Here is a 56771-nt window from a genome sequence, read left to right as displayed (position 1 = left end):
ATCTGTTCTCCTGCTTGATGGGGTCATGCTTAAGGTGGTCATGCTTGATGGGGGTCGTGCGGCGGTGGGCCGTAGCCTCCGCCGCCCGGGGTTTCGATCACGAGTACGTCGCCGGGGCCGACGTCCGCCGAGTCGCTTCCGCGCAGGTCGACGACGGTGCCGTCCGCGCGTTCCACACGGTTGGCGCCCAGCGCCCCGGGCTCACCCCCGGCCATGCCGTACGGGGGGACCCGGCGGTGCTGGGACAGCGTGGAGACGGTCATGGGCTCGTGGAAGCGGATGCGTCGCACGGCCCCGTCCCCACCGCGCCACCGTCCGGCGCCGCCGCTGCCGCGCCGGACCGCGAACTCGTCGAGCTGGACGGGCAGTCGCCACTCCAGGACCTCCGGGTCGGTCAGCCGGGAGTTGGTCATGTGCGTCTGGACGACACTGGCGCCGGGGAAGCCGTCGCCCGCGCCGGAGCCCGAGGCGACGGTCTCGTAGTACTGGTGGCGCTCGTTGCCGAAGGTGACGTTGTTCATGGTGCCGGATCCCTCGGCCTGGACGCCGAGCGCCGCATAGAGGGCGCCGGTGATCGCCTGCGAGGTCTCGACGTTCCCGGCCACCACGGCGGCCGGCGGGTCGGGGGCCAGCAGGGACCCCTGCGGCACGATGATCCTCAGGGGGCGCAGGCAGCCGTCGTTGAGCGGGATGTCGTCGTCGACCAGGGTGCGGAAGACGTAGAGGACGGCCGCGTTGACGACCGCGAAGGGCGCGTTGAAGTTGGTGTTCAGCTGCGGCGAGGTGCCGGTGAAGTCGACGGTGGCCGACCGGTTCTCACGGTCCACGCGCACGCGTACGCGGATGACGGCGCCCGAGTCGGTCTCGTACGCGTACTCACCGTCGTCCAGGGCGTCGATGACGCGGCGCACGGCTTCCTCGGCGTTCTCCTGGACGTGCCTCATGTAGGCCTGGACGACATCGAGACCGTAGTCGCGGATCATGCGGCCGACTTCGTCGACGCCCTTCTGGTTCGCGGCGATCTGGGCACGCAGGTCGGCGAGATTGGTCTTCGGGTTGCGGGAGGGGTGGGGCGCCTCGGTGAGCAGGGCGAGCGTCTCCTCCTCGCGGAAGCGGCCGTCCTCGGCGAGCAGCCAGTTGTCGAAGAGGACGCCCTCCTCCTCGATGGTGCCGCTGTTCGCGGGCATGGAGCCGGGGGCGATGCCGCCGATCTCGGCGTGGTGACCGCGGGAGGCGACGTAGAAGAGGATCCGGTCACTCCCTGTGTTCTTGGCGGCTTCGGAGTTCTCGGTGTCGAACACGGGGGTGATGACGGTGACGTCGGGCAGGTGTGTGCCGCCGTGGTACGGGTCGTTGACCGCGTACGTGTCCCCCGGCCGCATTCCGGTACCGCGGCGGCGGATGACCTCCTTGACGCTTGTGCCCATCGAGCCCAGGTGGACGGGGATGTGCGGGGCGTTGGCCACCAGGTTTCCGTCGGGGTCGAAGAGGGCGCAGGAGAAGTCGAGGCGCTCCTTGATGTTGACGGACTGGGCGGTGGACTCGAGTCGGGCGCCCATCTGTTCGGCGATCGCCATGAAGAGGTTGTTGAAGACCTCAAGCAGAACTGGGTCGACTTTCGTGTCGAGATCGGAACTCTGCGTAATCGCCGCCCGTTCCATGACCAGATGCCCGTCTTCGGTCGCCGCGGCCTGCCAGCCGTCGTCGACGACGGTCGTCGCACTGGCCTCGGTGATGATCGCGGGGCCGGTGACGATCTCGCCCGGGGGCAGGTCCTCGCGGCGGTGAAGGGGTACGTCGCGCCAGGCGCCGCCCGTGTGGAGGCGGGCGGTTCCGGGGGCGGCGGGGTGGCCTTCGTACGGGGCGAGGGCTGAGAGATCGGGGGGTTGGGTGATGCCGGTGGCTTCCACGGAGAGCGCTTCGACGACGATCGGGCGGTCGAGCGTGAAGGAGTACGTGGCGCGATGACGTTCTTCGAAGGCGTGCCTCATCGCGTCGGGCTCCCTCAGCTCGACGGTGAGGGTGGTGTCGGTGCCGTCGTAGCGCAGTTGGGCCCGGCGGGTGACCTGGACGGAGTCTTCCGGGACGTCCTCGGCGTGGAGCTCGGCTCGGGCCGCGGCCTCCAGATCGTCGGCGGTCTTGCGGACGCCGGGCATCGCGGAGGGCTCGAGGGGTGCCTCCACGGACTGTTCGCGCATGGCCGTGGTGTCGGCGAGGCCGATGCCGAGGGCAGACAAGACCCCGGCCATGGGCGGGACGAGGACGGTGCGGATACCGAGCGAGTCGGCGACCATGCAGGCGTGCTGGCCGCCCGCACCACCGAAGGTGGTGAGGGCGTAACGCGTGACGTCGTGGCCCTTCTGCACGGAGATGCGCTTCACGGCGTTGGCGATGTTGGCCACCGCGATCTGCAGGTAGCCCTCGGCGACCTGCTCGGGAGTGCGGCTGTCGCCGGTCCGGTCGCGGATCTCGCGCGCGAGGGAGGTGAAGCGGTCACGGACGAGGGTGTCGTCCAGGGGCTGGTCGCCGTCGGGGCCGAAGACCCTGGGGAAGTGGCTGGGCTGGATCCGGCCGAGCACGACGTTGGCGTCGGTGACGGTGAGCGGGCCCCCGCCGCGGTAGCAGGCGGGGCCCGGGTCGGCGCCCGCAGAGTCCGGTCCCACGCGGTAGCGGGAGCCGTCGAAGTGGAGGACGGAGCCGCCGCCCGCGGCCACGGTGTGGATGTCCAGCATGGGGGCGCGCAGTCGGACGCCGGCGATCCGCGTGGTGAAAACGCGCTCGTACTCGCCCGCGAAGTGGGAGACGTCGGTGGAGGTGCCGCCCATGTCGAAGCCGATGACGCGGTCGAAGCCCGCGAGCTGCGACATACGGGCCATGCCCACGATGCCGCCCGCGGGTCCGGACAGGATGGCGTCCTTGCCGCGGAACTGCCCGGCTGCGGCGAGTCCGCCGTTGGACTGCATGAACATCAGCCGTACGCCCTCGAGTTCGTCGGCGACGTGCTGGACGTAGCGGCGCAGCACGGGCGACAGGTAGGCGTCGACGACGGCGGTGTCGCCGCGCGGGACGAGCTTCATGAGCGGGCTGACCTCGCTGGACAGCGAGATCTGCGGGAAGCCGATCCGGGCGGCCAGCGCACCGACGGCCTCTTCGTGGGCGGGGTGGAGGTGGCTGTGCAGACACACGACGGCGACGGCACGGATTCCCGTGTCGTACGCCTCCTGGAGTGGGGCGAGGAGGGCGTCGAGATCGGGCGTGCGCAGGACAGTGCCGTCGGCGGCGATGCGCTCGTCGACCTCCACGACCCGTTCGTGGAGCAGCTCGGGGAGTTCGACGCGGCGGGCGAAGATGTGGGGCCGGTTCTGGTAGGCGATGCGCAGGGCGTCGCGGAAGCCCCGCGTGATGAGCAACAGGGTCCGCTCGCCCTTGCGCTCCAGAAGGGCGTTGGTGGCGACGGTGGTGCCCATGCGCACTGCTTCGACGGGCTCCTGGGAGCCGTCCAGGAGCTCTCGTACGCCCGCGACCGCCGCGTCGGCGTACCGGCCCGGGTTGTCCGACAGCAGCTTGTGCGTCAGGAGCCGGCCGTCGGGGCGCCGCGCGACGATGTCGGTGAAGGTGCCGCCCCGGTCGACCCAGAACTGCCAGCCCGTCACGTCCTCACCCCGCTTCCGCGCTGCTCACAGCGCCCGCAGGCCGTTGATCACGTCGCGCAGAATACTCTCGTCCGGCAGTTCGGCGGGGGGTACGGGCCGGTTCACATGGACGAGTTCCGCGTCCACGAGGTCCCCGACGAGGACCCGTACCACTCCGATCGGCAGGTCGAGGTCGGCCGCCAGTTCGGCGACCGACTGTGGGGTGTCACGGCACAGGTCGACGATGTCCACGTGTTCCGGGGACAGGCTGGGGTCGGCCTCCGGATCGTCCGCCTGGGGTTCCGTGACGACCACCGCGATCAGGTCGAGGCGGTGCTGGCCCGCACTGGTGGTGCGGCCGCGCGTCATGGCGTACGGGCGGACGACCGGTCCGGCTTCATCGTCGAACCAGTGGCTTCTTCCCTGACCGTCTGCGCTCATGCCATCCCACTACCCGCCCGAGGGCAGATCGGTGCGCGGGGCGCTGCCCAGATGTACGCCGACCCGCTTGACCAGGAGCGTCATCTCGTAGGCCACCTGGCCGACATCGGAGTCGGCGTCGGCGAGCACGGCGAGGCAGCTGCCGTCGCCCGCGGCGGTCACGAAGAGGAAGGCGTCGTCGAGTTCGACCACGGTCTGTCGGACGTTGCCGGCCTCGAAGTGGCGGCCGACGCCCTTGGCGAGGCTGTGGAATCCGGAGGCCACGGCGGCCAGGTGTTCGCTGTCCTCCCTGGTCAGATCCCTGGACACCCCGGTCGGCAGGCCGTCGCCGGAAAGCACGAGGGCCTTGCGGATACTGGCGACGCGGTCGACGAGGTCGTCGAGGAGCCAGTTCAACCCGCCCTGGTTGGTCGCGGTGTGGCCGGTCGGCTTTGGTGCGGTCATCGACCGTCCCCCTTCGTCGTTCGTTGTGGTGCTGTGCCACTGTCGGCGTCGTCGCCCGCGGCGTTCTCTGCGCGGCCGCGTTGCCAGCCGCGCTGGAGCGAGGCCATTCGGCTGCGCACCTCGTCGGCGTCGCGCTCGACAAGATCCGTCGTGTCCTCGGTGCGCCGTCCGGAGCCCTGCTTCAGTTGCGGAGCCAGGTTGGCCTGGCGTACCCGCCTGGGCAGCGCCCCGGTGCCGGAGCCGGTCTCGTGAGGGGAGACGCCCTGGCCGGCCTCGTGCGGCGCGCGGTCGGAGCGCTGGTCCCCTTCGTCCGAGGCGCCGCCCGCGGTCGCGGGACGCGCGCGCCTGGGAAGGGCGGGAGGTTCCGCAGGCTCCTCGAAGCCGCGGCCAGGGTACGCGGAGGACTCCGCGGGGCGATCGGGGCCGCCGGGCCCGCGGCGGAGGGGCGCCTCCGTGCCACGGCGGCGGGTCGGCAGCGGGGCGGGCAGCCCGGTCTCCGGACGGCGCGGACCCGGGTGCGTCGAGGGATCCTCGTCCGCCTCTTCCCGTCGGGATCGCTGCTCGGTGACCGGGCGCCCGTGCGAGCTGACGAGCTTGGGCGTCCGGCGGCGCGGCAGCGGTACGGGGTCACCGGAGTCCGAGCCCGTGTCGGTCGCCTCGGCGCCGCCACCCGCGCCGTGGAGGCGTCGGCCGGACTCCTCGAGGCGGCCGGTCGGTGTCGCGTCGGGGTGGGCGGCGGCGTGGCGCGGACGGAAGAGCGCGCCCCGCTCCCCGTCCTCCTGGTCGAGCGGGTCGGGGAAGCCGGCGAGAGCGTCCAGATCGACCGGTGCCTCCAGCTCGACCGGGCCGTCGAGGAGCGAGGAAGGCAGGCCAGGGGGCAGGACGGGCACCTGGGAGAGCGCGGGCCTGCGGCTGTCCGCGGCCTCGGCCTCCTTGGCGGCCCGGGGCCGGTCGAGGCGGAAGCCGACACCGTTGGTGTCCGGGACGTCGTCGGTGAGCAGAGCATCGGGGATGAAGACCACAGCGGTCGTTCCGCCGTACGGGGACGGCTGCAGCGAGACCCGGACGTTCTGCCGCTGGGCGAGCCGGCTGACGACGAACAGTCCGAGCCGGTCGGTGTCGGACAGTTCGAACTCGGGTGTCTCGGCGAGCCGGAGGTTGGCGTCCAGGAGTGCCTCGGCCGCCATGCCGAGACCACGGTCGTGGATTTCCAGGGTGAAACCGTTGGCCACCCGCTCGCCCAGGACCTGGACGGCGGTGTGCGGCGGGGAGAACACGGTGGCGTTCTCGAGGAGCTCGGCCACGAGATGGGTGAGGTCGGCGACGGCCGGGCCGGTGACGGCGACCCTCGGCAGACGGCGGACCTCGATGCGTTCGTAGTCCTCGACCTCGGCGACCGCGGCCCTGACGACGTCCATGAGCTGGACCGGCTTGCGCCACTGTCGGGACGGGGCGGCGCCGGAGAGGATCACGAGGCCCTCGGCGTGGCGGCGCATGCGGGTGGTCAGGTGGTCGAGGCGGAACAGGTCGGCGAGTTCCTCGGTGTCCTCGGTCCTGCGTTCCATGGTGTCGAGCAGAGTGAGCTGCTTGTGCAGGAGGACCTGGCTGCGGCGGGCGAGGTTGACGAAGACCTCGGAGACTCCGGATCGAAGCTCGGCCTGCTTGACGGCGGCTTCGACGGCGGCGCGCTGGAGGGTGTTGAGGGCCTGTCCGACGTCCCCGATCTCGTTCTTGTCGTACTCAAGGCGCGGGACCTCGGTCTCGACGTCGACCTGTTCTCCGGCGGACAGGCGGCGCATCACGCTGGGCAGCCGGACGCCGGACGCCTCGTGGGCCTCCAGGCGCAGCTGGCGCAGGTCGCGTATGAGGGTGCGGCCGATGCGTATGGACAGGAAGAGCGAGACGAGCAGGGCGATCAGACCGAGGACGCCCACGATGATCGCCTGGACGATTCCGCTGATCGCGACGGGGCGGACGCGGTCCTGGTAGCGGTCGTTGGCCTGGTCGTCGAGGGTGGCGAGTTCGTCGAGGACGTTTCCGGCCGCGGTGTCCCAGGTCTCGGCGGTGACGCCACGGGGCATGCTGCCGGACTTGGCGGCGATGGTGGACCGCTCGGCCGCCCGCAGCGGGGCGGTGGTGGCGTTCTTCCAGAAGCTGTCATAGCGTTCGCGCTCCGCTGTGGGCAGCTGCGCGAGGCTGATGTCGTAGACGGCTTGCCGCTGGGCCTCGAGGTCCGAGACGCGACGGACCTCGTCACGGGTGACCTGGCCCACGACGAGGGCGGAACCGAGGAGGGCGTCCTCCTGGGAGAGCAGTTCGCGGGCGCGGGCGACGTTGACAAGTGCCCGGTACTGCTTGTCCATCTCCACGGTGTCGACGACGTCCAGGGTGGACAGCAGGGTGTAGCAGGGGTCGATCAAGCGGTTGTAGAGGTCCAGGGCCTGCGCCCGGGTGACGGTGCCCTCCTCGACACTGCGGCGCAGGGAGTCCAGGCCCTCGAAGGCGTCCAGAACCGCGGTGAGCCTGTCGCCGTCGTCCTGGTCGAGGGCGTCGCGCACATCCGAGTCCTTGGAGTTGCGGCGGATCTCGGCGACGGCCTCGTCGGTGCCGGTCCGTGTGTGACGGAGCGCGGCAAAGGCGTTGGCGGCGCGGGGATCGGCCAGGTAGACCAGGGTCTGGCGGCGTTCCTGCTGGATGACGCGGACGGTGTCCTCGACCGGGTAGCCGATCTTCTCCACCACGTCCGACACGTTGAACAGCCGACTGGCTTCTCGCCCTGTGAGGACCGTGGCGAAGCCCCAGACTGCCGTCAGGGACACCAGCGGCACGAGCAGCAGCGCCACGATCTTCCGGCGGATGGACTTCCCGCGAAAGCGCATGGCCTCCCCCAGCTCAACCCCCGTCGTCCCGGGGGTACACATGTGCGTCAACAAACGGCGCGAGCCTACTACCGACGCACAGGTAACTCGAAAGCCGGTCCGGAACCTGAACTTCCACACCGGCGGCTAGACATCAGGAGTTGTCCGTCCATTGCGGGAGATTGCGACACCACATCCTGCGACGGTCTCCTGACCGGAACCGGGCGGCTCTGCCGAGCAGTTGGCCAGAATTTTTCCTTTCTTGGGAATCTTCGGGGTGCCTCGTTCGTCCTTCTCTACGGGAGTTGGGGGCGGAATCGGCCACAGGAGCCGTGTCCCGCACCTGGGCGGCGTAAAACAGCGCAAGCCGGGCAGCCACTGGGGAGCCGGTCCTTTCGGGCCGGGGCGAGCGGTCTGCTGGCGGTGGGGAGTGACACCTTGATGGGCACGGCGGAGCGACACGAGGCGCCTGCGCGCGACGTGGCGGCGCACACGACGGCAGAGCGGAGTACCGAGGCACCGGATCGCGACATTCCATCAGATGGCCGCGGGCAGGAGAAGGCACGTCAGGAGAGGTTGTCCTACCGGCCCTTGTGGATCGAGGAGCCCGCGCGGCGACGTCGGCTGCCCGACCCGGTGCGTACGGCGGCCGTGCGCGCCGTTCTGATCATCGCTGTGACGCTGCTTCAGGCGATGGTGGCCTTTCTGTGCACGATGGCCGGCTCCTGGCTGGCGGCCCCGATGGTGATCAGCAGCGTGGTGAGCACGATCGTCGCCACGTGGTGCGCCTTGGACGTGTGGGTGACGCGCCAGGTCTGGAACCAGCGCAACGGCGTGGTCTCGGCGCCCAGCAGCACCGCACGGGCCCTGCGCCGCGAGCGACGCCGCGCCCGTCGGCAGGCGCGCGCCGCCGAGCGGGCGCAGGAGCGGATACGTCGGTCCGGTGGGACGGGTCGGTTGTCGCACCCCTGACGGCCGGTCGGGTGCTGTGCTGCTCCTGAGCAGCAGTGGCTGGTGAGCTCCGGGGCATCGAGCGGTCGGCCGACCGGCCCCGGACTCACCGGACGGTCACACGACGGGGGACGTCACGCCGTCCTCCGCCGGGGCGCCGTCTGGCGCGGGGCGCGCGCTGCAAGTGGCGCCTGGACGAGAGGGTTTGCCACGGCGCCCGGCGTTTCGTCCAGCGCCACCGGACCGGTGTCCTCGCCGAGCACCGGGGCGAGAACCCGGCCGCGCCGGGCGCTCCCCTCACCGCCCAGACGGCCGACTGAAGGAGGGCGTGGGCCGAGCCGAGGGAGCGCGCCGGATCAACCGGTGGTCGGCGCGGGGCGTTTGTACATCCTCGTCGCCGTGATCTCGCTGTGCACCGCCTCCCCCGCCTGGGGCTGCTGGGGCAATCCCGGGCGGAGGTGTTCCTCCACGCTGATGTACTTCAGGCCCGCCCTGAGGTCGGCGTCGTTGCGCAGTCGGATGACCAGCGGGAACTCCGCCAGAGCGGTCGTGTCGAACAGACCGGTGGTGTAGAGGAGCTGCACGCCGAGGGCGTCGGAGACCGCCCGCTGGAGCTCCAGCAGGTAGGTGGCGTTGGCGCGGCCGATGGGGTTGTCGAGGAACAGGGTTCCGGCGTGCCGGTGCTTGTCGCGGCCCCGGTCGTTCGACCTCAGTGCGGCCATCGTGCAGTACAGCGCGATCGCGGCCGTGAGGAGCTGACCACCGGAGAACACGTCGCCCATCTGCCCGACGGGCACGCGCTCGGCGCGCAGCACGGCGTCCGGCTTGAGGATCTCGACGGCGACGCCCTTGGGTTGCAGGGCGGCGGCGACTCCTCGCAGCAGCAGCGACATGCCGTCGCGCCGCAGGTCGGAGTTCTTCTTCACGGCCGCGCGGGTCGCCTCGTCGATGACCTCGCCGAGCCGTTCGGTGAGCGTGGCCTGATCGGGCTCCTCAAAGCGGATGCGCAGGAACTCCTGCCCGGACCACTCCCCGAGCCCCTCGGGGAGGCGGGAGAGGCGCTGGGCGGACCTGAGCGTGGCGAGGGCCGACTCGACGAGCCCTCTGAGCCGGTCCACGATCGAGTCCCTGTTCCGCTCCAGCTGCGCCAACTCGTCGGTGAGGACGCGCAGTCGGGGCGCGAAGGCGTCCGCCCACTTCTGGGCATGCTCGGGCAGCGCTGCGGCGGGCAGCTCGCGGATCTGTTGGCGCGCGGGGGTGCGTACCTGCTCGTAGCGGGTGGAGTTGGCGTGCCGGACGAGGATGTCGCTCGCCTCGCGCACGGCCGACTCGGCCGCGGACAGGTCGGCGGCGCACCCGCGCAGCGAACGCCGGGCCTCGGCGGCCGACTGGCGGGCCTCGTCCAGGCTGCCGGGGTACGGCTCGGGCTCCTCCTGCTCCTCCTCCGGGGCGTGCTCACGCAGCAGGTCGCGCAGCATCGCGGCGGTCTCCTCGAAGCCGCCGACGGCGTCCTCGGCGGCGCGGTGGGCGTCGAGCAGTTCGGCGTGCGCCTCCCGGGCCTGGGCCAACGCCTCCGTGCGGGACGCCAGTTCGGTGGCCGCGGTCCGCAGGAGTGCCTGGGCGTGCTCGGCGTCGCGCGGTTGCTGGTCCTCCGGCAGCTCGGTGTGAGCCTGGCCGTCCTCGGGGGCGTGCCGTTCGGCCTCGCCGCGCAGCCGACCGAGCTGCTCGCTCGCGCTGGACATGCGGGTCTCCAGGAGCTGCACCAGCTCTTCCGCGCGCGCGGCGGCGGCCTGCCGGGACGGTCCGTCGGAGCCGTCGGGCGACTGGAGCAGCTGCTCCGCGCGCGTACGGACCTTGTTGCTGAGCCGGTCCAGATCGGCCCGGGCCGCGCTCTCGTCGCTCTCCGCGCGGGCCTGCTCGGCCCGCAGGTCGGCGCCGACGCCGACCTTCTCGTAGACCTGCGAGGCGGCCCGGTAGGCCTCGCGGAGGGCGGGCAGCGACGCCTTGGGCCCGTCCGTGTCGTCCTCCGGTACGTCGTCGGGGGCGCCGGCGATCTCGGAGCGCTCGGCGCGCAGCGCACGCGCGGTACGGCGGGCGTCGTCGGCGGCACGCTGCGCGGCGCGCCGGTCCTCGTCGGCGGCGCGAGCCCGCTCCAGGCAGGACTGGGCCCGGGCCTCCGACTCGGTGGCTTCGTCGGCGAGTTCGCGCAGCTTGACCTGCCAGCCGGCACGCTCGCGCAGCCGGAAGGCGAGTCCGGCGAGGGCGTCGGCGGCGCGCCGGGCCTTCTGCGCGGCCTCCTGCCGCTCGTCCCGCAGTTGCGCGGCCTCGGCGGCGGCCTCGTCGGCCTCCGCCCGCACGGTCCGCGCCTCGGCGAGCTCGGCTTCCGCCTCCTCGGCGAACGCGCGTGCCTCCCGGGCACCCTCGGCCAGCTCCAGGAGCCGCCCGGCCGGACAGCCGGTACGCCATGAGGCGAGCCGCGCCGCCAGCTCACGGTCCTTGCCGAGCCGGGCGGCGAGCGTGCGGATCTCCTCGTCCCGCTCGGTCGCCCGCGCGCGCAGCGCCTGCCGCTCCTCGTCGGCTGCGTGCTCGTCGTGCATGGCCGGGTTCGGCGGTACGAGGAAGACGTCGCCGGTGTCCGAGTCCGGTGCCGGGGTCGGTGCGAGCAGGGCGGCGGCCGTGCCGACCGCCACGGCGGACCTCGGCAGCAGCGCGGCGTCGCTGAGCGCCTCGCGGGCCCGCGCGTGCGAGTCCGGGTCGGTGATGATCACGCCGTCGACCAGTTCCGGGCGGGCGGCCAGCACGCGCGCGTGGTCGGTGGGGTCGACGGCCTGGGCGAGGTAGCGCCAGCCGGGCAGCGCGGGAATGCCGTGCTCGCCGAGGAACTCGACGGTGGCGAGCACGTCCGGGCCGGGCGGCAACAGTCCGCCGTCACCGAGGGCACCGAGGATCCGGGAGTCGTCGGCGGCCGCGGTGCGCATCTCGAACAGCTGACGCTCGGCGGAGGAGACCGCGTCGTCGAGGAGTTCGCGCAGTTCGTCGGCGAAGCGGTCGAGGTCCTCGGGGGTGAGGAGGCCGTCCGCCAGGTCGCCGCGACTGAGGGGGGTGGGCGTGGGCCGCGTGCCTTCGGTGAGGGCACCGGAGTGCGGCGCTGGGGGCGTTGCGTCGGGCTCGGTGGCGGAACGCCGCGCGGAGGTCCCGTCGCCGGTGCCGTCGGCCTCCGCCCGGGGGGCCGGCACCGTGCCGCGGCCCTCGCCTGAGCCGGCGGGCAGGCTCAGCAGCTCCGCCAGCCGGTCCTCCGCCGCCAGCCCCTCGGCGATGCGGCGCTCGGCCTCGTACGAGCGTTCCGCCGCGGTGGCCGCGTCGGCCGCGCGGGCCGCCGTGAGTTCCGCGCGGGACTCGGCCGAGGCCGTCTCACGCGCGTGCTCGGTGGCCTTGCGGGAGGCTTCCCGCGCGGTGTCCCAGGCGGCGACGGCGGCCTTCTCGGCGTCGCTGGCCGCGAGGGCCGCGCGCGCGGGGTCGGCGTCGGGCGCGCTGTCGTCGAGCCAGCCCGCGCGCACCGCCTCGGCGGTCTCCTCCTCGACCTCGGTCAGGCGCTGGCGCAGATGGCCGACCTCGCTGCGGGCACGCTGGGCGTCGGTCGCCGCGGACGTGGAGTCCCGGTGGGCCGCCTCGCCGACCTCCTGGAGGGCGGCGGACCGCTCCTCCTCCTCATTGGCGTGGCTCTCGGCTCTCTCGGCGGCCGCGTGCAGGGCCCGCACGAGGTCGACGGCGGCCTTGGCGCGGGCGGCGAGCGCGGGCGCCGCGTCCCGCTCGGCCTCCTGGATCGCGGCGGACACGCGCGCGACACGGTCGGCGGCGGCACGGTGGCGCAGGACGGCCTCGGCCGCCTGCCAGGCGGAGTGCAGGGTGCGCGCGTCGGCGAGTTCACGCTTCTGCGCGGCGGCGGACTTCTCGGCGGCGGCCAGCGCCAACGAGGCGTGCCGGTAGGCGAGTTCGGCCGCGATCAGCGCGCTGCGCTCTCGGGCGCCCTCGGAGTGCGTCACGGCGTGTGCGGCGGCCGTGACCCGCTGGGCGAGGTCGGTGGCCCGTGCGCGCTCCCGCACCGCGCGCGCGGACAGCCGCCTGGCCAGGGTGCGGGTACGGCGCTCGGCCCCGGTGTGGACGTCACGCGCGCGTGAGCGGGCCTCGGCGGCCTCGACGATCCGTCCGAGCAGGTCGACGGACCCGGCGGTGAAGTCCCGTTCGGCGATCAGCTCGGCGCGTCGGCCGAGCTTGTTGCCGAAGCCGCTGACGAGGTCGGCGAGGCCGTCCGTGTCACGCGTGTCCGTCACGGCCCGCAGGAGGAGATCGGTGAAGTCGGAGTCCTTCTTGACCGCGAAGAGGCCGGCGGCCTCACCCTCGTCGGCGTTCATCTCGCGCTGGTAGCGGAAGAGTTCCGGGTCGAGCCCGAGGTCACCGAGGTGCTCGATCCACCGGTCGTGGATCTCCTCCCAGTGCACCTCCAGGTACGGGTACGCCTTGCCGGCCTCGGTGAGGGCGTCCCGGAACCCCTTCATGGTGCGCCGACGGCCCTGAGCGCCCGACTGACCCTCGACGGACGGCCGTACCGCTGTGGACTCGGCGACGGGCAGGTTGTCCAGGGTCAGTCCTGGGCCGGGCCGGAACGAGTACCAGGCCTCGGCGAACTTGCGCGGGTCGTTGGAGACCTGGCGCCCGCGCCACTCGCTCACCTTGCCGACGACCACGCACTCGCCGGTCAGCACGTGCTGCCACTCCAGCGCCACATGCCCGCAGTCGTCGGCGAGCAGGAATTTGCGCAGCACACCGGAACTGGCGCCGCCGAGGGTGTTGCGGTGACCCGGCAGCATCACGGAGAAGATCAGCTTGAGCAGTACGGACTTGCCGCCGCCGTTCTCCAGGAAGAGCACACCGGCGGGCGCGGGCCGGCGCGGCGGGCCGACGGGCTCCTCCTCGAAGAACTCCGCCTGCATGGGGGCGGGGTCGGGCACGATGTCGCCCACACCCCGCAGGTCAAGCACGGTGTCGGCGTAACGCGCACCGGCGGGCCCGATGGAGTAGAGGCGGACCCGGGACAGCTCGTACATGGCGGACTCTCGTAAATCTTCGGCAGATCAGGGGGTTCAGAAGCCTCGGGAGCTTTGGTGCTCCGGTGCTCCGGTGCTTCAGGAGTGGAACGGCAGTCCGGCGTCGGCCACCAGGTCCAGGGCCTCGGTTTCCTCGGCGGGCAGCAGCGTCGGCGTGCCGTCGGTCATCGGGACCACGCCCAGTTCGAGGAGCTCGGCCATGGCGGCGCTTCCCGCCATGTCGCGCACCTGGAGCTGGTACCGCGCCGTCGTCCGATACGTGCCGCCGTTGTCGTCGCCGGTGCGCTGCAGGAACCCGGAGTCGGTGAGGAACGCGACCGCCTTGCCGACGATGCCCGTGGTGGAACCCGCCAGCCTGCGCGCGTCCTTGGTGGCACCGGTGGAGCTGCGTCTGGCCCAGATCCGCCAGGCGGCCTCCAGGCCGGGCGCCTCGGTGGCCGGGTCGGTGTTCTCGCCCTGGAGTTCGGCGCGCTCCTCCAGCCGACGGCACGCCTGCCGCACGAACGCGTCCACCCCGTTGACGCTGACCCGCCCGATGTACCCGTCGTCAGCGAGGTCCTCCGGACGCGGGAACGCCATGGCGGCGACCGCGAGGTGAGCCAGCCCGTGCAGGAACCGGTCGCCGGAGTCGGCGGAGGTACGCCGGGCGTAGTCACCCATGCGAACGGCGAACACCGAGTCCTCGGCGGCGGTCACGGCCATCCCCGCGCGCGGGGACACCTCCAGCACGATGAGCCCCAGCCCCGCCGCCACGGCATCCGCGAGCCGCGCGAACGGCGGGTCCTCCCGGTATCGCCGCAACAACTCCGTGTACTCCTGGTCGCGCGCGGGCTGCAGCTTGGGCTGCAGCCCGAAGGCGACGAGCCGCGCCGCGTCAGCGGCGTCGGCGGGCGTGACGGCGGGGGACGCCGACGGCACCGCGGCCTCCGCGTCACTCCACTCGACGTGCTCACTCACGACTGCAACTCCTCGAACTTGTCATCAGGGCTCAGGGCAACACACCCAGGGACGCCGGGCACGCGGCACACCACCGAAAACCCGCACACGAACGACGACATCACGCCGCCTCCGTCCGACCCGCCGCCATCCCCACCGCGTCCAGCAGAGCCGTCCCCACGATCAGATCCGCTCCACCGAACTCGGGATCCTCCAGCTCCACCCCGTCGTCCACGGCGAACAACAGCTTCTCCTCGCCCTGCCGATACGCCGTCCCCACCGGCGGGCTGGCGGCATGAACAGCCAACAGCGCCACCAGATACGGCAGATCGGGATCGGACCGACGCGCCTCCGCCAGCAATCCCGACAGGCGTCGCGGCGCATCGGCGGGCAGGTCCAGCAACTCCATCGCCGCCGCCAGCTGCTCCTCGCTGAACCGGCTGTCGTCCGGCGTGGCGATGAGGTCCGGTTCGGGCATCTCCGCCCCGAGATGCTCCCGCTCCATCGGCGGTGTCAGCAGTATGTCGACCAGGTCACCGACTCGCACGGACACCGGCGTTCGCAACCCCGTCCCGCGCGCGAAGAACGCGTCGGTGACCCGGATCGCCTGTTCCATCGGCAGCGGGAGGACCGGCGCGACGAGGTGCCCGTACAGGTCTATCCCCGATGCCGTCATCGGTGTGGCGAAGGCCTGCCGGTCCTGCTCGGCGCGGAACAGGGGCCCGGCCTCCAGCAGCCTGGACTGGAGCTGGGTGTGGCGGCGGATGCAGTCCTTGACGATGTCGACGAGTTCGGCCGCGCGCCGCTTGTTCTCCGGGTCCTCGGACTCGTCGCGCGCCTTGCGGATGTTGGTGAGGATCGCGTTCTCGTGGCGGTAACGGTCGGCTACGTGGTCGAGTGCCTCGGCGATCATGTCGGGCACCGTGTTGAGCCAGTCCACCGCGCGGACGTTGCGCCGGGTCGCCTCCAGGGCCCTGCGCAGGGTCTCGGAGTACTGCACGGTGCGGTAGCGGGCCTGCTCGGCCGCCAGCTGCGCGTCAGCGAGCCGACCGCGGCTGATCAGCACCTCCAGCTTGACCTCGGCGGCGATCTGCGCGCTGGTGACGTCGGTGTCGAGGGCGCCGACGAGGACGTTGACGGCTTCGTCCGTCGTACGGAGGTAGACGCTGCCGCCGTAGCCGGGCACCTCCTCGATCAGCTTGAAGTCGTAGTCGCGGCGCACATAGCTGCCGTCGGGCGCGAACGTGCCGTACACGGCGCGGAAGCCACGGTCGACGCTGCCGACGTTGATCAGGTTCTCCAGGACCCAGCGGGCCACCCGCTCGTGCTCGGCGACGGGCCGGTTCGGGGCCTGGGCGGCGATGCGCGGGATGAGCCGGGCGACGATCTGGTCGTGGTCGGCGCCCGTGTCGAAGTCCATGTTCAGGGTGACCAGGTCGATGGCGGCCAGGGCGATCTCCGCCATGCCGTAGACCGAGTACTCGCCGGCGAGGTTGGCCTTGCGAGCGTCGAGGTCGTGGATCGGTGCCGTGCACGCGAGCGCGCGCAGCCGCCGCGCCAGCCCCTCGTCGGCGGCCGGGCCCGGTGCGGGGCGCGGCCCCGCGCTGAGCTGGGGCGGAACGCTGTCCGTCGATGCAGGCGAAGTCACGGTGCACAGACTAGGTCCTCGGTCTGACAACGGCCCAAACGACGAGGGCGGGCCCGCCCGGCCCAGGCCGTGTCCGCGAAGTCCCGCCTGGCCTGCGGGCAGACGGCGCTACCTTGCAGACACGACCTAGCCCTCCTCCCCCACCCTCCGCCGGTACACCTCCACCACCCGCGCCAGCGAGTCGTCGAGGTAGGTCGCGAGCAGCCTCTCGGCACCGGCCCTGTCCCCGGCCTGCAGGGCCTGGAGGATCTGCTGGTTGCGGGTGAGGTAGGGCTCGTGCAGCCGGCGGGGGTCGTCCACGACGTGGAAGGCGAGGCGCAGCTCCGCGAAGACGCTGCGCATCAGTTCGTCGGTGCGTTCGCTGCCGGCGAGCGCGACGAGTTCGCGGTGGAAGTGGATGTTGGCCGTGCCCAGCTCCTTCCAGTCCTTCTGGACGGACGCCAGCTGTCCTTCCGTGACCGCCGCCGCGAGGCTCTCCAGCGCGTACGGCGGCTCGCCGAGTCCTCGGACGACGGCGCACTCGACGAGGGCGCGGGTGCGGTAGATGTCCTCGACGTCCTCGACGGTCAGGACGCGCACGAACACGCCCCGGTTCAGTTCGTGGACGAGCAGGCGTTCGTGGGTGAGCAGCCGGAACGCCTCGCGCAAGGTGTTGCGGGAAACGCCGAGCGCCCCGCCGATGCTGTCCTCCGACAGCCGTGTCCCGGGCGGGAAGTAGCCGTCCGCGATCCGGCTTCTGAGGATGTCCGACACCCGTTCGGCCGTGCTGGTGCGGCCCAGAAGGGCGCGGTCGTCGGCCAGTCCCGCCAGCTGCTCTGCCATGCCCGGAATTCAAGCGCAGACAGAAGAACGAGACAACATGGGTATTGAAGGATCGTTGAACGATCCCCTACGGTGCTACTCACGGCCCCCGCCCCGCCCCCACCGCGGCACCCCGGACCCCGCACGGCACGGCTCACTCCCAGCACCCTCCTCCTCTTCTGCGAGGTGCACATGAGCACGACCCCTCCACCGCAGGACCTCACCACAGCAACCCAGCCCGGAACCGATGAATGCGCCGCCGACGACGGCGCGTTCGGCTGGCTCCGCGCCCTCGGCCCGCGCGGCCGCCGCGCCTTCGCCGGCGCGTTCGGCGGCTATGCGCTGGACTCGTACGACTACTTCACGCTGCCGCTGAGCATGGTCGCCCTGGCCGCCTACTTCGGCCTGGACAGCGGCCAGACCGGCCTCTTCACCACCGTCACGCTCGTGGTCTCCGCGATCGGCGGCGCCCTCGCGGGCGTGCTGGCCGACCGGGTCGGCCGGGTCAGGGCGCTGATGGTCACGGTGATCACGTACGCGGTGTTCACCGTCGCCTGCGGCTTCGCGCCCAACTACGAGACGCTGCTGGTCTTCAGGGCCCTGCAGGGCCTGGGATTCGGCGGCGAGTGGGCGGTCGGCGCGATCCTCGTCGCTGAGTACGCGAGCGCGAAGCACCGCGGCCGCACGCTCGGCGCGATCCAGAGTTCCTGGGCCGTGGGCTGGGCGCTCGCCGCGATCGTGTACACGCTGGTCTTCTCGTTCCTCGGCGCCGACCTGGCCTGGCGGGTGATGTTCTGGACCGGCGCCCTGCCCGCGCTGCTCATCGTGTGGATGCGGCGCCGGGTGCAGGACGCCCCCGAGGCGGTCGCGGTGCGCGAGGCGAGTACCGGGAAGGGATCGTTCAGGGCGATCTTCGGGCCCGGTCTGCTGCGCACCACGGTCTTCGCGGCGCTGCTCTCCACCGGCGTCCAGGGCGGCTACTACACCCTCGCCACCTGGGTGCCCACGTATCTGAAGACCGAGCGCGGCCTCTCGGTCGTCGGGACCGGCGGCTACCTGACGTTCCTGATCTCGGGCGCGTTCGCCGGCTACCTCACCGGCGGCTACCTCACCGACCGGCTGGGCCGCCGACGCAACATCTGGCTGTTCGCCCTGCTGTCGGCCCTGTGCATCCTCGCGTACGCGAACATCCCCGGTGGTGCCGACACCCTGCTCCTGGTGCTCGGTTTCCCGCTCGGGTTCTGCATGTCGGCGATCTTCAGCGGCTTCGGCTCCTACCTGAGTGAGCTGTACCCGACGGCGGTGCGCGGCACGGGCCAGGGCTTCACGTACAACACCGGCCGCGCTGTCGGCGCCGTCTTCCCCACCAGTGTCGGCTTCCTGGCCGACAGTTGGGGCGTGGGCGGTGCGCTGGTCTTCGGGGCGATCGGCTACGGCATCGCGGCCCTGGCGCTGCTGGGGCTGCCGGAGACGCGCGGAAAGGAACTGGTGTGAACCGTACGGAACACGGCACGAGCCACCGCGCCCCGACCCTCACGGACGACCGCTCGCTGGATCTCCCGGACAAGCGCCCCCTCACTCTCACGCACGACCGCCCCTTGACCCTCGTCGACGAGCACGCGCACGCGTGGAGCCCGAGAAGCGCGCGGGAGCGCTTTCGGGAGGGTCTGGCGGGCCCCACGGCCGGGGTCGCGGCGGGACACACCCAGGTCAACCTGATCTCGGTGCCCGCGGACTGGGCGTACGAGATGCTGCTGTTCTGCCAGCGCAATCCGAAGCCGTGCCCCGTGCTGGACGTGACGGACGCCGGATCGTTCAACACGGTCCTCGCGGACGGCGCCGACCTGCGCACCGATCTGCCGCGCTATCGGGTCTGGCGCGACGGCGAGTTGGTGGACGAGCCGACGGACGTGCTCGATCACTGGCGCGGCGACCTGGTGTCGTTCCTGATCGGGTGCAGCTTCACCTTCGAGTGGGCGCTGTCCGAGGCGGGCGTCCCGATCCGTCACGTCGAGCAGGGGCGCAACGTACCGATGTACGTGACGAACCGTCAGTGCCGTTCCGCGGGGCGGCTGCACGGTCCGATGGTGGTGTCCATGCGGCCGGTTCCGCCGCGGCATCTGGCGGCGGCCATCCGGGAGAGCAGTCTGCTCCCTGCGGTGCACGGCGGCCCCGTGCACTGCGGCGACCCGTCGGGCCTCGGCATCGACGACCTCGGCCGCCCCGACTTCGGGGACCCGGTGGACGCCGATCCGGACGACATCCCGGTGTTCTGGGCCTGTGGTGTGACCCCGCAGGCCGCGGTGATGGCCTCACGGCCTCCGTTCGCCCTCACGCACGCACCGGGGCAGATGTTCCTCACCGACGCCCGCGACGAGCAGTACCGCGTGGCCTGACAGGAGACACGAGGGTCCATGACACCGATCGATCTGAACGCCGACCTCGGCGAGGGTTTCGGCCGCTGGCGGCTGACCGACGACGAGCGGCTGCTGTCCGTCGTCACCAGCGCCAACGTGGCCTGCGGCTTCCACGCCGGGGACGCGGCCACCATGCGGCGGGTGTGCGAGCTGGCGGCCGAGCGCGGGGTACGGATCGGCGCCCAGGTCTCCTACCGGGACCTCGCGGGGTTCGGGCGGCGTGCGATGGACGTACCGCCCGCCGAGCTCGCGGCCGAGGTGGCCTACCAGATCGGCGCCCTGGAGGTGTTCGCCCGCGCGGCGGGCTCCCGCGTGGCGTACGTCAAGCCGCACGGCGCGCTCTACAACCGCGTCGTGCACGACGAGGAGCAGGCCCGCGCGGTCGTCGACGGCGTGCTCCTCGCGGACGGCTCCCTGCCCGTGCTCGGCCTGCCCGGCTCGCGCCTGCTGGAGCTGGCCGGCAAGGCCGGGCTGCCGACCGTCACCGAGGCGTTCGCGGACCGCGCGTACACCGACGAGGGCACCCTCGTGCCGCGCGGCCGGGAGGGTGCCGTGGTCACCGACCCGGACGCGGTCGTGGAGCGCTCGGTGAGCCTCGCCCGCTCCGGCTCGGTCGTCGCCCGTTCCGGCGCCCGCATCGAGGTACGCGCGCGTTCCCTGTGCCTGCACGGGGACACGCCCGGCGCGGTGGAGCTGGCCCGCCGGGTGCGGCAGCGGCTGGAGGAGTCGGGCGTCCGGGTGGAGGCCTTCGCATGAGGGCCCTGCCCGTCGGCGACAGCGCCCTGCTCGTCGAGTTCTCCTCGGGCGACGAGGCCCAGGCCCTGCACGCGGAGCTGCTGCGCCGCCGCGCGGAGGGCACGCTGACCGTTCGGGAGATCGTCCCCGCGGCCCGTACCGTCCTCCTCGACGGCCTGGAGGACCCGGTCCGTTGGGCATCCGAACTGACCGCCACCGACCTCCCTCCCGCTCCCCCACGCGCGCAGGACGTGGTCGAGATCCCGGTGCGCTACGACGGCCCGGACCTCGCCGACGTCGCCGCCCACTGGGGCGTCGCGGAGGACGAGGTGGCCGCCGTCCACGCGTCCGCCGAGTTCCGTGTCGCGTTCTGCGGTTTCGCGCCCGGCTTCGGCTACCTCACCGGCCTCCCGCCGCGCTACGACGTACCGCGGCGGGCCACACCGCGCACGGCCGTCCCGGCCGGGGCGGTGGCGCTGGCCGGCCCGTACACGGGCGTGTACCCGCGCTCGTCACCCGGCGGCTGGCAGCTCATCGGCACCACGGACGCGGTGCTGTGGGACCACGCGCGCGTGCCCGCCGCCCTGCTGTCGCCGGGCACGCGCGTGCGCTTCGTCGCGACGGGGCCGGCCGCATGACCGACCGCGCGCTCGTCGTCGTACGCGCCGGGGCGCTGACCACCGTGCAGGACCGGGGCCGCCCGGGACACGCGCACCTCGGCGTGCCCCGTTCGGGGGCGCTGGACGCCCCCGCGGCGGCGCTCGTCAACCGGCTGGTCGGGAACACGCCCGACGCTGCCGTCCTGGAGACCACCCTCAACGGCTGCGCCGTCCGGCCCCGTTCCACGGTCACGGTGGCGGTCGGCGGCGCGCCCTGCCCGGTCACCGTCGACGGACGGCCGGTCGCCTGGGGCGCGCCCGTGCGCGTACCCGCCGGATCGGTCCTGGACGTCGGTGCGGCCGCACAGGGCGTGCGCGGCTACGTGGCCGTCTCCGGTGGCATCGCCGTCGAGCCGGTCCTCGGCAGCCGATCCACCGACCTGCTGTCCGGTCTCGGCCCCGCCCCCCTCACGGACGGCACGGTCCTTCCCCTGGGGCCCGTGATCGGCCCCCACGCGCGTGTGGACGTCGCCCCGCAGCCCCGGCCCCCCGCCGAACTCGTGCTGCGCGTCACCATGGGCCCGCGCGACGACTGGTTCACGCCCGACGCGGTACGGACGTTCACCTCACGCCCGTACCGCGTGTCCTCGGCGAGCAACCGCATCGGTCTGCGTACGGAGGGCCCGGCCCTGGAACGGGCCCGGCCGGGGGAACTCCCCAGTGAGGGCATGGTGCTGGGCGCGGTCCAGGTCCCGCCGAACGGACGGCCGATGGTGTTCCTGGCGGACCATCCGACCACCGGGGGCTACCCGGTGATCGGGGTCGTCCGCACCGCCGACCTCCCCGCTGTGGCACAGGCGCTCCCGGGCACTCCGGTCCGCTTCACGGCGGTACGGCGCCGGTAGGGCCGGTCACGCCCGACCAGAACCTGCGCACCCGGCGAGGCTCACGCGGCGTCCGCCCGCTGCTCCCCCACCGACAGTGCCGCCAGCGCCGCCGACACCGCCGCGGACGCCCGCAGGTCGAGCCGGGCACTCGTGCCCCGCGCGCGATGACGGATCTCGTCGGCGGCGAGGGTGAGCAGTTGCGGCAGCAGGTCGGTGCACCTGCGGGCCACCCACCCGGTGCCCGCGGTGGCCAGCCACCGCAGGCTCGCCGACTTCGTGGGCGCGGGGAACTCGGGCTCCGGCGAGGGCGCCCTGCCCGTCGCGAGGCCCGCCTCCGCCAGCAGCGCGTGGAACCGCACGGCGAGTTGCCGGTGCCCGCCCTCGCCCGGGTGCAGCCGGTCCGCGCTCCACAACGCGCGGTCGGTGAGCCACTCGCCCTCCGCGGCATGCAAATGCACGGCCCCGTACCGGTCGGACAGCGCGTGCACGACGGCGTTGACCGCGCGCTGCCGCCGGGCCAGCGGGCGGGCGAGAGCACCGGGCAGGCCCAGCATCGCGCCCGGGTCGGGCAGGCACGCGGTGAGGAGGACCGCGCCCTGCCCGGTGAAGGCGGCGTACACCGCGTCGAGCCGTTCGGCGACGGCCTGGATGTCGAAGGTGCAGCGCAGGGTGTCGTTGACACCGACGACGACGGAGGCGAGGTCCGGTCGCAGTGCGAGACCGGCGGGCAGTTGCCGTTCCAGCACGTCACGCGTCTGCGCCCCGCTGACCGCGAGCTTGGTGAACTCCACCGCGTCCTGGGGCTGTTGGGCGAGTCCGTCGGCGAGCAGCGCGGCCCAGCCGCGCCACCCGTCACCCACGGGATCACCCACCCCCTCGGTCAGTGAGTCCCCGAGCGCCACGAATCGGACGGTTCTCATCCGACGCCTCCGCGCACATGGGGCCGCAGCCGCACCGTCGCGTCGTGCGCCGCCAGGAACGCCTCCACAGCCGCGCCCCAGCCAAAGCCCTCCGCACGCGCGCGTGCGGCCTCCCGCCGCTCGTGCTCGGAGCGGTCGAGGAGCATGCTCACGGCGTCCGCGAAGCCCGCCCCGTGGTCGGCCGCGGTGGCGCCGGCGGATCCGATCACCTCCGGCAGCGCGGACGACGAACTCACCGCCACGGGCGTCCCGCACGCCATCGCCTCCAGCGCGGCGAGCCCGAACGTCTCGGCGGGCCCCGGCGCCAGACAGACGTCCGCGGAGGCCTGGAGCGCGCCGAGGAGGCCGCGGTCGGCGACGTGCCCGAGGAACGTCACCGGCAAGCCCCGCTCGCGCGCCCGCTGTTCGAGCCGGGACTTCAACGGCCCGTCCCCGGCCACCACCAGCACCGCCCGCCGACCGCGCCGCAGCAGCGTCTCGAGGGCGTCCAGCGCGGTGCCGGGCCGCTTCTCCACGGACAGCCTGGAGCACATCACCAGCAGGGTCTCGTCCACGCGCGCGTACCGTGCCCGCAGCGACGGGTCGCGCAGCGCGGGGTGCCGCTGCACGAGGTCGACGCCGAGCGGGGCCCGTACGACGTTGCGGGCGCCGATCCGCACGAACTCGCGCTCGGCGAACTCCGTGGTGCACACCACGCGCGCGTACGTATGGGCCGTACGGACGTTGAGGGCGTCGGCGGCGCGCCGGGCAGCGCCCTCCGGCAGGCCCCAGGTCCGCAGCACGCCGTCGGCGGTCTCGTGGGAGACCATGACGGCGGGCACCCGGGCCCGGCGCGCCCACCTGCCGGTCCACCGCAGCGTCGTACGGTCGGACACCTCCAGACGGTCGGGGGCGAGCTCCTCCAGGACCCCGGCCACGCGCCGCTTGTCGGTGAGGACGCGGTAGCCGCCGGTGCCCGGGAGCAGCGGCCCGGGCAGGGTGATCACCCGGCCCTGTTCGGTCTCACGGTCACTCGCGCACTCACCGGGGACGATCAGCACGGGCTCGTGGCCCGCAGCCTTGAAGCCCTTGCCGAGCTCGCGCAGCGCCGTGCGCAGGCCCCCGGACGAGGGGGCGACGAAGTTGGCGAGCCGTACGATCCGCAGCGAAGGCGTACTCATGCCGCCACCACGTGCTTCCGTGCCGCCAGCACACCGGCGTAGTGCCCGATGAGCTGGTCGCCGACGGCGGCCCAGGTGCGCCCCTCGACCGTGGCCCGCCCGGCGGCCCCGTAGGCGGCGCGCAACGCGGGATCGGCGGCCAGTGTGCTCACGGCGTCCCGTACGGCGGCGGCCTCGCGCGGCGGGACCAGCAGCCCGGTACGCCCGTGGGCGACCAGGTCCAGCGGACCGCCCACGGCGGGCGCCACGACGGGGACACCGCTGGCCATGGCCTCCTGCACGGTCTGGCAGAACGTCTCGAAGGGGCCGGTGTGCGCGAACACGTCCAACGAGGCGAAGATCCGCGCGAGGTCGTCGCCGGTACGACGGCCCAGGAAGACCGCTCCGGGCAGCGCCTCCGCGAGCCCGGGCCGGCTCGGACCGTCGCCCACGACCACGACACGTACGCCGGGCAGCCCGCACGTGCCGGCGAGCAGTTCGACGTGCTTCTCAGGAGCGAGGCGCCCCACGTAGCCGACGATCAGCTCGCCGTTCGGGGCGAGCTCGCGCCGCAGCGCCTCGTCGCGCAGCTCGGGGCGGAAGCGGACGGTGTCCACGCCCCGGGGCCACAGCCGCACCCGGGGCACGCCGTGTGCCTCCAGGTCGTGCAGGGCTGCGCTGGAGGGAGCGAGGGTGAGGTCGGCGGCGGCATGCACGGAGCGGATGCGCCGCCAGGCGGCCGCCTCACCCGCGTGCACATAGGTGCGGGCGTATCCGGCCAGGTCGGTCTGGTAGACGGCCACGGCGGGTATGCCGAGCCGGGCGGCGGCGGTCATGCCGCGCACGCCGAGGACGAAGGGGCTGGCCAGGTGGACCAGGTCGGCGCGGTGATCGGTGATGGCCGCGGCGACGCGTCGGCTGGGGAGGGCGACGCGGACCTGGGGGTAGCCGGGGAGGGGGAGGGAGGGGACACGGACGACGGGGCACGGCGCCGAGGCGTCGGGCCCGTTACCGGCGGCGGTGGCCGGCGCGACGACGAGCGGGAGATGACCGCGATCCACGAGGTGCCGGGCGGTCTGGAGCGCGCAGTGGGCCACGCCGTTCACATCGGGGGGAAAGGATTCGGTCACGATGACGACACGCATACCGGTGTTGTCGCCGTACCGGACGTGGCCGCGTCAAAGTGGATCTTTCCGGACGACAAACGTCCTGTGAGCGTTGCGCGGCGCGACCCCGCAGGTCAGACCACGTCCATGCCCGCCCGACCCGCGCGTCATCCCCCGTTCACCCGGCGGGCATGCCTCTACCCGGTGTTCACATCGTCGACGCGGCGTCCGGCCCGATCCGGCTGCGTACGGCGGTCTGCACCTCGGCCTCCTCGGCGGGATCGGCGGCGAGTCGGCGCAGTCGCTCGACGACGCGGACGTCACCGGTCTCGGCGTGCCGGGCGGCGACCTCGCGGGTGGTCTCCTCGCAGTCCCAGAGGCATTCGACGGCGAAACCCGTGGGGAAGGAGGGGTCGGTGGCGGCCAGTGCGCGGGCGCAGCGCCCGCGCAGATGGGACGAGGCTGTCTCGCGGTAGATGTGCCGCAGGACCGGTGCGGCGCAGGCGATGCCGAGCCGCCCGGCGCCGTCGACGAGGGTCCACAGGGTGGGTGCGTCGGGCCCTTCGCCGCGTACGGCCTCGCGCAGGGCGCCGAGGACGAGGTCGCTGTCCTGGGCGCCGCCCCTACAGGCGAGCATGCGGCCGGCGGCGGCGCCGAGGGCGTCGGGCCGGTGGACCCAGCCGCGGGCCCGGTCGACGGCGGCGATGCTGCGCATGCGTTCGAAGGCGTCGACGGCGGCGTCCACGACGGCCGTCGTGCCGGTGACCACGGCGCCCTCGATCAGGTCGAGGGCGTCGGGATCATTGCTGTCGGCGAGGTAGCGCAGCGCGGTGCAGCGCGCTCCGTCGGTGCCCTCCTGGGCCGCTCGGACGATCTCGGGGCGGTCCTCGGGGCCCGCCACGGCGCTGAGGCAGCGCGCGGCCGGGACATGGAGGGCGGCGCCGCGTTCGATGCCCTGCTGGGCCCACTCGAAGACGGCCTGCACACTCCAGCCCGGGCGGGGGCCCGCGGGGCGCATCTGCCGCTGCCACCGGTCGAAGCAGCCGGTCTCCTGGGCGGCACGCACGCGTGTGGAGACGTAGTCGCGCGGGTCGTCGGCCCACAGCCGCCAGGGCCGTGGTTCGAAGGCGTCGCGCACGGTGGCGGCGAGTTCCGCCTCGCCCTCGGCGTCGGTGGCGAAACGGGCCAGCACGGGCGCGGCCAGGGCGCGCAGACCGGCGTCGTCGTCGCGCAGGGCGAGCTCGTCGAGGGCCCAGGCCCAGTTGGTGCCGGTGGCGGCGTACCTGCGCAGCAGTTCGAGGGCGTCGCGCCTGCCGTAGGAGGCGAGGTGGCCGAGGACGGCGAGGGCGAGGCCCGTGCGGGACTCGTCGCTGTCGAAGGCGTCCTCGACGTCGAAGAGGTGCGCCTCGATCTCGTCCAGCTCGCCGTTCAGGTCGAGGATGAGACGGGCGTAGTACAGGGAGCGGTTCTCCACCTGCCAGTCGTGGCGGGGGTCGCGCAGCACACAGTGGTTCAGTGCCGCGAGCGCGTCGGCCCGCGGGGCGGTGAGCGCGTGCAGCGTGCCGTCGCCGCGGCCCCGCTGGAGCAGGCCGAGCAGCGTACCGCTGGGCGCTATGACCGGATCGAACATGGGAAACAGCCTCACATCAAGCGTCGACGCAACCGGGGAACACGCATTACCTGGCCGCGTGACAACACGTCGGAGCGCCCGCCGTCTCTTGCTTGCTGTAGACCATCTTCCTCTGCCTCTCGTCGGTGGCCCATGCGGACCGCATCACGGCCCGCGCGGTGCGGCAACACCTGCCCAGCCATCGCGTCCGTGAATCACGTCGTCATGATGACTCGGCAGCTCAGCCTGCCGCGACCGAAATTTCCGGCGGCCCCGTACCGCCTCCCCCGTGGTCGTAGGATTACCTTGTCAGGAACTGCGTTTTACCTGTTCACGAGCTACGGATCACTGCGCGCCGAAGAGCTGCAGCAGGTCCGCCTTGCCGAACATCCGCGCCGTGTCGACGGCTGACGGAGTGCCCGCGGAGGGGTCGGCTCCGGCGTCGAGCAGGGCCCGGATCACCTCTTCCTCACCCTTGAAGACGGCCCCCGCGAGCGGGGTCTGGCCTCGGTCGTTGACGCGGTCCGCGTCGGCGCCGCGCTCCAGCAGCACCCGCACCGCCCCGGCATGGCCGTGGTAGGCGGCGAGCATCACGAGGGAGTCGCCCCGGTCGTTGGTGAGGTTGGCCGGAACACCCGCGTCGACGTACGCCACGAGCGCCTCGGTCTGCCCCTGCCGGGCCAGATCGAAGATCTTGGTCGCCAGCTCCACGACCTCGGGGTCGGGGGCTTCAGTCATCGGCCGGTCCGCCTCTCGCTACAACCGTTCAGGTGAATCGCCAGAGTACTGGCTTCCGGCGCACATGACCGGCCGCGTCCCAGGCAAAGATCACCTCGGCCCCCGAGGGACGCGTCAGCCCTGCTCATGGGGCCAGGACGAGACCTGCCGCCTGAGTGAAATCAGTCGCATTCCACCCAGTTGCACCTTTTATCGTATGGATACATCCTGTGAGCCTGGAAGTACTCATGGTGACTGTCCCCACCAACCAGGAGACCTCAAATGATCTTGTCCATCTCAGGCGTGGTCCTGCTCGGCATCATCGTGTTCCTGTTCTTCCGCAAGGACGGGCTCAAGGCGTCACACGCGACGGTCTCGGCCCTGTTCGGGTTCTACCTGGCCAGTACGGCCATCGCCCCGAGCATCAAGGCCGGCGGCGAGAGCCTGGCGAGCCTCCTCGGCGGCATCAAGTTCTGACGCCGTCCGCCTCGCCGTCCGTCCCTTCCGTACGCACCATCAGGAGACAGCAGTGGCCCGGCGCCCCCTCCCCCGCATCCTGAGCACTGGCAGCGCGCAGATCGCCCGGAGCCGGGAGCTGGCCCGGACGGCGGCCGACAGCGCCACCGATGTCCTCCACCCGCTGATCACGATCACCCGCGGCATGCGCCGGCTGGCCTCGGCCGGGCGGCGCAAGTGGGCCGACGCCCCCAAGGACCGGCGCGGACCGCTGCTGCTCCTGGTGACGTCGGTGGTCCTGGTCGTGGCGCTCCTGCCGTACGGACCGCTGTTCGCCGTCATCACCCTGATGGCGGCGGCAGCCTGGCACGGCCGGGAAGGCAGAGCGGCGAAACCCGAGGGTCCCGACGAGTCCCAGACCCAGCGCCTCCAGTCGCTGTACGAGGCCCTGGTGCCCTACTTCTCGACCGCCGAGGACCCCGCTCCGCTCTACGCCCACGGCGGCGAGTGGGAGAAGGCCTTCCCGGCGTACGAGTTCGACGGCTCGAGCCGCGTCAGTCACCTCGTCATCCGCTACCCGGCGTACTTCCCGGACGGCGAGGCCGAGGCCCGCGCCCGTGTCGAGCTGCTGCTCACCGCGAAGTCGGGCCGCGGTCGCGAGTACCACTTCACCTGGGACGAGGAGGGCAACGAACTCACGGTCACCGTCCTCTCCCCGCTCCCCACCGACATCGCCGCCCAGCGCTTCGTCACCGCCCCCGGCGAGACGGTCCTCGGCTTCACCGACCCCACCCAGGTCCAGCGCACGCTCCCCCTCACCCATGGTGAGGAACGGCGCGACGTGCCGCCGGTCGTCTGGCGCACCGGCGTCCGCTCCTCCGAGCCGCACCTGCTGATCGTGGGCCAGCCGGGCAGCGGGGCATCCACCCTGCTGCGCTCCGTCGCACTCCAGGCCCTGCAGCACGGAGACGTCCTCGTCGTCGACGGCGGCGGCACCGGCGAGTACGCCTGCCTGACCGGCCGGGACGGTGTACTGGCGGTCGAGGTCGGCCTGGCCGGCGCCCTGGCGAGCCTGGAATGGGCCGCCCACGAGACGGAGCGGCGGCTCATCGCGGCCAACCGCGCCCGTCAGGCGGGCCACCCGGCGCCGGACGACACCAGGCGCCCCTTGTGGGTCCTCCTGGACCGCCCCACGACATTCACCCACCTGGCCGAGGCCGACGGTCGCAAGGACCCGCAGTCCATGCTCCAGGTCCCCCTCCGGCACGGCCGCGCGGCCAACGTGACGGTGGTCGTCGCCGAACAGTTCGACGGCGTGGACACCCTGAGCGACGCGGTACGACAGCACACGCGCGCGCGTGTCGCCCTCGGCCCGGCCACCGCCGGGCAACTGGAGTCCCTGCTCGGCGCCCGGCCGCACACGACCCCCATCGCCCACGTCCCCCCGGGCCGCGGCTACGCCCGCCTGGGCACCGGACCGGTCCACCGCCTCCAGGTGCCGGCGACGCCGGACCCGTACGACGACGCGACGACGGACGCGCAGCGTCAGGCGGTACTGGATCTGTTGCCGCCGCTGACGACACCGGCGGACGAGGAGCCGGAGCCGGTGCCGGTGGAAGCGGTGGTGGCCGAGAGCGCGTGAGCGGGTCCCTCGACCGGTGCGGGCGGGGTGGGTTCGCTACGCCACGAACGTCCGCGGCGCCTCCACCCCCGCCGTCCCCCCGCTCTCCACCACGCGCGCCGCCGCGGCCAACCGCACCGCGGCCTCCTCGGCCACCGCGCCCCCCACGGTGAACGGCAACCGCACATACCCCTCGAAGGCCCCGTCGACCCCGAACCGGGGCCCGGAGGGCACCCGCACACCCACCCGCTCCCCCGCCTCGGCGAGCCGCGACCCGGAGAGCCCCCCGGCCCGTACCCACAGCGTCAGTCCGCCCTGGGGGACCTCGAACTCCCACTCCGGCAACGCCCGCCGCACGGCCGCGACCAACGCGTCCCGGTTCTCCCGCGCCTGCTCCCGCCGCAGCTCCACCGCCTGCTCCCACCCACCGGTGCTGAACAGCCAGTTCACCGCCAGCTGCTCCAGCACCGGCGTGCCCAGATCGGCGTACGCCCGCGCGGCGACCAGGCTGCGGATCACATCCGGAGCGGCCCTCACCCACCCGATGCGCATCCCGGCCCAGAACGCCTTGCTGGCCGACCCGACGGTGATCACGGTGGACCCGGCGCGGTCGAACCCGCACACCGGCCGCGGCATCTCCACGTCCTCGTCCAGCCACAGCTCGCTCATCGTCTCGTCGGCGATCAGCACCGTGCCGGCCGAGCGCGCCGCGTCCACGAGCCGCCGCCGCTGGTCGTCGTCGGCCAGCGCGCCGGTGGGATTGTGGAAGTCGGCGACGACGTACGCGATGCGCGGCGCGGCCTCGCGCAGCACCTGACGCCAGCGGTCCAGGTCCCACCCGGCGAGACCCTCCGCCATGGCGACGGGCACGAGCCGGGCGCCCGCCTCACGCATGAGCTGAAGGATGTTGGCGTAGGAGGGCGACTCGACGGCGATGCGTTCGCCCCGCCCGCCGAACAGATGGCAGATCGCGTCGATGGCGCCCATCGCACCGGTCGTCACCATGATCTGCTCGGGCATGGTGGGGATACCGCGCGCGGTGTAGCGCTCGGCGATCATGGCGCGCAGGGCGGGCAGGCCCGCCGGATAGTCGCCGTGCGTGTGCGCGTACGGCGGCAGTTCCTCCAGCGCGCCCCGCACGGCACGGGTGAGCCACGGCTCGGGTGCGGGCAGCGCCGCGCAGCCCAGGTCGATCATCGAGCCGAGCGCCTCGGGCGGGAGCGGTTCGAGCCCCCGCGCGGGAAGGGGGTTTCCGGCCGGTACGGCGGTCCAGCTGCCCGCGCCGCGCCGGGACTCCAGGAAGCCCTCGGAACGCAGCGCCTCGTAGGCGGCGGCGACGGTGGTGCGGCTGACGGACAGGGACAGGGCCAGTTCCCGTTCGGCGGGCAGCCGGGCCGCCACCGGAACGCGCCCCTCCAGCACGAGCAGCCGGATGCCGTCGGCGAGCGCGCGATAGGCGGGCGGACGGCGGGTGCCGGGGCCCGCGGGGCGGTCCTGCTGGGACGTGAGCAGGCGGGCGAGTTGCGCCGGCCCCACTGCCGAGGTCCACTGCGCCATGATTACCAGTCCACCTTCCCTGAATTGGCCCTGGATGGCTTCTCTTCCCAAGCCACAGAGTGTCACGAGTCAGGCCACTACTACCACCGGGGGCACGCTTGTCCACGCAGATCCGCGCAAGAGGTCACCTGGTCCGACGGCTCGTCCAGCTCTACGCCGGCCTCGCCCTCTACGGCGCCAGCTCCGCCCTGCTCGTCGAGGCGGGCCTGGGCCTGGAACCCTGGAACGTGCTGCACCAGGGCCTGGCCGAGCTCACCGGCCTGACGATCGGCGAGGTGTCCGTCGTGGTGGGCGCGGCGGTGCTGCTCCTGTGGATCCCGCTGCGCCAGCGCCCGGGCCTCGGCACCGTGTCCAACGTCTTCGTCGTCGGAATCGCCCTGGACGGCACGCTCGCCCTGCTCCCCGAGGCACACGGCCTGACTGTGCGGTTGCCGCTGCTCGCCGCCGGGCTCGTGCTCAACGGCGCGGCCACCGGCCTCTACATCGCCGCGCGGTTCGGTCCGGGCCCACGGGACGGGCTGATGACGGGACTGCACCAGCGCACGGGCCGCTCGATCCGCCTGATGCGCACGGCGGTCGAAGTGGCGGTCGTGGTGACCGGGTTCGCCCTCGGCGGCACGATCGGCGTCGGCACCTTGCTGTACGCGGTGTCGATCGGCCCGCTCGCCCAGCTCTTCCTGCGCGTGTTCGCCGTACCGACGGCATCCGGAGGCAGCACGGTGGTTGCCGCAAGGACACCCAAAGGGGTGATACTGCCCAGGTGACCACGCTCATACGCCACCCCTATCTCGACCATCCGGGCCCCCTCGCCTTCGCGCACCGCGGCGGGGCGGCGGACGGCCTGGAGAACACCGTGGCGCAGTTCCGGCGCGCGGTCGGGGCGGGCTACCGGTACATCGAGACGGACGTCCACGCCACGCTGGACGGCAGGCTCGTCGCCTTCCACGACGCCACGCTGGACCGGGTCACCGACGGCGCGGGCCGTATCGCGGACCTGCCGTGGAAGGACGTACGGCACGCGCGCGTGGCAGGCAAGGAACCGGTCCCCCTGTTCGAGGAGCTCCTGGAGACCTTCCCCGAGGTGCGCTGGAACGTCGACATCAAGGCCGAGCCGGCGCTCCACCCCCTGCTGAACCTGATCGGGCGGACCAACACCTGGGACCGGATCTGCGTCGGCTCGTTCTCCGAGGCCCGCGTGCTGCGCGCCCAGCGGCTGGCCGGTCCGCGCCTGGCGACCTCGTACGGCACCCGGGGCGTGCTCAACCTGCGGCTGCGCTCCTGGGGTGTCCCGGCGGCGCTGCGCAGCTCGGCGGTGGCCGCGCAGGTGCCCGAGGTGCAGTCGGGCATCCAGGTGGTGGACCACCGCTTCGTCCGCGCCGCGCACGCGCGTGGGCTGCAGGTGCACGTGTGGACGATCAACGAGGCGGATCGGATGCACCGGCTCCTGGATCTGGGAGTCGATGGCATCATGACCGATCACATCGACACGTTGCGCAAGGTCCTGGAGGACCGGGGCGTCTGGGTCTGACCGCCCGGGACCCCCGCCCGAGCCTTCGCACGGCACTGCGGCGGGGAAGCGAGGGCACGGGTGGGCATCGACACCGTGCGGACGGACGCGGCCGACGACGCCGCGGGACGGCGGCGCGAGCAGCGCGGCTGGTACTTCTACGACTGGGCGTGCTCCGTCTACTCGACGAGCGTGCTCACCGTGTTCCTCGGCCCCTACCTGACATCGGTCGCCAAGTCGGCCGCGGACGCCGACGGCTACGTCCATCCCCTGGGCATCCCGGTGCGGGCCGGGTCCTTCTTCGCGTACTCGGTGTCCCTGTCGGTGATCCTGGCCGTCCTGGTCATGCCCCTGGTGGGCGCCGCCGCCGACCGCACGGGGCGCAAGAAGCCGCTGCTGGCGGCTGCCGCCTACACGGGGGCCGTGGCGACGACGGGCATGTTCTTCCTGGACGGCGACCGCTATCTGCTGGGCGGTGTGCTGCTGGTCGTGGCGAACGCCGCGCAGTCGGTCGCGATGATGCTCTACAACTCCTACTTCCCGCAGATCGCCCCGCCCGAGGAGCGCGACGCGGTCTCCTCCCGGGGCTGGGCCTTCGGGTACGCGGCGGGCTCCCTCGTCCTGATCGCCAACCTGGCCCTCTATCTCGGCCACGACGCCTTCGGTGTGTCCGAGACCACGGCCGTGCGCATCTGTCTGGCGTCGGCCGGCCTGTGGTGGGGTGCCTTCACCCTCGTGCCGCTACGACGACTGCGCGACCACCGCTCCCCCGCGCGGGAGGCGGCGGCCCTGCCCGGGCTGCGCCAGATCGCGGCGACGATCCGCGACATGCGCCGCCACCCCCTGACCCTCGCCTTCCTGCTGGCGTACCTCGTCTACAACGACGGCATCCAGACCGTGATCAGCCAGGCGTCGGTCTACGGCTCCGAAGAGCTGGGCCTCGGCCAGTCGACCCTGATCGCGGCTGTGCTGCTGGTGCAGGTGCTGGCGGTGGCGGGCGCCCTGGGCATGGGGCTGCTGGCCCGGCGCTACGGCGCCAAGCGCACGATCCTCGGCTCGCTGGTGGCGTGGACGGTGACGCTGGGGGCGGGGTACTTCCTGCCGGCCGGGGCGCCGGTGTGGTTCTTCGTGCTGGCCGCGGGGATCGGGCTCGTGCTCGGCGGCAGCCAGGCGCTGTCCCGCTCGCTGTTCTCGCACCTCGTGCCGCCCGGCAAGGAGGCCGAGTACTTCTCGGCGTACGAGGTGAGCGACCGCGGGATGAGCTGGCTCGGCCCCCTTCTGTTCGGTCTGACGTACCAGCTGACCGGGAGTTATCGCGACGCGATCATCTCGCTGGTGGTGTTCTTCGTGCTCGGGTTCGTGCTGCTCGCGCGGGTGCCGGTGCGGCGGGCGATCGGCGACGCGGGCAATCCCGTTCCCGAACGGATTTAGCACTCAGGGCGAAAGCGCTGTAGTGTACGCGTTTGGCCTGCCAGGCGTACCGTTACTGCGCGTCAAAGATGACGAAACGCTGGGTGACATCTGCTAGCAGACGTGACAAACCGGGCGACGGTGGGTACTGCACTGGTTGACAAGGCTGCGGCTACGACGGCGACGCATGACCCGGAACGGGACACGGGACGGGAATCTTTACCGCCGACCGGACGTTGACCGGATGACGACGACAGCGACACACCTGTCCTGTGGGCGACAAGCCCGGGAGGCACGATTCATGAGTGAGCGAGCTCTTCGCGGCACGCGCCTCGTGGTGACCAGCTACGAGACGGACCGCGGCATCGACCTGGCCCCGCGCCAGGCCGTGGAGTACGCATGCGAGAAGGGGCACCGCTTCGAGATGCCCTTCTCGGTCGAGGCGGAGATCCCGCCGGAGTGGGAGTGCAAGGTCTGCGGGGCCCAGGCACTCCTCGTGGACGGCGACGGCCCTGAGGAGAAGAAGGCCAAGCCCGCGCGTACACATTGGGACATGTTGATGGAACGGCGCACCCGCGAGGAACTCGAAGAGGTCCTCGAGGAGCGGCTGGCCGTTCTGCGCTCCGGCGCGATGAACCTCGCGGTTCATCCCCGGGACAGCCGCAAGTCCGCATAGCGGGAGGCCGCGAGCAAGCGCCAGTGACCGCGGGCGCCGTACGTCGATCGCACGTACGGCGCCCGCGGTCGTTGGTGTGCCCGCGACCGGCCGGCGGGTCAGGCCTCAGTGCGTGAGCGGCGGTACGGGCCCCCGCGGGGTGTCCCCGTACGTCCCCGGCTCGTCGCGGACGACCTCGCCCGGGACGACCTTGCCGTCGGGGCGGTGGATGCGGGCCTGCTGGAAGGCGTCACCCAGGCTCCCGGAGGCGGCCTCGCGGAGCTTGCGGTCCACCGTGCGTTCCGCGTAGCCGGCGACGGCCTTCTGGACCGGCGGGATCAGCAGGAGCAGACCCACGGCGTCCGAGACCAGCCCCGGGATCATCAGCAGCAGGCCGCCGAGCATCATCAGCCCGTTGCCCCCGCCGCTCGACGGGGAGCCGCCGCGCTGCAACGCCTCGTTCAGGTTCTGGAAGGCGCGCCGGCCCGCTCGCTTGATGACGACCGAGCCGAGCACGAACCCGGCGAGCAGCAGCAGGAAGACCACGAAGCCGCTCGCCGCACCGGCGACCACGGTGAGCAGCCAGATCTCCAGCACCAGCCACGCGACGATGCCCAGCGGCAGGAAGGTGCGCAGACGGGAACGTCGGGGTCGAGTGGAGAAGGAAGGGGTCGAAGCGCCTGTCGTCATGCCTCCAGTGTGCCGGGACCCGGCTCAGCACGGCATAAGGGGTCCTTGCGCTATGCCCGTCCGATCAGGTCGCGTGGTCTGGTGCCGTGCATCGCAAGGCGCCGGAGAGCCCTGGATGGGGGTGCCCCCGCTCGAGCGAAGTCGAGAGTGGGGGAGGAGCTACCTGGGCTTTTTCGGCAATGCGGCGAGGTGCGGTGCCAGGCCGCGCGACCCGGACGGGCATAGCGCAAGGCCCCCTAAGGGGGGCGAGCACCCTTCGTGCGGCTATTGCTTCGGCTTGTCCTTCTTGCCGTTGCTCGCGATCCTGCCGACCCGCTCCCCCACGCCCCACGCCGTGACCCGCCACAGCGCCTCCACGAGGATGTCGCGGCTCATCTTGGAGTCGCCGAGCTCACGCTCGACGAAGGTGATGGGGACCTCCACGACGTGGAAGCCGGCCTTGACCGCGCGGCGGGCCAGGTCGACCTGGAAGCAGTAGCCCTGGGAGGCGACCTCTTCGAGGCCCAGGCCCTCCAGGGTCTCGCGGCGGAAGGCGCGGTAGCCGCCCGTGATGTCTCGCAGCGGCAGGTCGAGGGCGAGGCGCGAGTAGAGGCTGCCGCCCCGGGAGATGACCTCACGGGACTTCGGCCAGTTCACGACCCGGCCGCCCGGCACCCAGCGCGAGCCGAGGACGAGGTCGGCGCCCTTGAGGGCGGTCAGGAGGCGGGGCAGTTCCTCCGGCTGGTGGGAGCCGTCGGCGTCCATCTCGATCAGTACGCCGTAGCCCTTGTCCAGGCCCCAGCGGAAGCCGGCGAGGTAGGCGGCGCCGAGGCCTTCCTTGCCCTTGCGGTGCAGTACGTGGACGTGGTCGTCGTCGGCGGCCAGCTCGTCGGCGAGCTTGCCGGTGCCGTCGGGGCTGTTGTCGTCGGCGACCAGGACGTGGGCGTCGGGAACCGCCTTCCGCACCCGGCCGACGATGGTCTTGATGTTCTCCGCCTCGTTGTAGGTCGGGATGATCACCAAGGGCGTACCGAGCGGGCCGAACTGCCTCCCTCGGTCCTGAGCCGCGAGGGTCCCGTCGCCGTCGTTCACTGCTGCCCCTTCGTGTCCGTAAGCACAGGACCACCATAATGGTCGCGGTCTGCGGTGACGCGACAAAACGTTCGTATGGTGGTGTCGTTTCCACAAGGCCGGGGTAAGAGGGTGCTTTTCGCCTTGTATGGAGTGCTGCGGATGGGGGCCCGGCGCCCTTCGGGCCGACCTGGGGCCCGCTGGCTGCGGGTCGACCGAAAGCCGTTGTCTACTGAGCGCCCGGGCCCCACCCGGGTCACACCTCCCTGACCGGCTGCAACGTTCCCTCGCCGCGGTGCGGGCGCTGTGCCTGGCTCCCAGTGACGGTGCCCCGGTGCGGCACACCGCCCCTGACCCAGCGGCGCCGCGGCGAGTCGGCGGACATTCCCCGGTCGGGCGTCCGGTGGTGGACCCGGCCGAACCTACCGGCCTCCCGCAGTCGCCTGTCAACAGTCGTTTGACCTGCGGGTATGCGACCAAAGCCCTGGTCAGCGCAGAGGATGCGCAGGTCGCGCGACGGCGTGGCGCGGGGTGATCAACGCCGCGCCACCCCGGTAGATCACTCGCCCGGCCGTACGAACACCGTCCGTCCGCCCACGACGGTGCGCAGGCAGACCGGCAGGTCGTGGCCCGGGGTCAGGTCGGGCAGTCCGGGGGTGCCGGAACGGGGGTCGGTGGACCAGCGGGCGACCCGGTCGTCGGGCGCCTGGACCACGAGGGCGTCGGTGCGCCACACGGCGTAGTCGGCGGGCGCGCCGGGCACCAGGACGCCCGCGTCGTCGCGTCCCACGGCCCGCCAGCCGCCGCGCGTGTGGGCGGTGAACGCGGCGCGTACGGAGATCCGGTGCTCCGGGGTGCGGTGGAAGGCCGCCGCACGGACCGTGCCCCACGGGTCCAGCGGGGTGACCGGGCTGTCGGAACCGAAGGCGAGCGGGACGCCGGCCCGCAGCAGCGCCGCGAAGGGGTTGAGGGTCCTGGCCCGTGCCGCGCCGAGGCGCTGGGCGTACATGCCGTCCTCGCCGCCCCACAGCGCGTCGAAGGCGGGCTGCACGGAGGCCGTCAGGCCGAGCTCGGCGAAGGCCGCGACGGTGTCCGGGGTGAGCATCTCGGCGTGCTCGACGCGGTGCCGGGCGGCACGGACGCGAGCCAGGCCGACCTTGTCGGCGGCGGCCCGTACGCCCTCGACGACGGCGGTCACCGCGGCGTCGCCGATGGCGTGGAAACCCGCCTGGAGGCCCTCCTCGGTGCAGGCGACGACATGGGCGGCGACCCCGGCCGCGTCCAGGTAGGCGGTGCCGGAGTGGTCGGCGTCGGTGTACGGCTCGTGCAGGCAGGCGGTGTGCGAGCCGAGGGCGCCGTCGACGAAGAGGTCCCCGGCGGCGCCGGACGCGCCCAGTTCCCGGGCCTTGCGCACGTCCCGCTCGGCCCAGTAGCCGACGACCCGCGGGCCGGGCTCGGCGGCGGCGAGGCGCAGCAGGGCCGTGAAGTCGTCCTCGGAGGAGATCTGCGGGCCGGCGCACTCGTGGACGGAGCCGATGCCGAGGGAGGCGGCGTGCGCGAGGGCGACCCGCTGGGCCTCGGCACGCTGCTCCGGCGTCACGGCCGCGAACGCCGCGGCGCGTACGGCGTGGTGGGCGTCGCGGGTGAGGGGGCCCTCCGGATCCAGGGCGCCGTCCGCCGTGCCGAGGCCCGGGGTCATGTCGAGGAGGGCGGTCGTCACGACCGCCGAGTGGACGTCGATGCGGGACAGGTACAGGGGGCGGCCGCCCGTGGCCTCGTCGAGTTCGGCGCGCGTCGGGGGGCGGCCGCCGGGCCAGCGGGCGGCGTCCCAGCCGTGTCCGAGCAGGACGCGGTCGTGCGGGCGGGCGGCGGCGAAGTCCCGTACGAGGGTGAGGGCCGCGTCCAGGGAGGGAGCGTCGGACAGGTCCAGGCCGGTCAGGGCGAGGCCGGTGGCGGTGGTGTGCACGTGGGCGTCGGTGAACGCGGGGGTGACGAGCGCGCCGTCCAGGTCGATCACCTCGTCGACGCCGTCCGCGAAGGCGTCGGCGGCGCCTTCCGATCCGACCCAGGCGACTTGCCCTCGTTCCACGACCATCGCGGTTGCGAAGGGGTCGGCGGGGCTGTGCACCTCTCCTCGGCGGAGGAGGACGGTGGTCGGGTCGGGGGCGCGTTCACTCATGACGGACAGTTTCTCGCGCGGCGGCGCGCGGGCTGCACCGGGGGCGCCGCACATGGGCCACAACCACCCGGCGGCCCTCCGCTCTCAGATCCGCGGCGGCCGGGCCTCGTACGGCGTCGACAGGACGACCGTCGTGCGCGTCGACACCCCCGCCAGCGTCCGCAGCCGGGCCAGGAGTTCCTCCAGCTCGTGCGGGGTCGAGACGCGGACCTTGAGGATGTAGTTCTCGTCGCCGGCGACGCTGTGGCAGGCCTCGATCTCGGGAACGCCGGAGAGGCGGTCCGCGATGTCGTCGGGGGCGCTGGGGTCGAACGGTTTCACCGAGATGAAGGCGGTCAGGGGCAGCCCGACGGCCTCCGGGTCGACGACCGCGGCGTACCCGCGGATGACGCCCCGCTGCTCCAGCCGGCGCACCCGCTGGTGCACGGCAGACGTGGACAGGCCCGTGGCCTTGCCCAGGTCGGTGTAACTCATCCGCCCGTCCTTGACGAGCAGCTGCACGATCTGTCGGTCCAGCTCCTCCATGGCGCAAGAACCTACATGGCCTCTGATCTCCTCGGATACTCAGCGGCCCAGGTCATGCCCGGTTCGTGATGTGGCCGAGAGTCGCCTGTGAGCCATCCGGGGGACAAAACGGGGGCCCGGGGCATCTGCGACTGGCATGTGACGAACGCCACAGCCCTCGAAAAGGCTTCGTGATGGTCTCGTGATTACCGCCGAGACGGGACGGGAAGTGCTTGCTGTGGTCGAGGCCGCAGCAGCCTTCACGGCCCAGCCCGAGGGGGAGAAACCCATGCAGAGTCTTAAGCGCCCTGGTCGCACCGTGCCCAAGCGCCCGCAGTTGGTCGTCGAGCCCACGCCGGAGGGCGTCGAACCCGACGACCTCAACGACATCGACGGCGAGGAACTCGACGCGTACGACACCTTCGAGATGTACCGGGTGATCTGCCCGGACTGCGCGCAGCCCATCGCGCTGCTGGCGGACGAGGAGGTCCTGCCGGAGCACGCGCTGTGCGCCTCGCCGTGGAACCCGTTCGGGCTGACGGTCTGCGCCGGTACCGGACGCCGGGCCTCCGACGCCCGGTCCGCGGACGAGTCCGGGGACCTCCAGGAGCAGGACACCGCCCTGCTGTTGACGCTCCCTCAGGGGCTCGACTGGCGGACCCAGCCCTTCTCGCACGTCGGCGGCCCGGGCTCGCGCCCGATGCGGGTGCCGACGATGCGGCGCCAGGCCGCCTGAGCCCTTCCGCTCACGAGCCTTCCGCGCACCTTCCGTAGCTGCCCCGCGCCACCGCACGCCGTGCCCTCCGGCAGGCTGTCGTGGTGCGGGATCAGTGCGTGAAGCCGCTCAGGTCGTGACGTCCGAACGAGCCGTGCTCGAAGATGCCGTAGCCGACCTGGCCGTCCAACCGGAAGCGGGCGGCATGGGCGGTGACCCCCTGCGCGGTCACCGGGTGCGGCTCCGTCAGGTCGTAGGTCCGGCGGTCGATCCAGCCGGGGCCGTGCCAGGTGCCGTGCTGCCAGTCACCGGCAGGTGCGTGACCGGCCCCCAGGGCGAGCGGGGACGAGGCGAGGACCTCCGCCTCCAGCTCCAGCGGTTTGCGGATGTCGCCGAGGTGGACGAGGACGCGTTCGGGGTGCCGGGTGCCGGAGCGGTAGGTGATCTCCGCCTGGGGCCAACCGAGTTGGCGGTCGCGGTGACCCGGGCGGACGAGGGTCGCGTCGTTGAGCGAGCGGTGGCCGTCCGCGTCCTCCTCGGTGAGGACCATCAGGAAGCGGTCGTCGAAGCGGACCGGGCACCAGATCCGGTGCAGGCCCTCGGCCGGATGGTCCCGCGCGAGCCGTCCGCCGTCCTCGCCGGGGACGGGCCGCACCCCCCAACCGCGGCCGCGGGTACCGGTCCACGCGCCGGGCCTGAGCCGGATCCGCTCTCCGCTCACCTGGATCCAGCCGACGCAACGACCCGCCTGCACAAAGCGTTTGGCGTTCACAGTCAGCCGTCCACCGCGCCGCTGCTCGTGATGCGGTTCCCACAGCGCGGGGAAGTCCGCCGACCACTGGATCTCGTACGACAGCCCCTCCGGGTCGTCCGGGTCCGGCGCGCAGCTCAGCACGAAGTCCCGCAGCGGACGCTCGACGGTGGTGCGCAGCGGGCCCACCTCGAGCCGCATCCGGTCGTCGCCGAGCGCGTCCGAGGCCCGTACCGCGTGCAGGGTGTCCCCGAGGCGGAGGGTCGCGTAGGCGTCGATGACCCCCAGGTTGGGGTACACGCCGAGCCCGGTGACCAGCAGGGCGCGGCCCTCGTGGTCGAAGACGTGGAAGACGGAGCGGTCGTGGGCGTTGCGGTCGCCGGTCGTCACGTGCCGCATCGACAGGGGCGCCTGGTGCACGGGGTACTCGTCGAGCGGTACGGGGCGGTCGTCGGGCACGGGCAAGACAATCCTCCCTGGGGACAAGGGAATTGACAGTACGTCAGGCGGACGCTCGCTCGACAGGTGCGGGTCGGACATCCGTCGGCTCAATGAGGACGTCCAAGAACTCATGCCCGATTCCACGGAGCGGTGACCTGGCCGCGGGTCGGCGCGTTGCCCTGGTATGACCCCCATTCATCCGGTGGAGAGGCGGCAACGCGCCTTCGTGCCGCCGCCCGTGGGATCGATGCCGTCGCCCCCGTCACCGCCCCAGGACCCGCCGATCTACCGCGATCTGATGCGCGCCTGGGCCGACCGGGGCCGTACCCTGCCGGGCCGCCATGACCCGGAGTGGGTCAGGCTGGCGGCCCCGCAGGTCATGCTGGGGCAGTTCAGCGGGTCTCGGGGCCCGCGAGGTGACGGGCGATGACCATCCGCTGGATCTGGTTGGTGCCCTCGACGATCTGGAGCACCTTCGCCTCACGCAGGTAGCGCTCGGCCGGGAAGTCGGCGGTGTAGCCGTAGCCGCCGAGGATCTGGACGGCGTCGATGGTGACCTTCATCGCGGTGTCGGTGCAGTGCAGCTTCGCCATGGCCGCCTGCTTGGCGAAGGGCCGTCCGGCGTCGCGCAGCCGTGCCGCCGCGAGGTACAGGGCCCGGCCGGCCTCGATCTGGGTGGCCATGTCGGCAAGCATGAAGCGCAGCCCCTGGAAGTCGGAGATCGGCCGCCCGAACTGCCGGCGCCCGCTCGCGTACGCCACGGCCTCGTCGAGAGCCGCCTGGGCCACGCCGATCGCGCAGGCCGCGATGCCGAGCCGCCCGGAGTCGAGCGCGGCCAGGGCGATCGCGAAGCCCTGGCCCTCCTCGCCGAGGCGCCGGTCGTCGGAGATCCGTACGCCGTCGAGGTGGAGCTGGGCGGTGGGTGAGCCCTTCATGCCCATCTTCTTCTCCGGCGCCGCGGCGCTCAGGCCCGCGGCGTCGCCGGGCACGAGGAACGCGGTGATCCCGCGCGAGCCCTCCTCGCCGGTGCGGGCCATGACCGTGTAGAAGTCGGCGATCCCGCCGTGCGTGATCCACGCCTTGGTCCCCATGATCACCCAGTCGTCGCCTTGGCGCACCGCCCTCGTCCGCAGGGAGGCGGCGTCCGAACCGGAGGACGGCTCGGAGAGGCAGTACGCGCCGAGCAGGCCGCCGGTGAGCATCGCGGGCAGGTGCTCGACCTGCTGCTCCTTGGTGCCGTAGGCGGCGAGCGCGTAGGAGGCGAGGGTGTGGACGCTGACGCCGAGGCCGACGGTGAGGCGGGCGGCGGCCAGTTCCTCCAGGACCTGGAGGTAGACCTCGTAGGGCTGGTCGCCGCCGCCGTACTCGGAGTCGTAGGGCAGGCCGAGGAGCCCGGACTCGGACAGGAGGGTGAAGACCTCGCGCGGGAAGTGCCCGGCGTCCTCCTCGTCGGCCGCCTTCGGGGCGATCTCGCGCTGCGCGATGTCACGGACGAGCGAGATCAGATCCCGGGCCTCCTCCGTGGGCAGCTGACGGTCCACCGGCTGCGGGGCGCGGTCGGGCATGGCGACGCTCTCCTCCCTGTCGGGCGCATCGGCGGACGTGCGCCGTGGGTGGGGCGACTCCGCCGCGGTTTCGCCGAGTGCCGGCCGAGGCCCTTTCTCCCGGGTCACAGAAGCGGCTGACCAGCGACTCTGCGCTGATTATGCCCGGCCGACCGGAGCGGGTCACTTGTTAACGGCCGCTCACTTCAAACAATTACCCCCACGTTCGGAAACGCGCCACCGGTATTGGTCCGAACCATTGACGTACTGGTCTAGTCCTCCTAGTCTCACGGCCACTGCTTGACCGCGTCATGCCAATCGGCGCGCGTTCCCCTCTCCCCCACGAGGAGACACCCGATGCAGACTCGCCACCGCCCCCGCGCCCTCTTCCGGGCGCTCGTCTCCGCGGCGTGTTGCGCCGTCCTCGGCGCCGGGCTGCTGGCCGGCGCGGGCTCGGCCACGGCCGAGCCGGCGCGAGAGAAGGCCGCCGCCGGCTCCAAGGTCGTCGGCTACTTCACGGAATGGGGCACCTACGACCGCAAGTACTACGTCAAGAACATCGAGACGTCCGGCTCGGCGGCCCGGCTCACCCACATCAACTACGCCTTCGGCAACGTCACCGGCGGCAAGTGCGCCATGGGTGACTCCTACGCGGCGACCGAGCGCACCTACACGGCCGCCGAGTCCGTGGACGGCGTCGCCGACACCTGGGACCAGCCGCTGCGCGGCAACTTCAACCAGCTGCGCGAGCTGAAGAAGAAGCACCCCGGCCTCAAGGTCCTGTGGTCGTTCGGCGGCTGGACCTGGTCCAGTGGCTTCGGCGAGGCCGCGAGGAACCCGGCCGCCTTCGCCCAGTCCTGCTACGACCTGGTCGAGAACTCGAAGTGGGCCGACGTCTTCGACGGCATCGACATCGACTGGGAGTACCCGAACGCCTGCGGCAACACCTGCGACACCAGCGGCAAGGCGGCCTTCAGGAACCTCATGGCCGCGGTGCGCGCCAAGTTCGGTTCCGGCAACCTGGTCACCGCGGCGATCACCGCGGACGCGACTCCGGGCGGCAAGATCGACGCGGCGGACTACGCGGGCGCGGCGCAGTACGTGAACTGGTACAATCCGATGACGTACGACTTCTTCGGCGCCTGGGACGCGACCGGGCCGACGGCCCCGCACTCCCCGCTGAACTCCTACTCCGGCATTCCCAGGGCGGGTTACTACACCTCGGCGACCATCGCCAAGCTCAAGGGCCTCGGCATCCCGGCCTCCAAGCTGCTCCTCGGCATCGGCTTCTACGGCCGCGGCTGGACCGGCGTGACCCAGTCGGCCCCCGGCGGCACCGCGACCGGCCCGGCGGCGGGGACGTACGAGCAGGGCATCGAGGACTACAAGGTGCTGAAGTCGAAGTGTCCGGCGACGGGGACGGTGGCCGGGACGGCGTACGCCAAGTGCGGTTCCAACTGGTGGAGTTACGACACCCCGGCGACCATCGGGACCAAGATGACGTACAAGAACCAGCAGGGTCTGGGCGGGACGTTCTTCTGGGAGCTCAGCGGCGACACCGCGGGGGGTGAGCTGATCAAGGCGATCAACTGACAGAGCCGACGGGGGACTTGGGGCGGAGGACCACGAGCCTCCGCCCCTCGCGTCAGCCGTCCCGGCGGGCGGACTCCGGGGCCGGGTAGGCGGGGTCGAGCTCCTGGATGGCGCGCATGGTGCCGCCCAGGGTTCTCACCAGGAGTTCGCGCATGGTGTCCCGGGACAGTTCCGGGCGGTCGATCCAGTCGAGGGTCGCGCCCTCGACGCTGCACACCCAGCCCAGCAGACCCATCCGGGCCAGCGGAGCGATGTCGCTGCGGCCGTACGCGCCCTCGGCGATGGTCGCGACGATCGCCTCGCGCACGCCGTCCCGAATCGCGTGCACCTCGGTGTCGAAGCCGACGCCCCCGCTGACGATCGTGCGGTACGCGGCCTGGTTGTGCTCGGCGTAGCGCAGATAGCTGTCGATCGTGCGATGGACGCGGTCCACGGCGGCCAGTTGGTGGCCGCTCGCCGCGAAGGTGACCAGGTCGGCGACGGAGTCCTGGATGATCGCCAGGTAGTAGCCGCGCTTTGACTGGAAGTAGTAGTAGATCAGCCCCTTGGCGACATGCGCCTGCCGGGCGATGTCATCCATGGAGAGCGCGTCGTACGACGTGTCGGCGAACAACTTCCGCCCGATGGCGATGAGTTCGGTACGGCGCGCCAGCGAGCGCTCGGTGCCGCGCGGCCGTGGGCGGGCAGCGTCACGCTGTTGACTGATATTCAATTTCGACCCTGGTCTTCCAACGAGCGGCGGGACATCCGCAGTATGGCAGGTCGGATCGAGGCTCAGATCACAGCAGTCCCAGTTGCGCCACGAGCATCGCGACGACCACGACGAGGGTCCAGCCCATGACGTGTTCGAGGATCTGCGGGCCGTCTTCCCGGGGGCCGCCGGTGCGGGCACGCGGGGCTGTGGTGGCGGGTGCGCTCATTCGTCCACCTTGCCACCGTCGGCGGCTTTTGCGGCGGAGACGTTGGTCACAGGGCCCCGGGTAAACGGGGCCCTGCCGGTTCAGCGGACGCCCACCGCCGCGAGGGCGCCGCGCTGGCGCGCGGTCGGGTGGGCCGGGAAGTAGAGGTAGCAGACGCCCCCGGTCCCGGAGACGATCTTGCCACTGGCGTTGTACCGCTTGGTGCGCAGCCAGATATTTTCCCACTCGCGCCGCCCGTAGACCCGCCGCACCGCCTCGTCGTTCGGCGAGGCCGGGTCGTTGGCGATCACGTCACCGTCGGCAGTGAAGCCGATCACGGTCATCAGGTGCCCGGACGTGCCGTACCCGGCTCCCGTGAGCTCCTCCTTGAGAAAGGACTGGGACGTTATGGCCGGGATGCCGGCCGCGATCAGTGTCTCCAGGTCGGTGAGGGAGCCGAGACGGGTGACCACGCCCTGCAGGCCCTTGAAGGTGGCCGCGTAGGCGGCGTTGAACGGCCAGTTCCCGCAGCCCGCGTACTGGTAGTCGTAGGTATGGCGGGCCGCGTGGCACACCTGCGGGTCGGCGTACGCGGGGTCGACCCAGGCCAGGTCCTCGGAGGTGAGGCGGCCGCCCCAGTACTCGACGATCATCTGCGAGGAGGTGGGGCTGCACCAGGCCTCGCCGCCGTTGTCGTACTCCGGGTACTGGCCCGCGTGGATCTCCTGCGAGTAGCGCGGGACGGTCAGCTCCCGCGCGAGGCCGGGCACCGAGGCCGGGACGGTGAAGCGGTCGGGCACGTCGGAGCCCATCGCGCCGAGCCGCCAGACGGTGGGGGTCAGCTTGGTGCCGGGCCTGCGGTAGAGGGTGAGCCGCAGCCGGTACGAGACGAGGCGCAGCCCGGTCGACGGGTCGTCGATCGCGAAGGTGTCCGTCCAGACGGTGCTCTTGCCGTCGGTCTGGTCGTCGACGGAGGTCCGCCTGATGTCCTGGTCGCCGGCCGCCCAGCGGCCCATCACGTACCAGGGGGCGCTCGTGCCGTCGGAGTACGTCCCCGTGAGCTCGACCTGGATCCAGGTGCCGGCCGGGGTGCGCGCGTTCCAGGAGGCGATCACCTCCGAGGCGGGGACGTTGAGCCGGTGCACACCGGACGTCCAGGTCGCGTACTCCCAGGTGGCGGTCGTGCCGGTGTGCGGGTCGGTGTACTCGGTGGTGCCGGCGGGAGCGGCGATCTCCAGGCCGGGACGGGTACCGGCGACGGCACGGGTGCCGTTGGCGGTGCCGCCGCACCAGTCGGTGTACGTGGTCCAGGCGCGGTTGTCGACCGGGCGGGCCGGTGCGCGGGCGGGAGTGGCGGCGGGATCGGTCACGGCGTCGGATGGGGTGCCGAGTGCGGGGTCGGGCCCGGGGCCCGCGGTGGGGTCGGGCCTGGTGGCGGCCATCGCCGGGCCGGCGGCGCCGGTCATCGCGGCGGCGACCGCGGCGGTCAGGACGGTTCTGCGGGACGGCTGTTCGGCTCTGCTCATGGGTGGAAGACCCCCAGGTGTCCGAGTCGGGGCAGGTCCTTTGCACGGCTGTGCGCCCACTATGGACGCAGCGACCTGCTCCTGCCAGCACTTCGCCGCACGGCGCGGCGAGCAACATTGGTCTCGGCCGGTGGCGGGAGCCGGTGGCACACCGGGAGCCCCGCCCCAGGCCCCTAGAATCCACCCGCCCAGCCCCGCCGCACCCCAGGGAACCACCATCGACACCCTCGTCTCCCGGCTCCGTCGGCTCCCCCCGTCCTGCGGACCGGTCCGCCTGATCGGCGTCGACGGGCACGCCGGATCCGGAAAGAGCACGTTCGCCGGGGAGTTGGCGCGAGAGCTGGACGACGCCCCGGTCCTGCACCTCGACGACATCGCGACCCACGACGAGCTCTTCGCGTGGGACGCACGCCTGCTGACCCGGGTGATCGAGCCGCTCGGCCGCGGCGAGACGGCGCACTACTCCCCCTACGACTGGCGCGCCCGGCGCTTCGGAGCCGAGCGGGCGCTCCCGCCGGCCCCCTTCGTCGTGATCGAGGGGGTCGGCGCCGGACGGCGGAGCCTGCGCCCGCATCTCGCACAGCTGTTGTGGATGGAACTGCCACCGGAGGAGTCCTGGGAACGGGGGCGCTCACGGGACGGGGAGGAGCAGCGCGAGTTCTGGACGGGATGGGTCCGCGCGGAGCGGCGGCACTTCGCCGAAGACCCCTCCCGGCCCCATGCCGATCTTCTGGTACGGCAGTTGAGTGAGGGGTACGAGGTGCTTCCCGGGCCTGCTGGGACGGTTGGACCGGACCAGAAAATCACTCACCGTGACGACCCGCCCTCAATGTGGTGAAGCTGTGAAGGCACTTGCCCGCCAACTTGCGGGAGTGCCTCAACTCGGCTTGACCGGGGCGCCGTACAGGACTTACGTTCTCAATGTGCGGCAATCGAAGCCGCCCCAAGACGCGAAGCCCCCGGTTGTTCCCCCGTGATCGGGGGCTTCGTTCTGCCCTCTTCCGCTCTTGCGGGCGCCGGACGGCGCGATTCGCTCACCCTCGGTCACCACGCCACACGCGCCCCGTCCGCTCCCACCTCGTCAAACGAGCTGCACGCACCCTTCGGCGGGCGACACCCCCACGGGTACGATGCCCTCGGTGCGACCTACGGACGGCTGCTTCGCGCACTGTTGCAACTCCGGTCCGCGGTACGGCGGTTCGATCAAGGCGGCCGACGGGTGACGGCTCGGCGGTCAACCGACGGGGCACGGTTTGTGGGGGACGTGATGGACTTCGGCACGCAAGGCCCCGAGGCCCCGGCCGACCTCGCCTGGCTGCGAGGTGTGGACGCCTACACGATGGGCGCCTATCCGCAGGCGGAGGAGGAGTTCCGCACCGCGGTGCGGATCGATCCCGGGATGGCCGACGGCTGGCTCGGCCTGCACGCGCTGCGTGTCGACACGACGACCGCGCTGCTGCGGATGTTCCGCCACCGGGACCGCTTCGGCGAACAACGCACCCGGCACCGCCGCGCGCTCAACTCCTGGTACTGGCTGGGCTGGTGGGTGCAGCCCGTCCTGGAGAGCCCGCGTGACCTGCTGCTCGCGCACGCCTCGCACTGGCTGGACGGCCGCCACGTCCCCGAGCTGGACCGCGCGCTCGCCGGTCTGCCGCCGGTGGACGCCGACCACCACGTCCGCTTCCTGCACGCGTGCCGCGCCTATCTGGTCAAGGACTGGGAACAGCTCGTCCGGCACACCGACCCGCTGCTCGACGACCCGCTGCTCGGCATCGAGGCCGGCCTGTTCGGCGGCATGGCCCGGGTCCGGCTGGAGATGTACAGGCAGGCCGAACCCCTTCTGTCGGCGGCCCTGATGCGGTGCCGCAGCGAGCAGCCGCAGCGCAAGGAGCTGCGCTACTGGCTGGCCCGGGCGCACGAGGGCACGGGCCGCAGCGCGGCCGCGCTCCCGCTCTACCGTGCCGTGCACCGGGTCGACCCCGCCTTCATGGACACCTCGGCCCGGCTCGCGGCGATCGCCGAGGGCGACGGCTACGACGATCCCGCCGGCCTCGCCGCGATCACGCTCACCGGAATGGGCCAGGACAGCGTGGACGGGCCGGACACCCTCGACCCGCTCTTCGGCACCGAGGGGCGCGACCTCCGGCTCCCCGACGCCGACCTCCCGCCGACCGTTCCCCTGCCGTCGGTCACCGATCCGGCCGTACGCGAGAAGACGCTCGTACCGTCGGCGCTGCCCGCCGGGCCCACCGATCCCGAGTTACTGGAGGAGGCGCTCACCGAACTGGAGCGCATGGTGGGGCTGGAACCGGTGAAACGCCAGGTCAAGGCCCTGTCGGCGCAGTTGAACATGGCGCGGCTGCGGGCCGGGCAGGGGCTGCCGGTGCAGCCGCCCAAGCGCCACTTCGTCTTCTCCGGCCCCTCCGGCACCGGCAAGACCACGGTCGCCCGCATCCTCGGCCGCGTCTTCTACGCCCTCGGGCTGCTCGGCGGCGACCACCTCGTGGAGGCCCAGCGGGCCGACCTCGTCGGCGAGTACCTCGGGCAGACGGCCGTGAAGGCCAACGAGCTGATCGACTCCGCGCTCGGCGGTGTCCTCTTCGTAGACGAGGCGTACTCGCTGTCCAACTCCGGCTACGGCAAGGGGGACGCGTACGGCGACGAGGCGCTCCAGGTGCTGCTCAAGCGGGCCGAGGACAACCGCGATCACCTCGTCGTGATCCTCGCCGGCTATCCCGAGGGCATGGACCGGCTCCTCGCCGCGAACCCCGGGCTGTCCTCCCGCTTCACGACCCGCGTCGACTTTCCGTCGTACCGGCCCCTCGAACTCACCTCGATCGGTGAGGTGCTCGCCGCGGAGAACGGGGACGTGTGGGACGAGGAGGCGTTGGACGAGTTGCGGTCCATCGCGGGGCACGTCGTCGAGCAGGGGTGGATCGACGAGTTGGGGAACGGGCGGTTTCTGCGGACGCTGTACGAGAAGAGCTGCGCGTACCGAGATCTACGGTTGTCCACGTATCCGGGGTCGTTGACTCGGGACGACTTGTCGACTCTGCGGTTGCCGGATCTGATGCAGGCGTACGGGGAGGTGCTGTCGGGGCGGGGGCCGCAGGATCCGTCGGCGATGTGAGGTTTTTCGCCGGGTGCCCGGTGCTGGGGCAGACAGGTGGGTTTCGCTTGCCCGCGCGTGCGGGGTGCCGCTGCGCCCACCCGTACCGCCCCAGCGGCACGCTTGCCCGCAGCTAGGCCATTGCCCCCTCCGGCTCCCCGCTCACCCTCGGTTCCGTCACCCGTACCTCCGGTGTTTCCCGGTGCGCCGGGTCCCGTACCTCGCCGACCAGCAGCTCCAGTACGTCCTCCAGCGTGACCAGCCCCAGCACCTTGCCGGACGTGTCGGCCACCTGCGCGAGGTGGGTGGCGGCTCGGCGCATGACGGTCAGCGCGTCGTCCAGCGGCAGCTCGGACCGGAGGGTCGTCATCGGCCGCCATATCTGCTGCGGCACCGCACGCTCGGAGTCCTCGAGGTCGAGTACGTCCTTCACGTGCAGGTAGCCCATGAAGGCGCCGTTCTCCGTGGCGACGGGGAAGCGGGAGTACCCGGTGCGGGCGGTGAGGGCGACGATCTGGCCCGGGGTGACCGCGGGGTTCACCGTCACCAGGGACTCACGGCTCAGGAGCACGTCCGTCACCGGACGGGAGCCCAGTTCGAGGGCGTCCTCCAGGCGCTCCTGTTCCTCGGGGTCGAGGAGGCCCGCCTGGCCCGAGTCCTCCACCAGCCGGTTGAGCTGTTCGCTGGTGAAGACGGCCTCGACCTCGTCCTTCGGTTCGACGCGGAAGAGCCGCAGAATGCCCTGTGCGACGGCGCCGAGGGCCACGGTGATCGGCCGGCAGACGCGGGCGAAGGCGACCAGGCCGGGGCTGAGCCACAGCGCGGCCTTCTCCGGCGCGGCCATCGCGAGGTTCTTCGGGACCATCTCCCCGATGACGAGGTGGAAGAAGACCACGGCGGCGAGCGCGATCATGTACCCGAGGGGGTGGATCATGCCGTGCGGGAGGTGGATCCACTCGAAGACCGGCTCCAGCAGATGTGCCACCGTCGGCTCGGCGACCGCGCCCAGGGTCAGTGAGCAGATGGTGATGCCGAACTGGGCCGCCGCCATCATCTGCGGCAGGCGCTCCAGGCCGTAGAGGACCTGGCGGGCGCGGGCGGTGCCGAGGGGTTCGATCTGGCTGCGGCGGACGGAGACGAGCGCGAACTCGGCGCCGACGAAGAAACCGTTGGCGAGCACGAGCAGCGCGGCGAAGAGGAGTTGGAGCACGCTCATCGGGCGGCCTCCACCACGACGGGGGATGTCCTGACGAGCCGTACCCGCTCGGCGCGGTAGTGGCCGACCTGGCGTACGGTGAGCCGCCAGCCGGGCAGCTCGGTCCTGTCGCCGACGGCCGGGATGCGGCCGAGCAGGTCGGCGACCAGGCCGGCGACGGTCTCGTAGGGCCCTTCGGGCACGTCGAGGCCTATGCGCTGGAGGATGTCGACGCGGCAGCTGCCGTCGGCGTCCCAGGCGAGCCGGCCGTCCTCGGGCGGGACCGCCGCGAGTTCGGGCACGTCCTGGCCGTCGTGCTCGTCACGGACCTCGCCGACGATCTCCTCGACGATGTCCTCCAGGGTGACGACACCGGCCGTGCCGCCGTACTCGTCGACGACGACCGCGATGGGCTGCTCGCTGCGCAGCCGGGTCAGCAGGGGCTGCACCGGGAGCGTCTCGGGGACGAGCAGCGCGGGGCGGGCGATGCGGTCGACGGGGGTGCGCAGCCGTTCGTGCACGGGGACGGCGAGGGCGTCCTTGAGGTGGACCATGCCGACGATCTCGTCGATCTTCTCCCGGTAGACGGGGAAGCGGGACAGGCCGGTCGCGCGGGTCAGGTTGACCACGTCCTCGGCCGTCGCCGACGACTGCAGGGCGCTGACCTTCACGCGCGGGGTCATGACGTGCTGCGCGGTCAGCTCGCCCAGGGACAGCGTCCGTACGAAGAGGTCGGCGGTGTCCTGTTCGAGGGCGCCGGCCTGCGCGGAGTGCCGGGCCAGGGAGACGAGCTCGTCCGGGGTGCGGGCGGAGGCCAGCTCCTCGGTCGGCTCCACGCCCATGGCCCGCACCAGACGGTTGGCGACCGCGTTGAGGGCGGCGATGACCGGTCGGAACAGGCGTGCGAAGGCGTGCTGCGGGCCGGCCACGAAACGGGCGACCTGGAGGGGCCGGGACACCGCCCAGTTCTTGGGCACGAGTTCGCCGACCACCATCTGTACGGCCGAGGCCAGCAGCATGCCGACGGCCACGGCGACACCGGAGACGGCGCCCTCGGGGATGCCGACGGCGGTGAAGGGGCCGTGCAGCAGCTCGGCGAGCGCCGGTTCGGCGAGCATGCCGACGACGAGGGAGGTGATGGTGATGCCGAGCTGGGTGCCGGAGAGCTGGAAGGACAGCTCCTTCAGCGACTCGACGACCGTACGGGCTCGTTTGTCGCCCTCGGCGGCGGCCTTCTCGGCGTCCGGGCGCTCGACCGTCACCAGGCCGAACTCGGCGGCCACGAAGAAGCCGTTGGCGAGGATGAGCAGGAACGCGGCTGCCAGGAGCAGCAGTGGGGTGGTCATGATGCCGCCGCCTCCGCGTGGCCGCGCGTCTCGGCGCGGTCCGTGCTGGGTCGGGAGGGGGCGGCGCAGGTACTACAGGACGATCCGTCCATCGCCGGAGAGGGTCACTCCTCGCATAGCTGGAACTCCTGTGCGCCGGGTGACACGACAGGAGCGGAGGCGCGGGAACGCGCCTCCGCCCACCAGATTAATCAAGACACCCGCCTTAGCGGCAGGGTGGCGGGCCCTGAGTCAGCCCCGATGTTGCTCGGGGTCCTGGATGGACCGGGCCTCGGCGAGGGCGCGCAGCGTCCGCGCGTCCTCGATGGCGCGCTGCTTGGCGATGCCCGGCTGGATGCCGAGTGCGGGCAGGCTGGTGCCGTCGCTGAGGTCGAGGAAGACCCAGGGGTCACCCGGTCGGAGGTTCACCCGGAGGATTTCCTCCCAGGCCAGGCGCCTCCTGCTCGCGATGTTCACGACGGTGACGCCCGAGTCGTCGGCGACGACCTTCACCCGGGCGAGCATGGCCAGCACCCCGAAGATGAGGGCTCCGGTGACGATGAAGCTGAGGCGCTCCCCCGGACCGAGCTTTTCGAGGAGCAGCGCGATGGCGGAGATCACCACGAAGATCGCGACCCCGGCGGTGAGCAGGACCACACGGGTGCGGCCCGGCCGGAAAGTGACGGGCAGGGTGGGCAGATCGGACATCGGTCTACGGCCCCCGGGTCAGAGGCGGCAGGCGTGGATGGCCGTGGTCAGGATGGCCCGGGCGCCGATGTCGTACAGGTCGTCCATGATCCGCTGGGCCTCCTTGGCGGGGACCATGGCGCGGACGGCGACCCAGCCCTCGTTGTGCAGCGGGGAGACGGTCGGGGACTCCAGGCCCGGCGTGAGCGCGACGGCCTTCTCCAACTGCTCGACCCGGCAGTCGTAGTCCATCATCACGTACGTCCGGGCGACCAGGACGCCCTGGAGGCGGCGCAGGAACTGCTGAACCTTCGGCTCAGCGGCCTCCTCCGTGTCCGCGCCGGTGCGGCGGATCACGATGGCCTCGGACTTCATGATGGGCTCGCCGAAGACCTCCAGGCCCGCGTTGCGCAGGGAGGTGCCGGTCTCCACGACGTCGGCGATGACCTCGGCCACCCCGAGCTCGATGGCGGTCTCGACGGCGCCGTCGAGGTGGACGACGGAGGCGTCGATGCCCAGGTCGGCCAGGTGCTTGGCGACGATGCCCTCGTAGGAGGTGGCGACCGTCCGGCCGTTGAGGTCCTCGACGCCGGCGGCCGTGCCCGGCTTGGCGGCGTAGCGGAAGGTGGAGCGGGCGAAGCCGAGCGGGAGGATCTCCTCGGCGTTGGCGCCGGAGTCGATCAGCAGGTCGCGGCCGGTGATGCCGATGTCGAGGCGGCCGGAGGAGACGTAGATCGCGATGTCGCGGGGGCGGAGGTAGAAGAACTCGACCTCGTTCTCCGGGTCGACGATCCGCAGTTCCTTGGACTCGCGGCGCTGCTGGTAGCCGGCCTCATGCAGCATCTCCGCCGCAGGGCCTGACAGGGAACCCTTGTTGGGGACGGCGATGCGCAGCATGAGGCGAGCTTCCTTCGTTCGTACGGGAATGGAGTTCGGTGCGATCAGAGGTGGGCGTAGACGTCGTCGAGGGAGATCCCGCGGGCGACCATCATCACCTGGACGTGGTACAGCAGCTGCGAGATCTCCTCGGCGGCCGCCTCCTTGCCCTCGTACTCGGCGGCCATCCACACTTCGGCGGCCTCCTCGACGACCTTCTTGCCGATGGCATGGACGCCCTTGCCGACCAGCTCAGCGGTGCGGGAGGTGGCGGGGTCGCCGTTTGCGGCCTTGTGCTGGAGCTCGGTGAAGAGCTCCTCGAACGTCTTCTTGGACATGGTGGCGCCCACTTTACGCGTGTGCCGACCGGCCTAACGCCACGGTTCAGATACTGAGCGGAGGGTGGCCGCGGTCGCCACCGCCGCCGTCACCGCCTCGTGTCCCTTGTCCTCGTTCGAGCCCTCGATGCCCGCGCGGTCCAGGGCCTGTTCCTCGGTGTCGCAGGTCAGCACGCCGAAGCCGACGGGGACGCCGGTGTCGATGGAGACCTGGGTGAGGCCCTGGGTGACGCCTTGGCACACGTAGTCGAAGTGGGGGGTGCCGCCTCGGATGACGACGCCCAGGGCGACGATCGCGTCGTAGCCGCGGCCCGCGAGGACCTTGGCGACCACCGGGAGCTCGAAGCTGCCGGGGACCCGGAGCAGGGTCGGCTCGTCGATCCCCAGCTCGTGCAGGGCGCGCAGGGCGCCGTTGACCAGACCGTCCATCACCTTCTCGTGCCACTGTGCCGCGATGACGGCGACCCGCAGGTCTCCGACGTTGCGTACGGACAGTTCCGGTGCACCCTTGCCGCTCACGTCTCTCCTCAGTGCTGTTCTTACTGGTTGCCGCAGGGCGACACGGTGGCCGTGTCCAGCCAGGGCAGGTCGTGTCCCATCCGGTCCCGCTTGGTGCGCAGGTAGCGGATGTTGTGCTCGCCCGCCTGGACGGGCATCGGCTCGCGGGCCGAGACCTTCAGTCCGTGCCGGACGAGCGCGTCCGTCTTCTCGGGGTTGTTGGTCATCAGCCGCACGCTGCGCACGCCGAGGTCCTCGAGGATCTGCGCGCCGGCCGCGTAGTCACGGGCGTCGGCGGGCAGGCCCAGCTCCAGGTTGGCGTCCAGGGTGTCGTGGCCCTGTTCCTGAAGCTCGTACGCCCTCAGTTTGGACAGCAGGCCGATACCGCGGCCCTCGTGTCCGCGCAGATAGACCACCACGCCCCGGCCTTCGGCCTGGATGCGCTGGAGGGCGGTGTCGAGCTGGGGGCCGCAGTCGCAGCGGGCCGAGCCGAAGATGTCTCCGGTGAGGCATTCGGAGTGGACGCGGACGACGACGTCCTCGCCGTCGCCGATCTCGCCGTGGACGAGGGCGACGTGCTCGACGCCGTCGACGGTGGAGCGGTATCCGTACGCGGTGAAGGTGCCGTGCACGGTGGGCAGCCGGGTCTCGGCCTCGCGGCGGACCGTCGGCTCGGCGGAGCGGCGGTAGGCGATCAGGTCCTTGATGGAGATGATCGTCAGGCCGTGCTTGCGGGCGAACGGGATCAGCTCGGGCAGCCGCAGCATCTGGCCGTCCTCGCCCGCGATCTCGACGATGGTGCCGACGGGGCGCAGGCCCGCGAGGCGGGCGAGGTCCACGGCGGCCTCGGTGTGACCGTCGCGCGTGAGCACACCGCCGGGCTTGGCCCGCAGCGGGAAGATGTGGCCGGGGCGGACGAGGTCGTCGGGTTCGGCGGTGCCGCTCGCGAGGAGCTGGAGGGTGGTGGCGCGGTCGGAGGCGGAGATGCCGGTGGTCACGCCGTGCGCGGCGGAGGCGTCGACGGAGACCGTGAACGCCGTCTTCATCGACTCGGTGTTGTCGTCGACCATCTGCGGGAGCCGGAGCCGGTCGAGTTCCGCGCCCTCCATGGGGGCGCAGATCAGGCCGCGGCACTCGCTCATCATGAAGGCGACGATCTCGGGGGTGACCTTCTCGGCGGCCATGACGAGGTCGCCCTCGTTCTCCCGGTCCTCGTCGTCGACGACCACGACCGGGCGGCCGGCCGCGATGTCGGCGATGGCCTGCTCGACCGGGTCGAGGGTGAGGTCCGCGTAGCCCTCGGTGCTGTACAGAACGGGTGCCGCGCTCATGCCGGCGCTCCTTCCAGAGCGGGCCGCGCGCCCTTGCGGGAACGCAGCCACCAGTCGCGCATGCCCCACAGGACGAGCGCGCCGTAGATGACGTAGACGAAGCCGGAGAAGGCGTAGCCGTTGGCGAAGTTCAGGGGGACGCCGACGAGGTCGACGAGGAGCCAGGCGAACCAGAACTCGACCATGCCGCGGGCCTGGGCGTACATGGCGACGATGGTGCCGACGAAGATGTAGGCGTCGGGCCAGGGGTCCCAGGACAGGCTCGGGTAGGCCTTGAAGAGGAGGGCGACCCCGACCGTGCCCGCGGCGGCCACGCCGACCATCGCCGCGCGCTCGGTCCATGTGGCGAACCGCGGGGCGATGTGACCGTCCTCGGCCTGGCCCTTGTTGCGGTTCCACTGCCACCAGCCGTACAGCGCGACGACCATGACGACGACCTGCTTGCCGGCGCTGCCCGTGAGGTGGCCGAAGAAGGCGCCGAAGAGGACGAGGCCGGAGAGGAACTGCACCGGCCAGGTCCACAGGGAGCGGCGCCAGCCCAGGGCGAGGGTGATCAGGCCGAGGATGTTGCCGATCATGTCCGACCAGAGGATGCGCTGGTCGAGGAGGGTGAACGCCTCGGAGTTCAGCCAGTTCACTGAGCCGCCCCCTGACCCGTCGTCGACTGACCAGTCGTCGTCGCGAGCAGGCGCTCGACGTACTTGGCGACGATGTCCACCTCGAGGTTGACCGGGTCGCCCGCCTGCTTCACGCCCAGCGTGGTCAGGTCGAGGGTGGTGGGGATGAGGCTGACGGTGAAGTGGTCGGGCCCGGCCTCGACGACGGTGAGGCTGATGCCGTCGACCGTGATGGAGCCCTTCTCGACCACGTACCGGGAGAGGTCGGCGGGGAGGGAGACCTTCACGAGCTCCCAGTGCTCGGACGGGGTGCGCTCCAGGACGTGACCGGTGCCGTCGACATGGCCCTGGACGATGTGTCCGCCGAGGCGGGCGCCGACCGCGGTGGGGCGTTCGAGGTTGACCCGGGAGCCGACGGCGAGGGCGCCGAGGCTGGAGCGCTTGAGGGTTTCCGCCATGACGTCGGCGGTGAACTCGTCGCCCTCGTGCTCGACGACCGTGAGACAGACCCCGTTGACGGCGATGGAGTCGCCGTGCTTCGCGCCGTCGGTGACGACGGGGCCGCGCAGCCGGAAGCGGGCGGCGTCGCCGAGGTTCTCGACGGCGGTGACCTCACCCAGCTCTTCGACGATTCCGGTGAACACTCCCGGGTCCTCCTGCCTCTTCGGGCACGGACTCCGGGGCTGTCGATGACGACAGAATGTACGAACCGGCACCGGGGCGTCGCCGGACAGACTCGCCCACATGGACGA

49 protein-coding genes are annotated in these 56771 nt (G+C 72.1%); 17 read left to right on the top strand and 32 right to left on the bottom strand.

Going from position 1 to position 56771, the window contains the following annotated elements; all coding sequences use genetic code 11:
- Window positions 1-38 precede the first annotated feature (38 nt).
- Genes ACGFNV_RS27170 through ACGFNV_RS27155 form a run of 4 tightly spaced genes read right to left on the bottom strand, consistent with a single transcriptional unit; the run spans window position 39 to window position 7396 of the window.
- The gene (locus tag ACGFNV_RS27170) at window positions 39-3653 is read right to left on the bottom strand and encodes a hydantoinase B/oxoprolinase family protein (RefSeq protein WP_393625628.1); all 3615 of its coding nucleotides are present in this window, start codon (window positions 3651-3653) and stop codon (window positions 39-41) included.
- A 24-nt stretch (window positions 3654-3677) separates the two neighbouring features.
- Complete coding sequence (locus tag ACGFNV_RS27165) at window positions 3678-4073, bottom strand: DUF742 domain-containing protein (RefSeq protein WP_393625626.1); 396 nt, start codon at window positions 4071-4073, stop codon at window positions 3678-3680.
- A gap of 9 nt (window positions 4074-4082) precedes the next feature.
- On the bottom strand, window positions 4083-4517 hold the full coding sequence (locus ACGFNV_RS27160) for a roadblock/LC7 domain-containing protein (RefSeq protein WP_133929586.1): 435 nt from the start codon (window positions 4515-4517) through the stop codon (window positions 4083-4085).
- The gene (locus ACGFNV_RS27155) at window positions 4514-7396 is read right to left on the bottom strand and encodes a nitrate- and nitrite sensing domain-containing protein (RefSeq protein WP_393625624.1); all 2883 of its coding nucleotides are present in this window, start codon (window positions 7394-7396) and stop codon (window positions 4514-4516) included. The genes ACGFNV_RS27160 and ACGFNV_RS27155 overlap by 4 nt, the downstream gene beginning before the upstream one ends.
- Before the next feature lie 420 nt (window positions 7397-7816).
- Here ACGFNV_RS27155 and ACGFNV_RS27150 point away from each other — a divergent pair, with 420 nt between their 5' ends.
- Window positions 7817-8347: a hypothetical protein gene (locus ACGFNV_RS27150; protein ID WP_393625622.1), complete on the top strand. Its 531-nt coding sequence runs from the start codon at window positions 7817-7819 to the stop codon at window positions 8345-8347.
- 335 nt (window positions 8348-8682) lie between these two features.
- Here the strand turns inward: ACGFNV_RS27150 and ACGFNV_RS27145 are convergent, their stop codons facing one another.
- From ACGFNV_RS27145 to ACGFNV_RS27130, 4 genes are all read right to left on the bottom strand, one after another.
- Window positions 8683-13431 (bottom strand): hypothetical protein, encoded by a 4749-nt coding sequence (locus tag ACGFNV_RS27145; protein ID WP_393625621.1) that lies wholly within the window; start codon window positions 13429-13431, stop codon window positions 8683-8685.
- 78 nt (window positions 13432-13509) lie between these two features.
- Window positions 13510-14388 carry a hypothetical protein gene (locus ACGFNV_RS27140; protein ID WP_393625619.1) on the bottom strand — a complete coding sequence of 293 codons (879 nt, stop codon included), beginning with the start codon at window positions 14386-14388 and terminating at the stop codon, window positions 13510-13512.
- Window positions 14389-14488: 100 nt separating this feature from the next.
- Window positions 14489-16015 (bottom strand): hypothetical protein, encoded by a 1527-nt coding sequence (locus ACGFNV_RS27135; RefSeq protein WP_393625617.1) that lies wholly within the window; start codon window positions 16013-16015, stop codon window positions 14489-14491.
- 126 nt (window positions 16016-16141) lie between these two features.
- Entirely contained in the window at window positions 16142-16837 is a 696-nt protein-coding gene (locus tag ACGFNV_RS27130; protein ID WP_393625615.1) for a GntR family transcriptional regulator, read from the bottom strand.
- A gap of 171 nt (window positions 16838-17008) precedes the next feature.
- Here ACGFNV_RS27130 and ACGFNV_RS27125 point away from each other — a divergent pair, with 171 nt between their 5' ends.
- From ACGFNV_RS27125 to ACGFNV_RS27105, 5 genes are read left to right on the top strand one after another with little or no spacing between them, the layout of a single operon-like run.
- On the top strand, window positions 17009-18310 hold the full coding sequence (locus ACGFNV_RS27125; protein ID WP_393625614.1) for an MFS transporter: 1302 nt from the start codon (window positions 17009-17011) through the stop codon (window positions 18308-18310).
- Window positions 18311-18366: 56 nt separating this feature from the next.
- A complete protein-coding gene (locus ACGFNV_RS27120; protein WP_393625687.1) occupies window positions 18367-19212 on the top strand; it encodes a putative hydro-lyase in 846 nt (281 codons plus the stop codon).
- 18 nt (window positions 19213-19230) lie between these two features.
- Window positions 19231-19989 carry a LamB/YcsF family protein gene (locus ACGFNV_RS27115; RefSeq protein WP_393625612.1) on the top strand — a complete coding sequence of 253 codons (759 nt, stop codon included), beginning with the start codon at window positions 19231-19233 and terminating at the stop codon, window positions 19987-19989.
- On the top strand, window positions 19986-20606 hold the full coding sequence (locus tag ACGFNV_RS27110; protein ID WP_393625610.1) for an allophanate hydrolase subunit 1: 621 nt from the start codon (window positions 19986-19988) through the stop codon (window positions 20604-20606). Before ACGFNV_RS27115 ends, ACGFNV_RS27110 begins: the two co-directional genes overlap by 4 nt.
- Window positions 20603-21472: a biotin-dependent carboxyltransferase family protein gene (locus tag ACGFNV_RS27105; RefSeq protein WP_393625608.1), complete on the top strand. Its 870-nt coding sequence runs from the start codon at window positions 20603-20605 to the stop codon at window positions 21470-21472. Before ACGFNV_RS27110 ends, ACGFNV_RS27105 begins: the two co-directional genes overlap by 4 nt.
- A 41-nt stretch (window positions 21473-21513) precedes the next feature.
- Here ACGFNV_RS27105 and ACGFNV_RS27100 read toward each other — a convergent pair whose 3' ends face one another.
- The 5 genes from ACGFNV_RS27100 to ACGFNV_RS27080 all read right to left on the bottom strand — a co-directional run bounded on the left by ACGFNV_RS27100 (window position 21514) and on the right by ACGFNV_RS27080 (window position 26966).
- Window positions 21514-22374, bottom strand: coding sequence for an SGNH/GDSL hydrolase family protein (locus ACGFNV_RS27100; protein WP_393625606.1), 861 nt, complete (start codon window positions 22372-22374; stop codon window positions 21514-21516).
- A complete protein-coding gene (locus tag ACGFNV_RS27095; protein WP_393625604.1) occupies window positions 22371-23534 on the bottom strand; it encodes a glycosyltransferase in 1164 nt (387 codons plus the stop codon). Before ACGFNV_RS27095 ends, ACGFNV_RS27100 begins: the two co-directional genes overlap by 4 nt.
- Entirely contained in the window at window positions 23531-24658 is a 1128-nt protein-coding gene (locus ACGFNV_RS27090; RefSeq protein WP_393625602.1) for a glycosyltransferase family 4 protein, read from the bottom strand. Before ACGFNV_RS27090 ends, ACGFNV_RS27095 begins: the two co-directional genes overlap by 4 nt.
- Window positions 24659-24827: 169 nt before the next feature.
- Window positions 24828-26249: a HEAT repeat domain-containing protein gene (locus tag ACGFNV_RS27085; protein ID WP_393625600.1), complete on the bottom strand. Its 1422-nt coding sequence runs from the start codon at window positions 26247-26249 to the stop codon at window positions 24828-24830.
- Between the two features lie 324 nt (window positions 26250-26573).
- Window positions 26574-26966: an ankyrin repeat domain-containing protein gene (locus ACGFNV_RS27080; RefSeq protein WP_393625598.1), complete on the bottom strand. Its 393-nt coding sequence runs from the start codon at window positions 26964-26966 to the stop codon at window positions 26574-26576.
- Between the two features lie 261 nt (window positions 26967-27227).
- Between ACGFNV_RS27080 and ACGFNV_RS27075 the strand changes: the two genes are divergently transcribed.
- Window positions 27228-27422, top strand: a complete 195-nt coding sequence (locus ACGFNV_RS27075) for a hypothetical protein (protein WP_393625596.1) — start codon at window positions 27228-27230, stop codon at window positions 27420-27422.
- Window positions 27423-27474: 52 nt separating this feature from the next.
- Window positions 27475-29043 carry a hypothetical protein gene (locus ACGFNV_RS27070; RefSeq protein WP_393625594.1) on the top strand — a complete coding sequence of 523 codons (1569 nt, stop codon included), beginning with the start codon at window positions 27475-27477 and terminating at the stop codon, window positions 29041-29043.
- A 36-nt stretch (window positions 29044-29079) separates the two neighbouring features.
- Here ACGFNV_RS27070 and ACGFNV_RS27065 read toward each other — a convergent pair whose 3' ends face one another.
- Window positions 29080-30579, bottom strand: coding sequence for a PLP-dependent aminotransferase family protein (locus ACGFNV_RS27065; protein ID WP_393625592.1), 1500 nt, complete (start codon window positions 30577-30579; stop codon window positions 29080-29082).
- A 98-nt stretch (window positions 30580-30677) separates the two neighbouring features.
- On the opposite strand from ACGFNV_RS27065, the gene ACGFNV_RS27060 reads away from it, so the two are divergent.
- The 4 genes from ACGFNV_RS27060 to ACGFNV_RS27045 all read left to right on the top strand — a co-directional run bounded on the left by ACGFNV_RS27060 (window position 30678) and on the right by ACGFNV_RS27045 (window position 34172).
- Window positions 30678-31343, top strand: a complete 666-nt coding sequence (locus ACGFNV_RS27060) for a YitT family protein (RefSeq protein WP_393625590.1) — start codon at window positions 30678-30680, stop codon at window positions 31341-31343.
- On the top strand, window positions 31340-32107 hold the full coding sequence (locus ACGFNV_RS27055) for a glycerophosphodiester phosphodiesterase (RefSeq protein ID WP_393625588.1): 768 nt from the start codon (window positions 31340-31342) through the stop codon (window positions 32105-32107). The genes ACGFNV_RS27060 and ACGFNV_RS27055 overlap by 4 nt, the downstream gene beginning before the upstream one ends.
- Window positions 32108-32167: 60 nt before the next feature.
- Complete coding sequence (locus ACGFNV_RS27050) at window positions 32168-33517, top strand: MFS transporter (protein ID WP_393625586.1); 1350 nt, start codon at window positions 32168-32170, stop codon at window positions 33515-33517.
- A 280-nt stretch (window positions 33518-33797) separates the two neighbouring features.
- On the top strand, window positions 33798-34172 hold the full coding sequence (locus ACGFNV_RS27045; protein WP_010357981.1) for an RNA polymerase-binding protein RbpA: 375 nt from the start codon (window positions 33798-33800) through the stop codon (window positions 34170-34172).
- Between the two features lie 105 nt (window positions 34173-34277).
- On the opposite strand, the gene fxsA is transcribed toward ACGFNV_RS27045, so the two are convergent.
- The 4 genes from fxsA to ACGFNV_RS27025 form a co-directional block, all read right to left on the bottom strand.
- Window positions 34278-34841 (bottom strand): FxsA family membrane protein, encoded by a 564-nt coding sequence (fxsA, locus tag ACGFNV_RS27040; RefSeq protein ID WP_393625584.1) that lies wholly within the window; start codon window positions 34839-34841, stop codon window positions 34278-34280.
- Between the two features lie 264 nt (window positions 34842-35105).
- Complete coding sequence (locus ACGFNV_RS27035; protein WP_393625583.1) at window positions 35106-35912, bottom strand: polyprenol monophosphomannose synthase; 807 nt, start codon at window positions 35910-35912, stop codon at window positions 35106-35108.
- A gap of 538 nt (window positions 35913-36450) precedes the next feature.
- Window positions 36451-38070, bottom strand: coding sequence for an amidohydrolase (locus tag ACGFNV_RS27030; protein WP_393625581.1), 1620 nt, complete (start codon window positions 38068-38070; stop codon window positions 36451-36453).
- 84 nt (window positions 38071-38154) lie between these two features.
- Window positions 38155-38595, bottom strand: coding sequence for an Lrp/AsnC family transcriptional regulator (locus ACGFNV_RS27025; RefSeq protein ID WP_133929563.1), 441 nt, complete (start codon window positions 38593-38595; stop codon window positions 38155-38157).
- Window positions 38596-38863: 268 nt separating this feature from the next.
- On the opposite strand from ACGFNV_RS27025, the gene ACGFNV_RS27020 reads away from it, so the two are divergent.
- Window positions 38864-39310 (top strand): hypothetical protein, encoded by a 447-nt coding sequence (locus ACGFNV_RS27020; RefSeq protein WP_393625579.1) that lies wholly within the window; start codon window positions 38864-38866, stop codon window positions 39308-39310.
- A gap of 91 nt (window positions 39311-39401) precedes the next feature.
- Here the strand turns inward: ACGFNV_RS27020 and ACGFNV_RS27015 are convergent, their stop codons facing one another.
- A complete protein-coding gene (locus ACGFNV_RS27015; RefSeq protein ID WP_393625685.1) occupies window positions 39402-40499 on the bottom strand; it encodes a hypothetical protein in 1098 nt (365 codons plus the stop codon).
- Between the two features lie 166 nt (window positions 40500-40665).
- On the opposite strand from ACGFNV_RS27015, the gene ACGFNV_RS27010 reads away from it, so the two are divergent.
- Complete coding sequence (locus tag ACGFNV_RS27010; RefSeq protein ID WP_393625577.1) at window positions 40666-40911, top strand: hypothetical protein; 246 nt, start codon at window positions 40666-40668, stop codon at window positions 40909-40911.
- On the opposite strand, the gene ACGFNV_RS27005 is transcribed toward ACGFNV_RS27010, so the two are convergent.
- Complete coding sequence (locus ACGFNV_RS27005; RefSeq protein ID WP_393625575.1) at window positions 40874-42046, bottom strand: acyl-CoA dehydrogenase family protein; 1173 nt, start codon at window positions 42044-42046, stop codon at window positions 40874-40876. The two genes, ACGFNV_RS27010 and ACGFNV_RS27005, sit on opposite strands and share 38 nt — an antisense overlap.
- A gap of 336 nt (window positions 42047-42382) precedes the next feature.
- On the opposite strand from ACGFNV_RS27005, the gene ACGFNV_RS27000 reads away from it, so the two are divergent.
- Window positions 42383-43618: a glycoside hydrolase family 18 protein gene (locus tag ACGFNV_RS27000; protein ID WP_393625573.1), complete on the top strand. Its 1236-nt coding sequence runs from the start codon at window positions 42383-42385 to the stop codon at window positions 43616-43618.
- Window positions 43619-43670: 52 nt separating this feature from the next.
- Here ACGFNV_RS27000 and ACGFNV_RS26995 read toward each other — a convergent pair whose 3' ends face one another.
- The 3 genes from ACGFNV_RS26995 to ACGFNV_RS26985 form a co-directional block, all read right to left on the bottom strand.
- Window positions 43671-44330 (bottom strand): TetR/AcrR family transcriptional regulator, encoded by a 660-nt coding sequence (locus tag ACGFNV_RS26995; RefSeq protein ID WP_393625571.1) that lies wholly within the window; start codon window positions 44328-44330, stop codon window positions 43671-43673.
- A gap of 67 nt (window positions 44331-44397) precedes the next feature.
- Window positions 44398-44538, bottom strand: a complete 141-nt coding sequence (locus ACGFNV_RS26990; protein ID WP_393625569.1) for an SCO1431 family membrane protein — start codon at window positions 44536-44538, stop codon at window positions 44398-44400.
- Window positions 44539-44618: 80 nt separating this feature from the next.
- Window positions 44619-46043: a peptidase C39 family protein gene (locus tag ACGFNV_RS26985; RefSeq protein ID WP_393625568.1), complete on the bottom strand. Its 1425-nt coding sequence runs from the start codon at window positions 46041-46043 to the stop codon at window positions 44619-44621.
- Between the two features lie 178 nt (window positions 46044-46221).
- On the opposite strand from ACGFNV_RS26985, the gene ACGFNV_RS26980 reads away from it, so the two are divergent.
- On the top strand, window positions 46222-46881 hold the full coding sequence (locus ACGFNV_RS26980) for a uridine kinase (protein WP_393625683.1): 660 nt from the start codon (window positions 46222-46224) through the stop codon (window positions 46879-46881).
- Between the two features lie 429 nt (window positions 46882-47310).
- Window positions 47311-49173, top strand: a complete 1863-nt coding sequence (locus tag ACGFNV_RS26975) for an AAA family ATPase (protein ID WP_393625566.1) — start codon at window positions 47311-47313, stop codon at window positions 49171-49173.
- Window positions 49174-49285: 112 nt separating this feature from the next.
- Here the strand turns inward: ACGFNV_RS26975 and ACGFNV_RS26970 are convergent, their stop codons facing one another.
- From ACGFNV_RS26970 to ACGFNV_RS26930, 9 genes are all read right to left on the bottom strand, one after another.
- Window positions 49286-50368: a hemolysin family protein gene (locus ACGFNV_RS26970; RefSeq protein WP_393625564.1), complete on the bottom strand. Its 1083-nt coding sequence runs from the start codon at window positions 50366-50368 to the stop codon at window positions 49286-49288.
- Window positions 50365-51693 carry a hemolysin family protein gene (locus tag ACGFNV_RS26965; RefSeq protein WP_393625562.1) on the bottom strand — a complete coding sequence of 443 codons (1329 nt, stop codon included), beginning with the start codon at window positions 51691-51693 and terminating at the stop codon, window positions 50365-50367. Before ACGFNV_RS26965 ends, ACGFNV_RS26970 begins: the two co-directional genes overlap by 4 nt.
- 231 nt (window positions 51694-51924) lie before the next feature.
- Window positions 51925-52380 carry a PH domain-containing protein gene (locus tag ACGFNV_RS26960; protein ID WP_393625560.1) on the bottom strand — a complete coding sequence of 152 codons (456 nt, stop codon included), beginning with the start codon at window positions 52378-52380 and terminating at the stop codon, window positions 51925-51927.
- 18 nt (window positions 52381-52398) lie between these two features.
- A complete protein-coding gene (hisG, locus tag ACGFNV_RS26955; protein ID WP_393625558.1) occupies window positions 52399-53256 on the bottom strand; it encodes an ATP phosphoribosyltransferase in 858 nt (285 codons plus the stop codon).
- 44 nt (window positions 53257-53300) lie between these two features.
- Window positions 53301-53573 (bottom strand): phosphoribosyl-ATP diphosphatase, encoded by a 273-nt coding sequence (locus ACGFNV_RS26950; RefSeq protein WP_031486114.1) that lies wholly within the window; start codon window positions 53571-53573, stop codon window positions 53301-53303.
- Window positions 53574-53606: 33 nt separating this feature from the next.
- The gene (gene ribH, locus ACGFNV_RS26945) at window positions 53607-54092 is read right to left on the bottom strand and encodes a 6,7-dimethyl-8-ribityllumazine synthase (RefSeq protein ID WP_133929551.1); all 486 of its coding nucleotides are present in this window, start codon (window positions 54090-54092) and stop codon (window positions 53607-53609) included.
- Window positions 54093-54112: 20 nt separating this feature from the next.
- The gene (locus ACGFNV_RS26940; protein ID WP_393625556.1) at window positions 54113-55402 is read right to left on the bottom strand and encodes a bifunctional 3,4-dihydroxy-2-butanone-4-phosphate synthase/GTP cyclohydrolase II; all 1290 of its coding nucleotides are present in this window, start codon (window positions 55400-55402) and stop codon (window positions 54113-54115) included.
- Window positions 55399-56040 (bottom strand): nicotinamide riboside transporter PnuC, encoded by a 642-nt coding sequence (locus ACGFNV_RS26935; protein ID WP_393625554.1) that lies wholly within the window; start codon window positions 56038-56040, stop codon window positions 55399-55401. Before ACGFNV_RS26935 ends, ACGFNV_RS26940 begins: the two co-directional genes overlap by 4 nt.
- Window positions 56037-56663, bottom strand: coding sequence for a riboflavin synthase (locus ACGFNV_RS26930; protein ID WP_393625552.1), 627 nt, complete (start codon window positions 56661-56663; stop codon window positions 56037-56039). The genes ACGFNV_RS26935 and ACGFNV_RS26930 overlap by 4 nt, the downstream gene beginning before the upstream one ends.
- Window positions 56664-56771 lie beyond the last annotated feature (108 nt).

It is taken from the genome of Streptomyces sp. NPDC048751 (assembly GCF_043198595.1).
Taxonomy (GTDB): Bacteria; Actinomycetota; Actinomycetes; order Streptomycetales; family Streptomycetaceae; genus Streptomyces.
This window is presented reverse-complemented; position numbering and strand designations above follow the sequence as displayed.

What these genes read in the sequence shown, in the direction of transcription:
- ACGFNV_RS27165 (WP_393625626.1), bottom strand. Translation starts at nt 4,073, where the DNA reads ATGAGCGCAGACGGTCAGGGAAGAAGCCACTGGTTCGACGATGAAGCC.
- ACGFNV_RS27160 (WP_133929586.1), bottom strand. Translation starts at nt 4,517, where the DNA reads ATGACCGCACCAAAGCCGACCGGCCACACCGCGACCAACCAGGGCGGG.
- ACGFNV_RS27155 (WP_393625624.1), bottom strand. Translation starts at nt 7,396, where the DNA reads ATGCGCTTTCGCGGGAAGTCCATCCGCCGGAAGATCGTGGCGCTGCTG.
- ACGFNV_RS27150 (WP_393625622.1), top strand. Translation starts at nt 7,817, where the DNA reads ATGGGCACGGCGGAGCGACACGAGGCGCCTGCGCGCGACGTGGCGGCG.
- ACGFNV_RS27145 (WP_393625621.1), bottom strand. Translation starts at nt 13,431, where the DNA reads ATGTACGAGCTGTCCCGGGTCCGCCTCTACTCCATCGGGCCCGCCGGT.
- ACGFNV_RS27130 (WP_393625615.1), bottom strand. Translation starts at nt 16,837, where the DNA reads ATGGCAGAGCAGCTGGCGGGACTGGCCGACGACCGCGCCCTTCTGGGC.
- ACGFNV_RS27125 (WP_393625614.1), top strand. Translation starts at nt 17,009, where the DNA reads ATGAGCACGACCCCTCCACCGCAGGACCTCACCACAGCAACCCAGCCC.
- ACGFNV_RS27115 (WP_393625612.1), top strand. Translation starts at nt 19,231, where the DNA reads ATGACACCGATCGATCTGAACGCCGACCTCGGCGAGGGTTTCGGCCGC.
- ACGFNV_RS27110 (WP_393625610.1), top strand. Translation starts at nt 19,986, where the DNA reads ATGAGGGCCCTGCCCGTCGGCGACAGCGCCCTGCTCGTCGAGTTCTCC.
- ACGFNV_RS27105 (WP_393625608.1), top strand. Translation starts at nt 20,603, where the DNA reads ATGACCGACCGCGCGCTCGTCGTCGTACGCGCCGGGGCGCTGACCACC.
- ACGFNV_RS27100 (WP_393625606.1), bottom strand. Translation starts at nt 22,374, where the DNA reads ATGAGAACCGTCCGATTCGTGGCGCTCGGGGACTCACTGACCGAGGGG.
- ACGFNV_RS27095 (WP_393625604.1), bottom strand. Translation starts at nt 23,534, where the DNA reads ATGAGTACGCCTTCGCTGCGGATCGTACGGCTCGCCAACTTCGTCGCC.
- ACGFNV_RS27090 (WP_393625602.1), bottom strand. Translation starts at nt 24,658, where the DNA reads ATGCGTGTCGTCATCGTGACCGAATCCTTTCCCCCCGATGTGAACGGC.
- ACGFNV_RS27085 (WP_393625600.1), bottom strand. Translation starts at nt 26,249, where the DNA reads ATGTTCGATCCGGTCATAGCGCCCAGCGGTACGCTGCTCGGCCTGCTC.
- ACGFNV_RS27080 (WP_393625598.1), bottom strand. Translation starts at nt 26,966, where the DNA reads ATGACTGAAGCCCCCGACCCCGAGGTCGTGGAGCTGGCGACCAAGATC.
- ACGFNV_RS27075 (WP_393625596.1), top strand. Translation starts at nt 27,228, where the DNA reads ATGATCTTGTCCATCTCAGGCGTGGTCCTGCTCGGCATCATCGTGTTC.
- ACGFNV_RS27065 (WP_393625592.1), bottom strand. Translation starts at nt 30,579, where the DNA reads ATGGCGCAGTGGACCTCGGCAGTGGGGCCGGCGCAACTCGCCCGCCTG.
- ACGFNV_RS27045 (WP_010357981.1), top strand. Translation starts at nt 33,798, where the DNA reads ATGAGTGAGCGAGCTCTTCGCGGCACGCGCCTCGTGGTGACCAGCTAC.
- fxsA (WP_393625584.1), bottom strand. Translation starts at nt 34,841, where the DNA reads ATGACGACAGGCGCTTCGACCCCTTCCTTCTCCACTCGACCCCGACGT.
- ACGFNV_RS27030 (WP_393625581.1), bottom strand. Translation starts at nt 38,070, where the DNA reads ATGAGTGAACGCGCCCCCGACCCGACCACCGTCCTCCTCCGCCGAGGA.
- ACGFNV_RS27025 (WP_133929563.1), bottom strand. Translation starts at nt 38,595, where the DNA reads ATGGAGGAGCTGGACCGACAGATCGTGCAGCTGCTCGTCAAGGACGGG.
- ACGFNV_RS27020 (WP_393625579.1), top strand. Translation starts at nt 38,864, where the DNA reads ATGCAGAGTCTTAAGCGCCCTGGTCGCACCGTGCCCAAGCGCCCGCAG.
- ACGFNV_RS27010 (WP_393625577.1), top strand. Translation starts at nt 40,666, where the DNA reads ATGACCCCCATTCATCCGGTGGAGAGGCGGCAACGCGCCTTCGTGCCG.
- ACGFNV_RS27005 (WP_393625575.1), bottom strand. Translation starts at nt 42,046, where the DNA reads ATGCCCGACCGCGCCCCGCAGCCGGTGGACCGTCAGCTGCCCACGGAG.
- ACGFNV_RS27000 (WP_393625573.1), top strand. Translation starts at nt 42,383, where the DNA reads ATGCAGACTCGCCACCGCCCCCGCGCCCTCTTCCGGGCGCTCGTCTCC.
- ACGFNV_RS26990 (WP_393625569.1), bottom strand. Translation starts at nt 44,538, where the DNA reads ATGAGCGCACCCGCCACCACAGCCCCGCGTGCCCGCACCGGCGGCCCC.
- ACGFNV_RS26985 (WP_393625568.1), bottom strand. Translation starts at nt 46,043, where the DNA reads ATGAGCAGAGCCGAACAGCCGTCCCGCAGAACCGTCCTGACCGCCGCG.
- ACGFNV_RS26975 (WP_393625566.1), top strand. Translation starts at nt 47,311, where the DNA reads ATGGACTTCGGCACGCAAGGCCCCGAGGCCCCGGCCGACCTCGCCTGG.
- ACGFNV_RS26970 (WP_393625564.1), bottom strand. Translation starts at nt 50,368, where the DNA reads ATGAGCGTGCTCCAACTCCTCTTCGCCGCGCTGCTCGTGCTCGCCAAC.
- ACGFNV_RS26965 (WP_393625562.1), bottom strand. Translation starts at nt 51,693, where the DNA reads ATGACCACCCCACTGCTGCTCCTGGCAGCCGCGTTCCTGCTCATCCTC.
- ACGFNV_RS26960 (WP_393625560.1), bottom strand. Translation starts at nt 52,380, where the DNA reads ATGTCCGATCTGCCCACCCTGCCCGTCACTTTCCGGCCGGGCCGCACC.
- hisG (WP_393625558.1), bottom strand. Translation starts at nt 53,256, where the DNA reads ATGCTGCGCATCGCCGTCCCCAACAAGGGTTCCCTGTCAGGCCCTGCG.
- ACGFNV_RS26950 (WP_031486114.1), bottom strand. Translation starts at nt 53,573, where the DNA reads ATGTCCAAGAAGACGTTCGAGGAGCTCTTCACCGAGCTCCAGCACAAG.
- ACGFNV_RS26940 (WP_393625556.1), bottom strand. Translation starts at nt 55,402, where the DNA reads ATGAGCGCGGCACCCGTTCTGTACAGCACCGAGGGCTACGCGGACCTC.